This window comes from Hydrogenophaga sp. RWCD_12, assembly GCF_046604225.1.
Lineage (GTDB): Bacteria > Pseudomonadota > Gammaproteobacteria > Burkholderiales > Burkholderiaceae_C > Hydrogenophaga.
The window spans coordinates 937,401-993,035 of record NZ_JBKIXC010000002.1; the positions used below are offsets into that span (position 1 = coordinate 937,401).

53 protein-coding genes and 3 tRNA genes (2 of these 56 running past the window's edge) are annotated in these 55,635 nt (G+C 65.0%); 29 read left to right on the top strand and 27 right to left on the bottom strand.

Going from position 1 to position 55,635, the window contains the following annotated elements:
- The 5 genes from ACLIJ1_RS11630 to ACLIJ1_RS11650 form a co-directional block, all read left to right on the top strand.
- Positions 1-204, top strand: partial view of an aldo/keto reductase gene (locus ACLIJ1_RS11630; protein ID WP_411365670.1) — the 3' end only. Its footprint begins 840 nt before the window's first position; 204 of the gene's 1,044 nt are visible here — the last part of the coding sequence; the start codon falls outside the window, past its left edge; it ends in the stop codon at positions 202-204.
- Positions 204-695, top strand: a complete 492-nt coding sequence (locus tag ACLIJ1_RS11635) for an aminoacyl-tRNA deacylase (protein WP_411365671.1) — start codon at positions 204-206, stop codon at positions 693-695. Before ACLIJ1_RS11630 ends, ACLIJ1_RS11635 begins: the two co-directional genes overlap by 1 nt.
- A 55-nt stretch (positions 696-750) precedes the next feature.
- Entirely contained in the window at positions 751-1,380 is a 630-nt protein-coding gene (gene plsY, locus ACLIJ1_RS11640; RefSeq protein WP_411365672.1) for a glycerol-3-phosphate 1-O-acyltransferase PlsY, read from the top strand.
- Positions 1,377-1,748 (top strand): RidA family protein, encoded by a 372-nt coding sequence (locus ACLIJ1_RS11645; protein WP_411365673.1) that lies wholly within the window; start codon positions 1,377-1,379, stop codon positions 1,746-1,748. The genes plsY and ACLIJ1_RS11645 overlap by 4 nt, the downstream gene beginning before the upstream one ends.
- A gap of 96 nt (positions 1,749-1,844) precedes the next feature.
- On the top strand, positions 1,845-3,635 hold the full coding sequence (locus tag ACLIJ1_RS11650; protein ID WP_411365674.1) for a DUF1566 domain-containing protein: 1,791 nt from the start codon (positions 1,845-1,847) through the stop codon (positions 3,633-3,635).
- Positions 3,636-3,690: 55 nt separating this feature from the next.
- On the opposite strand, the gene ACLIJ1_RS11655 is transcribed toward ACLIJ1_RS11650, so the two are convergent.
- Genes ACLIJ1_RS11655 through ACLIJ1_RS11665 form a run of 3 tightly spaced genes read right to left on the bottom strand, consistent with a single transcriptional unit; the run spans position 3,691 to position 5,493 of the window.
- Complete coding sequence (locus ACLIJ1_RS11655) at positions 3,691-4,356, bottom strand: TIGR02281 family clan AA aspartic protease (RefSeq protein ID WP_411365675.1); 666 nt, start codon at positions 4,354-4,356, stop codon at positions 3,691-3,693.
- Positions 4,357-4,380: 24 nt separating this feature from the next.
- The gene (locus ACLIJ1_RS11660; protein WP_411365676.1) at positions 4,381-4,977 is read right to left on the bottom strand and encodes a hypothetical protein; all 597 of its coding nucleotides are present in this window, start codon (positions 4,975-4,977) and stop codon (positions 4,381-4,383) included.
- Between the two features lie 24 nt (positions 4,978-5,001).
- Positions 5,002-5,493, bottom strand: a complete 492-nt coding sequence (locus tag ACLIJ1_RS11665) for a YajQ family cyclic di-GMP-binding protein (RefSeq protein ID WP_411365677.1) — start codon at positions 5,491-5,493, stop codon at positions 5,002-5,004.
- Between the two features lie 39 nt (positions 5,494-5,532).
- On the opposite strand from ACLIJ1_RS11665, the gene murB reads away from it, so the two are divergent.
- The gene (murB, locus tag ACLIJ1_RS11670; protein WP_411365678.1) at positions 5,533-6,597 is read left to right on the top strand and encodes a UDP-N-acetylmuramate dehydrogenase; all 1,065 of its coding nucleotides are present in this window, start codon (positions 5,533-5,535) and stop codon (positions 6,595-6,597) included.
- A 141-nt stretch (positions 6,598-6,738) separates the two neighbouring features.
- Here the strand turns inward: murB and argG are convergent, their stop codons facing one another.
- From argG to ACLIJ1_RS11695, 5 genes are all read right to left on the bottom strand, one after another.
- Positions 6,739-8,076 carry an argininosuccinate synthase gene (gene argG, locus ACLIJ1_RS11675; RefSeq protein ID WP_411365679.1) on the bottom strand — a complete coding sequence of 446 codons (1,338 nt, stop codon included), beginning with the start codon at positions 8,074-8,076 and terminating at the stop codon, positions 6,739-6,741.
- Between the two features lie 30 nt (positions 8,077-8,106).
- On the bottom strand, positions 8,107-8,424 hold the full coding sequence (locus ACLIJ1_RS11680) for a pyrimidine/purine nucleoside phosphorylase (RefSeq protein WP_411365680.1): 318 nt from the start codon (positions 8,422-8,424) through the stop codon (positions 8,107-8,109).
- A 93-nt stretch (positions 8,425-8,517) separates the two neighbouring features.
- A complete protein-coding gene (locus ACLIJ1_RS11685; protein WP_411365681.1) occupies positions 8,518-10,275 on the bottom strand; it encodes a hypothetical protein in 1,758 nt (585 codons plus the stop codon).
- A 178-nt stretch (positions 10,276-10,453) separates the two neighbouring features.
- Positions 10,454-12,499: a hypothetical protein gene (locus ACLIJ1_RS11690; RefSeq protein WP_411365682.1), complete on the bottom strand. Its 2,046-nt coding sequence runs from the start codon at positions 12,497-12,499 to the stop codon at positions 10,454-10,456.
- 55 nt (positions 12,500-12,554) lie between these two features.
- Positions 12,555-12,911, bottom strand: a complete 357-nt coding sequence (locus tag ACLIJ1_RS11695; protein ID WP_411365683.1) for an ArsC family reductase — start codon at positions 12,909-12,911, stop codon at positions 12,555-12,557.
- 46 nt (positions 12,912-12,957) lie between these two features.
- Here ACLIJ1_RS11695 and folC point away from each other — a divergent pair, with 46 nt between their 5' ends.
- From folC to ACLIJ1_RS11740, 9 genes are all read left to right on the top strand, one after another.
- Entirely contained in the window at positions 12,958-14,334 is a 1,377-nt protein-coding gene (gene folC / locus ACLIJ1_RS11700) for a bifunctional tetrahydrofolate synthase/dihydrofolate synthase (RefSeq protein WP_411365684.1), read from the top strand.
- A gap of 34 nt (positions 14,335-14,368) precedes the next feature.
- Positions 14,369-15,118, top strand: a complete 750-nt coding sequence (locus ACLIJ1_RS11705) for an SPOR domain-containing protein (protein ID WP_411365685.1) — start codon at positions 14,369-14,371, stop codon at positions 15,116-15,118.
- 28 nt (positions 15,119-15,146) lie between these two features.
- The gene (locus ACLIJ1_RS11710) at positions 15,147-15,635 is read left to right on the top strand and encodes a CvpA family protein (protein ID WP_411365686.1); all 489 of its coding nucleotides are present in this window, start codon (positions 15,147-15,149) and stop codon (positions 15,633-15,635) included.
- 33 nt (positions 15,636-15,668) lie between these two features.
- Positions 15,669-17,174: an amidophosphoribosyltransferase gene (gene purF, locus ACLIJ1_RS11715; protein WP_411365687.1), complete on the top strand. Its 1,506-nt coding sequence runs from the start codon at positions 15,669-15,671 to the stop codon at positions 17,172-17,174.
- Between the two features lie 11 nt (positions 17,175-17,185).
- A complete protein-coding gene (locus ACLIJ1_RS11720; RefSeq protein ID WP_411365688.1) occupies positions 17,186-18,403 on the top strand; it encodes an O-succinylhomoserine sulfhydrylase in 1,218 nt (405 codons plus the stop codon).
- Positions 18,404-18,434: 31 nt separating this feature from the next.
- Positions 18,435-19,817, top strand: coding sequence for a glutamate--tRNA ligase (gltX, locus tag ACLIJ1_RS11725; protein ID WP_411365689.1), 1,383 nt, complete (start codon positions 18,435-18,437; stop codon positions 19,815-19,817).
- Positions 19,818-19,891: 74 nt separating this feature from the next.
- Positions 19,892-19,967 (top strand) — tRNA-Ala (locus ACLIJ1_RS11730).
- Between the two features lie 59 nt (positions 19,968-20,026).
- Positions 20,027-20,102: transfer RNA gene (locus ACLIJ1_RS11735), tRNA-Glu, on the top strand.
- 54 nt (positions 20,103-20,156) lie between these two features.
- Positions 20,157-20,233, top strand: a tRNA-Asp gene (locus ACLIJ1_RS11740).
- Between the two features lie 72 nt (positions 20,234-20,305).
- On the opposite strand, the gene ACLIJ1_RS11745 is transcribed toward ACLIJ1_RS11740, so the two are convergent.
- Genes ACLIJ1_RS11745 through ACLIJ1_RS11755 form a run of 3 tightly spaced genes read right to left on the bottom strand, consistent with a single transcriptional unit; the run spans position 20,306 to position 23,248 of the window.
- Positions 20,306-21,208 (bottom strand): DMT family transporter, encoded by a 903-nt coding sequence (locus tag ACLIJ1_RS11745; protein ID WP_411365690.1) that lies wholly within the window; start codon positions 21,206-21,208, stop codon positions 20,306-20,308.
- Between the two features lie 10 nt (positions 21,209-21,218).
- Positions 21,219-21,728 carry a methylated-DNA--[protein]-cysteine S-methyltransferase gene (locus ACLIJ1_RS11750; protein ID WP_411365691.1) on the bottom strand — a complete coding sequence of 170 codons (510 nt, stop codon included), beginning with the start codon at positions 21,726-21,728 and terminating at the stop codon, positions 21,219-21,221.
- The gene (locus ACLIJ1_RS11755) at positions 21,725-23,248 is read right to left on the bottom strand and encodes a DNA-3-methyladenine glycosylase 2 family protein (protein ID WP_411365692.1); all 1,524 of its coding nucleotides are present in this window, start codon (positions 23,246-23,248) and stop codon (positions 21,725-21,727) included. The genes ACLIJ1_RS11750 and ACLIJ1_RS11755 overlap by 4 nt, the downstream gene beginning before the upstream one ends.
- Before the next feature lie 115 nt (positions 23,249-23,363).
- Between ACLIJ1_RS11755 and ACLIJ1_RS11760 the strand changes: the two genes are divergently transcribed.
- The 4 genes from ACLIJ1_RS11760 (at position 23,364) to ACLIJ1_RS11775 (ending at position 27,778) form a co-directional block, all read left to right on the top strand.
- Complete coding sequence (locus ACLIJ1_RS11760) at positions 23,364-24,746, top strand: phosphomannomutase/phosphoglucomutase (RefSeq protein ID WP_411365693.1); 1,383 nt, start codon at positions 23,364-23,366, stop codon at positions 24,744-24,746.
- Between the two features lie 9 nt (positions 24,747-24,755).
- A complete protein-coding gene (locus ACLIJ1_RS11765; RefSeq protein ID WP_411365694.1) occupies positions 24,756-25,658 on the top strand; it encodes a glycosyltransferase family 2 protein in 903 nt (300 codons plus the stop codon).
- The gene (locus tag ACLIJ1_RS11770; RefSeq protein ID WP_411365695.1) at positions 25,651-26,451 is read left to right on the top strand and encodes a glycosyltransferase family 2 protein; all 801 of its coding nucleotides are present in this window, start codon (positions 25,651-25,653) and stop codon (positions 26,449-26,451) included. Before ACLIJ1_RS11765 ends, ACLIJ1_RS11770 begins: the two co-directional genes overlap by 8 nt.
- A gap of 67 nt (positions 26,452-26,518) precedes the next feature.
- Positions 26,519-27,778, top strand: coding sequence for an O-antigen ligase family protein (locus ACLIJ1_RS11775; RefSeq protein WP_411365696.1), 1,260 nt, complete (start codon positions 26,519-26,521; stop codon positions 27,776-27,778).
- Here the strand turns inward: ACLIJ1_RS11775 and ACLIJ1_RS11780 are convergent.
- From ACLIJ1_RS11780 to ACLIJ1_RS11830, 11 genes are all read right to left on the bottom strand, one after another.
- Positions 27,763-29,760: a 3-deoxy-D-manno-octulosonic acid kinase gene (locus ACLIJ1_RS11780; RefSeq protein ID WP_411365697.1), complete on the bottom strand. Its 1,998-nt coding sequence runs from the start codon at positions 29,758-29,760 to the stop codon at positions 27,763-27,765. The two genes, ACLIJ1_RS11775 and ACLIJ1_RS11780, sit on opposite strands and share 16 nt — an antisense overlap.
- 13 nt (positions 29,761-29,773) lie before the next feature.
- A complete protein-coding gene (locus ACLIJ1_RS11785; protein WP_411365698.1) occupies positions 29,774-30,514 on the bottom strand; it encodes a glycosyltransferase in 741 nt (246 codons plus the stop codon).
- 77 nt (positions 30,515-30,591) lie between these two features.
- A complete protein-coding gene (locus ACLIJ1_RS11790) occupies positions 30,592-31,935 on the bottom strand; it encodes a TolC family outer membrane protein (RefSeq protein WP_411365699.1) in 1,344 nt (447 codons plus the stop codon).
- Positions 31,936-31,986: 51 nt separating this feature from the next.
- Complete coding sequence (locus ACLIJ1_RS11795; protein WP_411365700.1) at positions 31,987-32,334, bottom strand: rhodanese-like domain-containing protein; 348 nt, start codon at positions 32,332-32,334, stop codon at positions 31,987-31,989.
- A gap of 9 nt (positions 32,335-32,343) precedes the next feature.
- On the bottom strand, positions 32,344-33,033 hold the full coding sequence (locus ACLIJ1_RS11800; RefSeq protein ID WP_411365701.1) for a protein-L-isoaspartate O-methyltransferase family protein: 690 nt from the start codon (positions 33,031-33,033) through the stop codon (positions 32,344-32,346).
- A 57-nt stretch (positions 33,034-33,090) separates the two neighbouring features.
- Positions 33,091-36,273, bottom strand: coding sequence for an efflux RND transporter permease subunit (locus tag ACLIJ1_RS11805; protein WP_411365702.1), 3,183 nt, complete (start codon positions 36,271-36,273; stop codon positions 33,091-33,093).
- Positions 36,274-36,283: 10 nt separating this feature from the next.
- Positions 36,284-37,492, bottom strand: a complete 1,209-nt coding sequence (locus tag ACLIJ1_RS11810) for an efflux RND transporter periplasmic adaptor subunit (protein WP_411365703.1) — start codon at positions 37,490-37,492, stop codon at positions 36,284-36,286.
- A complete protein-coding gene (locus ACLIJ1_RS11815; protein ID WP_411365704.1) occupies positions 37,489-38,157 on the bottom strand; it encodes a TetR/AcrR family transcriptional regulator in 669 nt (222 codons plus the stop codon). The genes ACLIJ1_RS11810 and ACLIJ1_RS11815 overlap by 4 nt, the downstream gene beginning before the upstream one ends.
- Before the next feature lie 26 nt (positions 38,158-38,183).
- Positions 38,184-38,798: a DUF2239 family protein gene (locus ACLIJ1_RS11820; RefSeq protein ID WP_411365705.1), complete on the bottom strand. Its 615-nt coding sequence runs from the start codon at positions 38,796-38,798 to the stop codon at positions 38,184-38,186.
- Between the two features lie 70 nt (positions 38,799-38,868).
- Complete coding sequence (locus ACLIJ1_RS11825; RefSeq protein ID WP_411365706.1) at positions 38,869-40,776, bottom strand: sensor histidine kinase; 1,908 nt, start codon at positions 40,774-40,776, stop codon at positions 38,869-38,871.
- Between the two features lie 20 nt (positions 40,777-40,796).
- Complete coding sequence (locus tag ACLIJ1_RS11830; protein WP_411365707.1) at positions 40,797-41,486, bottom strand: response regulator; 690 nt, start codon at positions 41,484-41,486, stop codon at positions 40,797-40,799.
- Positions 41,487-41,699: 213 nt separating this feature from the next.
- On the opposite strand from ACLIJ1_RS11830, the gene ACLIJ1_RS11835 reads away from it, so the two are divergent.
- The 3 genes from ACLIJ1_RS11835 (at position 41,700) to ACLIJ1_RS11845 (ending at position 45,626) form a co-directional block, all read left to right on the top strand.
- A complete protein-coding gene (locus ACLIJ1_RS11835) occupies positions 41,700-43,352 on the top strand; it encodes a DUF1566 domain-containing protein (protein WP_411365708.1) in 1,653 nt (550 codons plus the stop codon).
- Between the two features lie 12 nt (positions 43,353-43,364).
- Positions 43,365-45,128, top strand: coding sequence for a DUF1566 domain-containing protein (locus ACLIJ1_RS11840; protein WP_411365709.1), 1,764 nt, complete (start codon positions 43,365-43,367; stop codon positions 45,126-45,128).
- Between the two features lie 87 nt (positions 45,129-45,215).
- Complete coding sequence (locus ACLIJ1_RS11845; RefSeq protein WP_411365710.1) at positions 45,216-45,626, top strand: polyhydroxyalkanoate granule-associated phasin; 411 nt, start codon at positions 45,216-45,218, stop codon at positions 45,624-45,626.
- 21 nt (positions 45,627-45,647) lie between these two features.
- Here the strand turns inward: ACLIJ1_RS11845 and ACLIJ1_RS11850 are convergent, their stop codons facing one another.
- Entirely contained in the window at positions 45,648-45,968 is a 321-nt protein-coding gene (locus ACLIJ1_RS11850; RefSeq protein ID WP_411365711.1) for a hypothetical protein, read from the bottom strand.
- A gap of 259 nt (positions 45,969-46,227) precedes the next feature.
- Between ACLIJ1_RS11850 and ACLIJ1_RS11855 the strand changes: the two genes are divergently transcribed.
- Entirely contained in the window at positions 46,228-47,229 is a 1,002-nt protein-coding gene (locus ACLIJ1_RS11855; RefSeq protein ID WP_411365712.1) for a helix-turn-helix domain-containing protein, read from the top strand.
- A gap of 24 nt (positions 47,230-47,253) precedes the next feature.
- Here the strand turns inward: ACLIJ1_RS11855 and ACLIJ1_RS11860 are convergent, their stop codons facing one another.
- Positions 47,254-47,631, bottom strand: a complete 378-nt coding sequence (locus ACLIJ1_RS11860; RefSeq protein ID WP_411365713.1) for a PAS domain-containing protein — start codon at positions 47,629-47,631, stop codon at positions 47,254-47,256.
- 229 nt (positions 47,632-47,860) lie between these two features.
- On the opposite strand from ACLIJ1_RS11860, the gene ACLIJ1_RS11865 reads away from it, so the two are divergent.
- The 5 genes from ACLIJ1_RS11865 to ACLIJ1_RS11885 all read left to right on the top strand — a co-directional run bounded on the left by ACLIJ1_RS11865 (position 47,861) and on the right by ACLIJ1_RS11885 (position 50,714).
- The gene (locus ACLIJ1_RS11865; protein WP_411365714.1) at positions 47,861-48,955 is read left to right on the top strand and encodes a serine hydrolase domain-containing protein; all 1,095 of its coding nucleotides are present in this window, start codon (positions 47,861-47,863) and stop codon (positions 48,953-48,955) included.
- Between the two features lie 12 nt (positions 48,956-48,967).
- Positions 48,968-49,312, top strand: a complete 345-nt coding sequence (locus ACLIJ1_RS11870; RefSeq protein ID WP_411365715.1) for a hypothetical protein — start codon at positions 48,968-48,970, stop codon at positions 49,310-49,312.
- A gap of 8 nt (positions 49,313-49,320) precedes the next feature.
- Positions 49,321-49,749, top strand: coding sequence for a DUF2267 domain-containing protein (locus ACLIJ1_RS11875; protein WP_411365716.1), 429 nt, complete (start codon positions 49,321-49,323; stop codon positions 49,747-49,749).
- 26 nt (positions 49,750-49,775) lie between these two features.
- Positions 49,776-50,102 (top strand): hypothetical protein, encoded by a 327-nt coding sequence (locus tag ACLIJ1_RS11880; protein ID WP_411365717.1) that lies wholly within the window; start codon positions 49,776-49,778, stop codon positions 50,100-50,102.
- Between the two features lie 201 nt (positions 50,103-50,303).
- Complete coding sequence (locus ACLIJ1_RS11885) at positions 50,304-50,714, top strand: hypothetical protein (protein WP_411365718.1); 411 nt, start codon at positions 50,304-50,306, stop codon at positions 50,712-50,714.
- Between the two features lie 150 nt (positions 50,715-50,864).
- On the opposite strand, the gene ACLIJ1_RS11890 is transcribed toward ACLIJ1_RS11885, so the two are convergent.
- Together ACLIJ1_RS11890 and ACLIJ1_RS11895 are read right to left on the bottom strand one after the other, a co-directional pair.
- Positions 50,865-52,409, bottom strand: coding sequence for a sensor histidine kinase (locus ACLIJ1_RS11890; protein WP_411365719.1), 1,545 nt, complete (start codon positions 52,407-52,409; stop codon positions 50,865-50,867).
- A 247-nt stretch (positions 52,410-52,656) separates the two neighbouring features.
- The gene (locus ACLIJ1_RS11895) at positions 52,657-53,844 is read right to left on the bottom strand and encodes an acyl-CoA dehydrogenase (RefSeq protein ID WP_411365720.1); all 1,188 of its coding nucleotides are present in this window, start codon (positions 53,842-53,844) and stop codon (positions 52,657-52,659) included.
- Positions 53,845-53,955: 111 nt separating this feature from the next.
- Here ACLIJ1_RS11895 and ACLIJ1_RS11900 point away from each other — a divergent pair, with 111 nt between their 5' ends.
- Positions 53,956-54,867 carry a LysR family transcriptional regulator gene (locus ACLIJ1_RS11900; RefSeq protein WP_411365721.1) on the top strand — a complete coding sequence of 304 codons (912 nt, stop codon included), beginning with the start codon at positions 53,956-53,958 and terminating at the stop codon, positions 54,865-54,867.
- Positions 54,868-54,930: 63 nt separating this feature from the next.
- Here ACLIJ1_RS11900 and fdhF read toward each other — a convergent pair whose 3' ends face one another.
- Positions 54,931-55,635 carry the final stretch of a formate dehydrogenase subunit alpha gene (fdhF, locus tag ACLIJ1_RS11905; protein ID WP_411365722.1) on the bottom strand. The gene runs 2,091 nt beyond the window's last position, so 705 of the gene's 2,796 nt are visible here — the last part of the coding sequence; its start codon lies beyond the right edge, outside the window; its stop codon occupies positions 54,931-54,933.

A 55,635-nucleotide genomic window follows, 5' to 3' on the forward strand; every position in this document is an offset into this window, starting at 1 on the left:
CTGGCCCGCGAGCACGGCATGACGCCGGCGCAGCTGGCGCTGGCCTTCTGCTACCACCACCCCAAGGTCGCCAGCACCATCATCGGCGTGACCTCGCTGGCGCAGCTGGACCAGTGCCTGGACGCGTGGGAGACGGCGCTGTCGCCGGAGCTGCTGAAAGAGATCGACAAGATCCGCTGGGAGCTGCGCGACCCGGCTCAGTGATGGCGAAGAAGAGTCACGTCAGCGAAACGCCCGCCACCGCCTGGCTCAAGGCCAATGGCGTGGCGTTCACCGAACATCCCTACGAGTACCTGGAGCACGGCGGTGCACAGCACAGTGCCTCTGTCCTCGGCTTTGATCCCTTTGCGGTGGTCAAGACCCTGATCATGCAGGATGAGTCGGCCAAGCCGCTGGCGATCCTGATGCACGGCAACCGGACGGTGTCGACCAAGAACCTGGCGCGGCAGATCGGCGCGAAGTCGGTGGAGCCCTGCAAGCCCGAAGTGGCGAACCGGCACAGCGGCTACCTGGTTGGCGGCACCTCGCCGTTCGGCCTGAAACGCGACATGCCGGTGTATGTCGAGTCGACGGTGTTGGCCTTGCCGAAGATCTGGATCAACGGCGGCCGCCGCGGTTTTCTGGTTGGCATCGACCCGGCGGTGCTGGCCGGGCCGCTGGGTGCGAAGCCGGTGCAGTGCGCGCTGGCAGAATAGTCAGCCCATTGCGCGGTCGCCGAACCTCCGGCGGCCCGACACCGAGGAATTGATCTTGGACGCCCTGTACCCCGCCATCGCCACGCTCGTGGCCTATCTCATCGGCTCGCTGTCGTTCGCCGTGGTCGTCAGCCGCCTGATGGGGCTGGAAGACCCGCGCACCTACGGCAGCAAGAACCCGGGCGCTACCAACGTGCTGCGTTCGGGCAGCAAGAAGGCAGCCATCCTCACGCTGGTGCTCGACGCCCTCAAGGGCTGGCTGCCGGTGGTGGTGGTCAAGTGGTGGGGCGAGCGCTGGGGCCTGGGCGATGGCACGGTGGCGCTGGTGGGGCTGGCTGCGTTCCTCGGCCACCTCTGGCCAGTGTTTTTCCGCTTCGTGGGTGGAAAGGGCGTGGCCACTGCGGCGGGCGTGATCATCGGTTTCAACCCCTGGCTCGGGCTGGCCTCGCTGCTGACCTGGGTCATCGTGGCCTATGCGTTCCGCTACTCGTCGCTGTCGTCCATCGTCGCCGCAATCTTCGCGCCGACCTTCTTCCTGTTCGGTGACGACGTGGTCTGGCGCGCCCCGGGCAAACAGGTGCTGGCGCTGGCGCTGATGGCACTGCTGCTGGTCTGGCGCCACGCAGAGAACATCAACCGTCTCGTGGCGGGCAAGGAAAGCAAACTGGGAGCGAAGAAATCATGAGCGCTGACATCACCCGCATCGGCATGGCCACGCGCTACAGCGAGGCCGCTGTCTTCAACGGCGTGGTCTATCTCGCCGGCATGGTGCCCGAGTGCGAAGCGTCCGACATCCGCAGCCAGACCAGCGACGTGCTGGCCCAGATTGAGCAGCGGCTGAAGGAGGCGGGCAGCGACAAGTCGCGCATCCTGCGCACGCAGATCTACTTGACCGACATCCGCGAGATCGGTGCGATGAACGAAGTCTGGGACGCCTGGGTGGTGCCGGGCACCGCGCCACCGCGTGCGACGGTGCAGGCTGCCCTGGCCGACCCGGCCTGGAAGATCGAGGTGGTCGTCACTGCGGCTCAATTTGCGCCTGATCAAGCCTGAGCTCTTTTGCTCAGGATCGGACCGAAGACATGACTTTCGTCACTTCCCGATCCGCCTGAAGGCTTCCTATCCTCCTGTTTCAGGAGGAAGGAAGCCATGTTCAGCACGACATCTCTCTGGAGCCGACTGCCGCGCGCACGCTGGCTGCTCGCCTTCGCACTGATCGCAGGGTTGGTTGCCTGCGGTGGCAGTGGTTCGTCCTCCGGGGTGGACAACAGTGGCCCAACCACTGGGCGGGAGGCGGCCCTTGCCGCAGGCCCGGTGCTGAATGCGGCCGAACTCGCTGCGGCAGAGAAGTCGGCTCGGTTGGCCGACGCAGCAGGAGACGCCCTTCCGCTGGAAAAGCTTCCGCCTGGACAGATTGCTGCCAAGACTGCCTACCTCTCCGGGTCCGTGGCTCGCAAGGCAGCGGCCGTGCGCATCCCTGTCTACCGCTTCTACAACAGTGCGACGGGCGCGCACTTCTTCACCACCAGCACTGCCGAGCGCGACAACGTCATCAACACGCTGTCGCCACCGTTCAGCCACGAAGGCGAAGCCTTCTCGGTGGCCAGCGATTTCTCTCCGGGCCTGAGCCCGGTGCACCGGTTCTACAACACGCAAAGTGGGGTGCATTTCTACACCATCAGCGAGACCGAGCGGGCCAACGTGGTGGCCAACCTGCCGCAGTTCCAGTACGAGGGCGTGGCGTACCACGCCAGCCAGGTTTCGGGGCAGGGGCTGCTGCCGTTCTACCGCTTCTATGTGCCCAGTCGGGGCTTTCATTTCTACACGGCCAGCGAAGAAGAGAAGAACAGCATCATCGCCAACCTGGCTGCGGTCTACAGCTTCGAGGGGGTGGGCTACTACGTGCTGGACACGAACTGGACGAGCGAAAAGCTGCCGCACACGGGATTGACGGACCAGCAGTGCTACCAGTCGGGCAGCAACACGCTGGTGGCCTGCAGCGGCAGCGGCGCACTGGCACTCTACCCGCAGCAGGACGGACACCGGACGGCCGTGAATCCGATGAGCTATTCAGCCCTGCGCGCCTCTCTGGTTCTCAACCATCCCCTGACCAGCTGTGTCAGGGACAACGTGACGGGCCTGGTCTGGGAAGGCAAGACCGACGACGGGGGCTTGCGCGACAAGGACAACGCGTTCACCAATCTCGGCAATGGCCTGAGTGACGACACCAGCGGCTATGTCGTCCTGGTCAACGACATGAACCTGTGTGGCTACAGCGACTGGCGTCTGCCGACGCGTCAGGAGTTGTTGGGCATTGCGGACCACGGGGTGGTGACGCCCAGTATCGAGAGCGCCTGGTTCCCCAATACGTTCGCAGGCCGATTCTGGAGCGCCAATGTGGACGGAGCCGACAGCCTTCAAGCCTGGTTTGTCGACTTCAACGATGGCTCGTCGTCGTACACCTATCGATCACTCGGCTACGGAGTACGTCTGGTGCACGGAAGCACCAGCTCCAGTCCTCGGTTCAGTTTCGGTTCTGTGCCTTACGGCAGTGATGCGGCCAACAACCTCGTCAACGATGCATGGACAGGTCTGCAATGGCGGCGCTGCGAGGAAGGGAGAACCTGGAACGGATCGACTTGCACCGGCACCGTTAGCACTTACACGCACGAGCAGGCGCTGACACACGCCAAGGGTCAGACCGGCTGGAGGCTTCCCAACGTGAAAGAGCTGTCGAGTCTGGTGGATACCGGGCGATCCAGCGGTGCCCGCATCGATCCAGCGTCATTTCCGGGTGCCAGCGGCACCTGGGTTTGGTCATCTTCACCCTTTGTGGGGAACACGACCGCTGCATGGGATGTGGTCTTCGGCAATGGGAACGTCGAGTTTGATGTCCGCACCCGCCTTGATGCCGTTCGGTTGGTGCGGGTTCCGCAGTGACGAACAGACAGGTGGTCGGAAGTACCCGCAATGCGAGGCTCGACCCGCAGACAGTTCAGAAGCGCTTTTCCAGCGTCAGCTGGTCGTTGGTCTTCTGCAACTGAAAGCGGTTGAGAAAGCTGTTGCCCAGCAGCACGAAGGGCATGGGCTGGGGCGACACCACGGCGTCCACTTCGTAGGCGACCACGTCCCCGACACGCACGGAATCCAGCCGGATCAGGTAGCCGACCGACACCCCGTTGGCGGTGCTCATCTGGATGCGCTTGCCGTGCTCGAACTTGAGATCGATGCGCTTGGCTTCTGCGGCACCGAGGGCCACGGTGGTGGCGCCAGTGTCCACCATGAACTTCACTGTCTTGCCGTTGATCTGGCCGTCGGGCAGGAAGTGGCCGCTCGGGTCCGCCGTCAGCACGATGCGCTGGCTGCCTCCGCCTGCCTTGGCCTTGCCCACGCTGACGGGGGCACCGCCGACCTGCAGCGACTGTTTCTGGCCGTTGACCTCGACCGTGGCTGCATCGCCGTCCAGCGAAAGCAGCTTGACGCCTTGCTGGGTCTGGCCGATCGCGACGAACCGGGGCGGCGCGCCATCGATCACCAGCAGGGCTTTCTGCCCCGACACACCCGACAGAGCAACCTGCGGCGCGGTCGTCTGCGCGCTGACCCAAACGGTGGTCCCGGCCAGCAGCAGGACCGATGCAGTGCGCAGGAGAGGGTGAGTCAAAGGCAGCTTCCGGTTTGGGCGGGATCAGCGCGGCTTGCCGACCGCCGAGTAGGCGTCGGTGTGGCGATTGGCCAGGAACGACTTGAGCTTGGCAGGGGCGTTCTTGCAGTTTTCGACGTTGCGGGCGGCATCGTTGCCGGCGCGCAGGTTCAGGCTCTGGTCGATCATGCCGCCGACCTCGGTGAACGCGTCGCTGCGTTCCTTCATCGAGGTGTATTTCTCGATCAGCTGGTCGCTGGCGGTGATGGCCAGGGCATGGTCCTTGCGCCACTCGCTGTAGACCTGCTCAATGTCGGCGACCTGTGCCGCGGCACGGACCTTGCAGAAATCAATGCTCTTGCGCATGGCCAGCTCCATGCCGGCGATCTTCATGGCCGCCATCACCCGGTCTTTTTCTTCGGGGCTCTTGAAGCGTTTCTCGAACGGCTGTGTCAGGTCGACCGCAAGGCCTGTTTCCGCTTTGGGCGCGGCCAGCGCCTGCGATCCGGGGCCGCACTCGCTGTCCTGGAACACGGTGGCGCCCGTCGGGCTCTTGCACTTGTAGACACCGGCCTGGGCTGAGCCACAGACCAGAACGGCCAGGGCCAGTGCTGTCAGCGGACGAAGAGCGCGGTATGCCATCTCGGTGCTCGGGCGAAACATGGTTCAGTCGCGGAAGTTGTTGAAGCCCAGCGGCAGGTCCTTGAGCTCGCTGCGGATCAGGGCCATGGCCGCCTGCAGGTCGTCGCGTTTGCCGCCGGTCACGCGCACGGCGTCACCCTGGATGGCGGCCTGCACTTTCATCTTGCTGTTCTTGATGGTCTGCTGGATCTTCTTGGCGTCTTCGCTGGCGATGCCGTTCTTGACCTTGACCACCTGCTTGACCTTGTCGCCGCCGATCTTCTCGACCTTGCCGATGTCCAGAAAACGCACGTCGACATTGCGCTTGGTCATCTTGTTGCGCAGGATGTCCTCGACCTGCTGCAGCTGGAAGTCGGCGTCGCCGAACAGCGTGATCTCCTTGTCCTTCTCCTTGAACTCGATCGCGGCGCTGGAACCCTTGAAATCGAAGCGGGTGCCGATTTCCTTGGCCACCTGGTCGACCGCATTTTTCACTTCGACGAAATCGGCTTCAAGAACGGTATCGAAAGAGGGCATGAAAGGAACTCCGGGAGGCGTGAATGAGACAATTCATGGATGTTAGTCGAGAACAATGTTGCCCTCCAGCCGCTGAACACCTTCGGCATTGCCGCCCGTGCACAAGGTCTCGCCCGGCTGCGCTCTGAAGACGATCTGCGGGCGCTGATGGCGGGTTCCGCATGGCGGACACCTTCTGCCACGTTTCCCGTGTTCGTGCTCGGCGGCGGCAGCAATCTGGTGCTCACCGGCGACGTCAAGGCACTGGTGCTCAAGGTTGACATTGCCGGGAGGCGCCTGGTCGAGGAAACCGACAAGGGCTGGCTGATCGAGGCGGGTGCGGGCGAGAACTGGCACGGCTTCGTGGGCTGGACGCTGGAGCAAGGCTGTCCCGGGCTGGAGAACATGGCGCTGATCCCCGGCACGGTAGGGGCATCGCCGGTGCAGAACATCGGCGCCTATGGGGTCGAACTGCAGGACCGCTTCCATTCGCTGGACGCCATCGACCTGCACACGGGCCAGTCGTTCAGCCTCGACGCGGCGCAATGCGGCTTCGGTTACCGCGACTCGGTGTTCAAGCACGCGCCGTCTGACGAACGCAGCTTCGGACTGGCGGGTCGCGCCGTGATCACCCGCGTGCGCTTCTGGCTGCCCAAGCCCTGGAAACCGGTGCTGGGCTATCTGGACCTGGAACGCAAGATGGACGAGACCGGCATCCGTTCACCCGATGCGCGCCAGATCTACGACTGGGTGGTGGCAATCCGCCGCGCCAAGCTGCCCGACCCTGCCGTCATCGGCAACGCCGGCAGCTTCTTCAAGAACCCGACCGTCACGCCCGAGCAGTGCGCCGACATCATCGCGCGCGACCCGAAAGTGGTGCACTACCCGATGGCCGACGGCAGCATCAAGCTGGCGGCCGGCTGGCTGATCGACGCCTGCGGCTGGAAGGGCAAGACCATGGGCCACGCCGGCGTGTATGAGAAGCAGGCGCTGGTGCTGGTGAACAAGGGCGACGCCGAACATCCCTGCACGGGCGGCGAGGTGATGACCCTGGCTAAGGCGATCCAGACCAGCGTGTACGAGCGCTTTGGCATCCGGCTGGAGCCGGAGCCAGTCGTTCTCTGAAGTTTTCGGACTTTCGCATACCCAGGGCGGTGCCGGGGCGGGGTACTGCAAAGCGAAGTAAAGGACGAGGCGGACGCAGCCGCCGGGGGACATGAGCGGCGCAGTGCCGCGCCCCGGCACCGCCCGCTCCACGCAGTCAGATCACTTCCCGCCTTCGAGCTTGAAGATCTCCGCCGTGCCGTCGCCCATCGACAGCAGACCGGTGTGGGCGTAGATGCCCAGCTTGGCGCGCGTGTCGGTGATGTCCAGGTTGCGCATGGTCAGCTGGCCGATGCGGTCCAGCGGGCTGAACGGCGCGTCTTCCACCTTCTCCATCGACAGACGCTCGGGCGCGTAGGTCAGGTTGGGCGACTCGGTGTTGAGGATCGAATAGTCGTTGCCGCGGCGCAGTTCCAGCGTCACCTCGCCGGTGACAGCGCGGGCCACCCAGCGCTGGGCGGTTTCTCGCAGCATGATGGACTGTGGGTCGAACCAGCGGCCCTGGTAGAGCAGGCGGCCGAGCTTGAGACCGTTGATGCGGTACTGCTCGATCGTGTCTTCGTTGTGGATGCCGGTGACCAGGCGCTCGTAGGCGATGTGCAGCAGCGCCATGCCGGGGGCTTCGTAGATGCCGCGGCTCTTGGCTTCGATGATGCGGTTCTCGATCTGGTCGCTCATGCCCAGACCGTGGCGACCACCAATTTCATTGGCCTTGAGGAACAGGTCCACGGGGGAGTCGAAGGTCTGGCCGTTCAGGGCGACCGGCTGCCCTTCTTCGAAGCGGATGGTGATTTCTTCGGCCTTCACATCGACTTCGGGCCTCCAGAACGCCACGCCCATGATCGGGTTGACGATACGGATGCCGCTGCTCAGGTGTTCCAGGTCTTTGGCTTCGTGCGTGGCGCCGAGCATGTTGCTGTCGGTGCTGTAGGCCTTCTCGACCGACATCTTGTAGTCGAAGCCGCTGGCGATCAGGAACTCGCTCATTTCCTTGCGGCCGCCGAGTTCGTCGATGAAGCTCTGGTCCAGCCAGGGCTTGTAGATCTTCAGGCTGGGATTGGTCAGCAGGCCGTAGCGGTAGAAGCGCTCGATGTCGTTGCCCTTGAAGGTCGAGCCATCGCCCCAGATGTGGACGTCGTCTTCCTTCATTGCGGCCACCAGCATGGTGCCCGTGACGGCACGGCCCAGCGGCGTGGTGTTGAAGTAAGTGATGCCGCCGGTGCTGATGTGGAAGGCGCCGCACTGGATGGCAGCGATGCCTTCGTGCGCCAGCTGCAGGCGGCAGTCCACCAGGCGGGCTTTTTCAGCGCCATAGGCCATGGCCTTGCGCGGAATCTCTTCGTAGTCCGACTCGTCGGGCTGGCCGAGGTTGGCGGTGTAGGCGTAGGGCAGGGCGCCCTTTTGTTTCATCCACAGCAGGGCTGCGGAGGTGTCCAGACCGCCGGAAAAGGCGATGCCGACTTTCTGCTTCGTGGGCAGGTTCTGAAGAATGGTGGCCATGTGTGTGCTCGTCTCTGGGTCAGCCGCGGATCAGCCGAAATGGCAGATGTAGTGGTAGGCCTCGGTCACACGGATCTCGAAGCTGCTGTTGCCGGGCACGTTGAACTTCTCGCCAGGGCTGGACTTGAGCCAGGCGTCGGTGCCGGCCAGCTTGTACTCGCAGCCGCCGGCCACGCATTCCATGATCTCGGGCGCGCCGGTGTTGAAGGTCAGGGTGGCGGGCAGCACCACGCCGACCGACTTCTTGGTGCCGTCGGGGAAGGTGATGCTGTGGCTGACGCACTTGCCGTCGAAGTAGACATTGGCCTGGGTGGTGACGGCAACGCCGTCGATGCGCGAGGTGGTCATGTGAAGAGGGTCCGGAAAAAGAAAACGGGCGCCGAACGGCGCCCGGGTAACCCAGCATTTTAGAGGGCAGAGCACAGCAGCCCTCAGGGAGAGTCAGGGAAGGTTGGTCCAGAGGACGGCGTGATTGGCAGCAATGTAGAGGCGACCGCCGCACACAGCCAGACCACCGATTTCATCGAGAGCGGCGGGGAGCGAGCCGAAATAGATACCCGTGCTGTAGGCGGTGCCGGCAACGGTGGTCACCGTTCCGTTGGGGGTGATCTTCCGAACTGTATAGCCGCCCCAGTCTCCCACATAGAGATTGCTTGTAGCTTTGTCAATTGCTATGGCGAAAGGGTTGTCAAACTTGGCTGCCGTGCCTTGCCCATCCTGAACTCCGGATGAGGCTTGTCCTGCCAATGTTGTTACCAGGCCCGTGGGCGATATCTTGCGGATTCGGTGGTTGTACTCATCGGCAACATACAGATTGTCGCTGGTGTCAATCGCCAGCTGGCCTGGAAAAAAGAATCTCGCTGCTGTTCCCTGACCGTCGGCGTACCCCGCTGATCTTGCCGCTGGATCCGCACCCGCAAAGGTCGTTACAACTCCAGAGGGCGTGATTTTACGAATTGCGTGATTGTTGGTGTCGCTGACAAAAATATTGCCGCCAGAGTCACGAACCACGCCACTAATGGTGTAGAACCTTGCTGCTTGGGCCTGTCCGTTGACGTATCCGGTTGTTGCAGTTAACGACCCTGCAATGGTGATAGCGCTACCCGCCGGGCTGATGGTTCGAACCGTTTTGTTGTCCCCAACATAGCCCGTTCCCGACGAGTCGAAGGTGATGGCTCGAAGGCCTTGAAACGTAACTCCACTGCCAATGCCATCGGTGTAGTCGTAAGGACTGTTTTGGTTTCCAACAAAACTTGTCGCAACTCCGGCCGGAGTGATCTTTCGTACTTCGACGTCTGTGCCTGAGCTGGATTCCATATCGGTGACGAAGAGATCTCCACCAGAGTTGCATGCCATGCCGCGCAACTCCTTAAATCTTGCTGATTCGCCGAGCCCATTGACGTAACCTGATGTATTTACTTTCCCTGCAAAAGAGGCCAACGCCTTGTCATAACTCCCCACCGCAGCATTGACGTAATACCCCACGCCCTCATAGTTGTAAGTCGCAGAAAGGTTGGCGACGATTGAATCGCGTTCAGCCGCGCTGGTGGTGTAGAAATGAAACCCCTTCTGGCGGTGATAGAACCGGTAGAGACCGGTGGTGCCGGCCAACGCGGTCTTGGCGGCGTAATAGGCCACACCATCCAGGTTCATTTCCGGGCGGCTGGCCTGGATCTGAGCCTTTTCCGTTTCGCTGATGGTGAAGAAATGGGCGCCCGTGCGGGTGTTGTAGAAGCGGTAGACCGGTGACAGTCCGGCGTCGGCGCTGGCCCAGGCCGAGAACACCGCGCCTTCGTACCGGAACTGGGGCAGGGTGTTGAGGGTGCGGTCACGCTCGGTCAGGTCGCGGGTGAACAGGTGCGCCCCTGTATTGATGTTGTAGAAGCGGTAGAGCGGGGCGCTGGGCGCCACGAAGGCCTTGGTGTTGGCGCCGAACGACTTTTGTGTCGACTCGTCCGGGCTTGCCGTTCTTGGCTGCTGGACTTCCGCTCGATTCAGGGCTGCGGATTCCGACCAGTACTGAGCATCACTTGAAGAAGCGGTGTACTCGCTGGTCTTGGCTGTGGTCGCGTCGTTGGCGGTGGTCGAAGCGGTCACCAGCGGGTCGCTGGCATCCGTTCTAGGGTCGTGGCTGCCGCCGCAGGCGGCCAGAAAAGCGCTCAGGCATAGCGCCAGCGCCCGTGTCGGATGACGGGTCATGTGATTCCTCCCTGGGTTCGTGAAACTGACGCCGAAAATTGTAGTGCTTCCGGCCTAATGATTTCGCGTGTGGAAGCTGGCCTGAGGGGTACATCCTCCCGATGGGGTATGCCCCGGCAAGAAAAAAGGGCTGGTGCGTTTCCGCACCAGCCCTTGATTCAGGCTTGTCTGATTCTGATCAGTTCAACGGCCAGGCTTTGTAGGCGATACCTTCGTAGTTGTAGTACTGCCCCAGGGTGGCGATGATGTTGTCGCGCTCGGCTGCGCTGGCGGTGTACAGGTGGGTTCCCACGCCAAGGCGGTAGAAGCGGTAGACGTCTACCGTGCCCGCAGTCGCGGAGCCCGCAGGAGGGGCATACCAGGCGATGCCTTCGTAGGTGTAGACGTTGGAGAGGTTGGCAATGACGTTGGCTTTCTCCGTCTCGCTGTTGGTGTAGAAGTGCACGCCCAGTCGGTTGTTGTAGAACCGGTACACGGGACCAAGCCCACTTCCCGCGGCTGGCGAAACCATATAGACCGGCGATTCGTAGGTCAGTGCCGGGTTGTTGGCCCGGGCAGCATCTCGCTCATCGGCATTGGCGCTGAAGAAGTGGGCGCCATTGCCCGTGTTGTAGAACCGGAAGACCATCCGGTAGCCTGGGTTGAGCCAGTTGATCAGGCCGTTTTCATAGGCCAGATCGAAGCGACCGTAGTAGTCCTTGCCGGCGGTGTTGGTGCAGGAAGAAGTCCCTCCCCACAGTTGGCCGATCACCTTGGGGTTGGCGGTGGTGCCGTCGTGAAGCAGGGCAGAGCCACTGCTGCCACCTTCCGTGATGCCGGAGGTCCAGCTCACTTCGTACATCGGGTACTTGTCGTCGGTCCAGGTGTCTCCCAGGTCATTGCCGATGTACAGGAAGTAGTTCGTCAACACGCCGTCGCTGCGACGCAGCCAGCCACCAGTCGGGTGGTGCAGTGAGACGTAGTTGGTGCCCGTATTGATGCCGTGGCGCTGGAAGGCCCAGCCGGCGTACATCGCGCCTGCAGGAGGTGCTCCCACGAGGTCGATAAGTGATGTGTCGGTGCCATCCGAAGTCACGGCGATCTGACCATTGCGATCGGCGTAGGTGGAGACTTCCGACTTGTTGTAGCGCAGCGTTGCGCCACCGGCCACCGACGTCCAGCCAGGATTGATGGCGTTGCTGTTGCAGGCACTGCTGCGGTAGAACCAGTACGACACCACCGAGGTGGCGACCGTCTGTGTGCTGATGCAGTGGTTGGCCGTCAGGACATAGCCCAACTGGGTGGTGCCGCGGTTGGCCACCAGCGTCCCGGTGCAAACATAGCTTCCGACGCCGTCGGTGAAGTCCATCGTCGTGATGGCGTTGACGGCTGGCGGCAGGGTGCAGGTCGCATCCGGGGTCGCGGCAGGGCAGTCCGTCTTGGCCTGCAGCTGGCCCAGCTCCGCCTCCATGGCGTTCTGGACCTGGTGGATGAGCTTGGGGATCGCCAGCGAAACACCTGAGGTATCGCGGCCGGCAGGCAGGTCGACTTCAAGCACCGTGGCTTCGCCCATCGTCGCGGGCATCCAGTAGGTGTGGGCGACGGCCGAGTCGCCGTCGGCGGCCACGTTGGTGCGGATGGCGGCCTTGACGTGCGCGCCGGTCGTCTGTTGCGCCTGGCTGCTGCCGTCGGTGTAGACCCGCAGCACAGCGTCGTCGGGCAGGTTCTGTACTTCCAGGCCCACGCGCAGGGCCTTGGCACCGGTGGAGCTCAGGCGGATGCTGGCGCGCTGCACCCCGTTGCTGGTGGTGGTCCAGGTCAGAAGCTGTTGAAGGCTCTTGGTCAGACTGGTGGCCGCGACAGGGCGCGCAAAGCCGGTCTGGTAAGCGCGCGGCTTGAGCAGGCCAATGTTCTTCTTGTTGTTCTTCTCGCGCTGTTCGAGATCGGCCGCAGACGGGGCGCCCAGGTCGATGCTGGCGCCCGGCTTGCGCATGGCCTTGGTGTCGACGCTCACGGACGTGAAGGCCTCGGCGGTCGAGCCACGCTTGGCTTCCGCCCCGCTCGGGGTCACGGCGTCGGCCTTGTTGAGGCTGACTTCCTGGGTGCTCATGGCCACCAGGTCGCTCGCCGGCAGAACGGATGTGCTCTTGGTCGATGCGGTTTGCGTCGACTCGTTGGCACCACCGCAAGCGGCGAGGGCGGCTGCAGCCACCAAAGCCAGCCAGCGCAAGTTCTTCATCGTCATGGATGTGTCCTCCTTCATGGATTGCCCATTTTATGGGCGCCGTCTGGCGGGACGGTCACCGCTTCGACGCACGTTCGCTCCACTCATCGGCCGAAAAGCCGACCGAAATGCCCTGCTCCGCCCATTCGACGACCGGTCGCTTGATCAGGCTGGTGTGGCGTTGCATCAGGTCCCGCGCCGCTGAAGCATCAGTCACCGCCGCCCGGGAGGCGTCGTCCAACCCTCGCCAGGTGGTGCCTTTGCGGTTGAGCAAGGGTTCCCAGCCAACCGCCGTGATCCATCGATCCAGCGTTACGTCGGATACACCTTGTTTCTTGAAATCATGGAATTGGTGCGCGATGCCGCGTTCGTTCAGCCAGCCGCGCGCCTTCTTGACCGTATCGCAATTCGGAATGCCGTAGAGGGTGATCATGGCGGTGATTGTCGGGGCTGTGCCCGCCGATGGGACAATCCAGCCCATGCAATCCGCCGATTTGTCCGCACCTCCCACTTCCCTGGCCGAATGGCTCGCGCACTGCGAGCGTCAGCACCCTCAAGGCATCAGCGGCATCGAGCTGGGGCTGGACCGGGTGCAACTGGTCGCACGGCGCATGGGGCTGTCCATGCCATGTCCGGTGATCACGGTGGCGGGCACCAATGGCAAGGGATCCACCTGTGCCATGCTCGAAGCGATCTACAGCGAGGCGGGCTACCGGACCGGTGTGTACACCTCGCCGCACCTGGTGCATTTCGAGGAGCGCTGCCGGGTCGGCCGCGAGGCTGTGGCCGCCGAAGCCTTGTTGCCGGCGTTCTCCGAGGTCGAGCAGGCGCGCCGTGGCAACGGCGGTCAGGGCGCCGATGGCGAGGTGGTCCTCACCTATTTCGAATTCACCACGCTGGTCATCCTGCGCACGCTGGCCAATAGCGACATCGAGGTGGCGATCCTCGAGATCGGTCTGGGCGGGCGTCTGGACGCCGTGAACATCATCGACCCGGACTGCGCAGTCATCACCTGCATTGCGCTGGACCACATGGCGCTGCTGGGCAACGACCGCGAGGCCATCGGTTGCGAGAAGGCCGGCATCATGCGCACCGGCCGGCCGGTGGTTGTGAGTGATCCGGTGCCACCGCAAAGCGTGCTCGACCGGGCACTGGAGGTCGGCGCCGACCTTTGGCGCATCGGCAAGGATTTCCATTTCGCAGGCGACCAGCAACAGTGGGGCTGGGCCATGCACCCCTCCCATGGCGGGCGCCGTTTCAGCGGCATGGCCTACCCGGCGCTGCGGGGCGCCAATCAACTGGTCAATGCCTCGGGCGTGCTGGCGGCGATCGAGGCCCTGCGGCCCCAGTTGCCGGTGACGGCGCAGGCGGTGCGCAACGGACTGGCGATGGTCGAGCTGCCGGGGCGGTTCCAGATCGTGCCCGGGCAGCCCACGCTGGTGCTGGACGTGGCCCACAACCCGCACTCGGTCGCGGCCCTGGCCGAAAACCTCGACGCCATGGGCTACTACCCGGTGACACATGCGGTGTTCGGTGCGATGGCGGACAAGGATCTGGGCGCCATGCTCGAACGGATCGGCCCGTTGATCGATCACTGGTACTTGACCGACCTGCCGCTGCCGCGCGCCAGCCATGCCCAGGATCTTGCCCGGGCGCTGGACGCCAGTCCGGTCACGGCGCCTGGCGGCAAAAGCCGTGTGGCAGGATGCCACGCGACGCCTCTGGATGCCCTGCGTGCAGCGGTCTCTGTAGCAGACCCCGCTGATAGAATCGTGGTCTTTGGCTCCTTCCACACGGTGGGTGGTGTTCTGAGGGATGGTGTGCCGCGTCTGTCGGCCAGGCACCTCGCGGACTGACCCCTTTTGTTCACTTCGCCGGGCTCCAAGTCGCATGCTCCTTTCCCGTTCCGGTTCAGCAGGCCATTCGGCCCCACCGCCACCGCAAAGCATCGAGGCCGTGCGCCGCAAGGCTCGCCACCGTCTGATCGGTGCCGCCGTGCTGGTGCTGGCTGGGGTGCTGGGCTTCCCGCTGCTGTTCGACACGCAGCCGCGACAGATCGCGGTCGACATCCCGATCGAAATTCCTTCGCGCAATCCGGTGCCAGGGGCGAAAGCCGAGACGGTTGCGCCAGCGCCTGCGGCCTCCAGATCCACTGCGGTGGCCACCGCCGACAGCCTGGCGGCGCGCGAGGAAGTGATCGAGTCCAAACCCGAAGCGGCGGCGCCTGCGCAGAAGCCAGCCGAAAAGACCGCCGACAAGCCCGCTGAAAAGGCGGCCGACAAGGCCCCCGCCAAAGCTCCTGAGAAACCGCCGGCGAAGGCCGTGGTCGAGAAGCCCGCGGCAGAAAACGCCGCCGAGAAGCCCGCAGACAAACCGGCTGACAAGGCGACCGACAAGCCTGCAGCCGGCAACGAGCGCATCGTGGTGCAGGTGGGTGCGTTCGCCGAAGTCGATCGGGCCCGCGAGGCGCGCCTGAAGCTCGAACGCGCAGGGCTCAAGACGTATACCCACGTCGCTGAAACTCCGCAAGGGCGCCGCATCCGTGTTCGCATGGGGCCGTTTGCCACGAAGGCCGAGGCCGAGAAGGCCGCCGCTAAGGCGAAGACGCTGGGCTTGCCCGCGGCATTGCTCTGGTTGTGATCAGGTTGTCACGCGTCCGGGGCTTGGTGTGATCAATTCCGTGGATGGCGTGTTGCTGTTCATCCTGGTGCTGTCGGCGATTGTGGGCATGTGGCGCGGGCTGGTGTACGAAGTGCTTTCCGTGATGGCCTGGGTGGCAGCGTTTGTGCTGGCGCAGCACTATGCGGGCCGTATGGCCGAGCTGCTGCCGATGGGCAATGCATCGCCGGGATTGCGGACAGCGGCCGGTTTTGCCGTGGTGTTCGTGGCCGGTGCGTTCGCCGGGGGATTCCTGGCGTGGGTGGTGAAAAAAATGGTGGCGGCGGTCGGATTGCGTCCGATCGATCGCGTGTTGGGTGGTGCGTTCGGCCTGCTGCGGGGTGCAGTGGTGTTGCTGGCGGTGGCCGTGGTCGTGGACATGACCCCGCTGCAGTCGCAGTCCGGATGGCAGTCTTCGGTGGTGGCGCGTGTGCTGGAGCAGAGCCTGCACACGCTCAAGCCCTTGCTGCCGGAGACGGTGAGCCGTCACCTGACCTGAGTCGACAGTCTTAGTTTCGTTGAGGATCCGAACATGTGTGGAATCGTGGGTGTGGTCAGCCAGACGCCAGTCAATCAGCTGATCTATGACGCCTTGCTGCTGTTGCAGCACCGTGGCCAGGATGCGGCCGGCATTGCCACGCAGCTGGGCAACAAGTTCTTCATGCACAAAGCCAAGGGCATGGTGCGCGACGTGTTCCGCACGCGCAACATGCGCGCCTTGCCGGGCAATGTGGGCCTGGGCCAGGTGCGTTACCCGACGGCAGGCAACGCCTTCAGCGAAGAAGAGGCGCAGCCCTTCTACGTCAACGCGCCGTTCGGCATCGTGATGGTTCACAACGGCAACCTGACCAACGCCAAGCTGCTCAAGCAGGAGCTGTTTCAGACCGATCACCGCCACATCAACACCGAGAGCGACTCGGAAGTGCTGCTCAACGTGCTGGCGCACGAGCTGGAGAAATCCACGCGCGGCGTGACCCTCAAGCCAGCCGACGTGTTCGCGGCGGTGCGCGGGGTGCACCAGCGCATTAAGGGCTCATACGCCGTCATCGCGCTCATCGCAGGCCACGGCCTGCTGGCGTTTCGCGATCCGTTCGGGATCCGCCCGCTGTGCGTGGGCCGCAACGCCGAAGGCTCGGTCATGGTGGCCAGCGAGTCGGTCACGCTCGAAGGCAACGGTTTTGAACTGGACCGCGACGTGCAGCCCGGCGAGGCCCTGTTTGTGGACCTGAGCGGCAACGTCAGCTTCCAGCAGTGTGCCGACCATATCAGCCACAACCCCTGCATCTTCGAATACGTGTATCTGGCCCGCCCGGACTCGGTGCTCGACGGCATTTCGGTCTACCAGGCGCGCCTGAACCTGGGCAAGACTCTGGCCAAGCGCCTGGTGTCCACTGTGCCGCCCAGCGAGATCGACGTCGTCATCCCCATCCCTGAGTCGTCGCGCCCCAGCGCCATGGAACTGGCACAGTTGCTGGGCCTGCCGTACCGTGAAGGTTTCGTGAAGAACCGCTATGTCGGTCGCACCTTCATCATGCCCGGACAGGGCGTGCGCAAAAAATCGGTGCGCCAGAAGCTCAATGTGATCGGCAGCGAGTTCAAGGGCCGCAACGTGCTGCTGGTCGACGACTCCATCGTGCGAGGCACGACGTCCAAAGAGATTGTGCAGATGGCGCGCGACGCCGGTGCACGCAAGGTCTACATGGCCAGCGCCGCGCCGCCGGTGCGCTTCCCCAATGTGTATGGCATCGACATGCCCACGCCGCAGGAACTGGTGGCGCACGATCGCACGGTCGAGCAGATCCGCGAAATCATCGGCTGCGATGCGCTGATCTACCAGGATGTGGATGCGATGAAGCAAGCCATCGGTTCGCTCAATCCCGGTCTGGCGGGTTTCGACGCGTCGTGCTTCGACGGTGTGTACGTCACCGGCGACATCACGCAGGAAACCATCGCCCGCATGAACCAGGGCCGCGACCAGAGCGAAGAGGGTCAGGAAGACGCCTCGCGCCTGGCCCTGCCGAACGCTCAGACCGCCTGAGAGAGGGCCGGATGAGCAAGGACAACCCTTCTTCTGACGCCAAACTGCACCGCGAAACGCTGGCGGTGCGCGCTGCCGTCGAGCGCAGCCAGTACGGTGAAAACTCCGAAGCCCTGTTTCTGACCAGCGGCTATGTGCAGCCGTCGGCCGCTGCAGCTGCCGCCCGCTTTGCTGGCGACGAGGATGGTTTTACCTACGGCCGTTACGGCAACCCGACGGTCACCAGCTTCGAGCAACGACTGGCCGCGCTCGAAGGTGCGCCGGCGTGCATTTCCACCGCCTCGGGCATGTCGGCCATCCTCATGATGTGCCTGGGCCTGCTCAAGGCGGGTGACCATGTGCTCTGCTCGCAGTCGATGTTTGGTTCGACCATCAAGCTGATCGGATCGGACCTCGCCAAGTTTGGCGTCGAGTCCAGCTTCGTCTCGCAGACCGACATCGGTGAATGGAAGGCGGCCATCAAGCCCAACACGCGCCTGCTGTTCGCCGAGACGCCGACCAATCCGCTGACCGAGGTCTGTGACATTCGCGCGCTGGCCGATCTGGCGCACAACGCGGGCGCACTGCTCGCGGTCGACAACTGCTTTGCCACGCCGGCACTGCAACGGCCGATGTCGCTCGGCGCCGACATCGTCATGCACTCGGGCACCAAGTTCCTCGACGGCCAGGGGCGCGTGATGGCGGGTGCCCTGTGTGCCAGCGAAGATCTGGTGAACAAGTCTTTTCTGCCGGTGCTCAAGAGCGGAGGCATGACGCTCGCGCCCTTCAATGCTTGGGTGGTGCTCAAGGGGCTTGAGACGCTCGATCTTCGCCTGCGCGCGCAGTCGGCCCAGGCGCTAGCTCTGGCGCAGTGGCTGCAGGCACATTCGGCTGTGTCGCGTGTCTTCTATCCCGGCCTCGAGAGCCATCCGCAACATGCACTGGCGCTGGCCCAGCAGTCGGGGCTCGGTGGCGCTGTTCTGTCGTTTGAGGTCAAGGCAGCCGATGCCGATCAGGCCCGTGCTCGGGCCTTCCATGTGCTGGATTCGATGCAGGTCCTGTCGCTGTCGACCAATCTGGGCGACACCAAAACCCTGTGCGCCCACCCGGCCAGCACTTCTCATGGCCGTCTCACTGAAGTGCAACGGCAGGCCGCAGGCGTGAGCCAGGGCCTGATCCGGGTGGCCGTCGGCCTTGAACACCTGGACGATATCCGCACCGATCTGGATCGCGGCCTCTCCAGCATCTGATGCACAGCCTCTGAATTCTTTGAAACGTCCCATGACCGTCCGCACCCGCTTCGCTCCTTCGCCCACCGGTTTCATTCATCTGGGCAACATCCGTTCTGCGCTGTATCCGTGGGCCTTTGCCCGTGCCAACCAGGGCACCTTCATCCTGCGCATTGAAGACACCGACCTGGAGCGTTCGACCCAGGCCGCCGTGGACGTGATCATCGAAGGCATGAAGTGGCTGGGCCTGGACCACGACGAAGGTCCGTTCTACCAAATGCAGCGCATGGACCGCTACAAGGTCGTGCTGGCGGAAATGCTGGCCAAGGGCCTGGTCTATCCCTGCTACATGAGCGTGGAAGAACTCGATACGCTGCGTGAGCGCCAGATGGCCAACAAGGAAAAACCGCGCTACGACGGCACCTGGCGACCGGAAGAAGGCAAGATGCTGCCGCCGGTGCCCGAGGCCGTGAAGCCCGTGTTGCGTTTCAAGAACCCGCAGGGTGGTTCGGTGGTGTGGGAAGACAAGGTCAAGGGCCGTGTCGAGTTCAGCAACGACGAACTGGACGATCTGGTGATCGCGCGCCCCGACGGCACGCCCACGTACAACTTCTGCGTGGTGGTGGACGACATCGACATGGACATCACGCACGTGATCCGTGGCGACGACCACGTCAACAACACGCCGCGCCAGATCAACATCTTCCGTGCCCTGGGGAAGGAACCGCCGGTGTATGCCCATCTGCCCACCGTGCTCAACGAGCAGGGCGAGAAGATGAGCAAGCGCAACGGTGCCAAGCCGGTCACGCAGTACCGCGACGAAGGCTACCTGCCCGATGCGATGGTGAACTACCTCGCGCGTTTGGGCTGGAGCCACGGCGACGACGAGATCTTCAGCCGCGAACAGTTCCTGCAGTGGTTCAACCTGGACCACCTGGGCAGCAGCGCGGGCCGCTTCGACGACGCCAAGCTGCGCTGGGTCAATGCCCAGCACCTCAAGGCCATGGATGACGCGGAGCTGGCCGCGTTGGTGGCAGAGATTCTGGGCAAGCGCGGCATCACTTCCGATGAGCGACTGGCTCGCATCTGCGGCCTGTTCAAGGACCGTTGTGACACGCTGTTGGTGCTGGCCGACTGGGCTGCAGCCTTCTACGACGACGTCACTCCGTCGGACGCTGAGCGCTCGCAGCACATCACCGATGCGATCCGCCCTGTGCTCCAAACGCTGGCCCAAAAGCTGGCCTACTGCGCCTGGGACAAGGCCTCGATCTCCGCAGCCATCAAGGAAACCATCGGTGCCCACAGCGTCAAGATGCCGCAGCTGGCAATGCCGGTGCGCGTGCTGGTGATGGGCACTGCCCAGACACCATCGCTGGACGCGGTGCTCGAACTGCAAAATCGTCAAAACGTTTTGGCGAGGTTGCAGAAAGCCTGAAAAATGGTCTATAATTTGAGTCTTGCTGATTCGCACTGAGTTGTTCGCAACAAGGCACGAAACAGTATCCCTGTGGGGGTATAGCTCAGCTGGGAGAGCGCTTGCATGGCATGCAAGAGGTCAGCGGTTCGATCCCGCTTACCTCCACCACAATTGAAGAACTGTGCCCTTGTGGCCTGCTACAATGCACAGTTCGGTTCTTAGGTTTTGACCCTATCGTCTAGAGGCCTAGGACATCACCCTTTCACGGTGAGTACCGGGGTTCGAATCCCCGTAGGGTCGCCAAGTTTGTGGCACTTGGCCTGATGCGAGAGCAGAGGGCAAAAAGCTGCACCACGCGGAGTGGTAGTTCAGTTGGTTAGAATACCGGCCTGTCACGCCGGGGGTCGCGGGTTCGAGCCCCGTCCACTCCGCCAGTCACGAGAAAGCCGTTCAGATGCAAGTCTGAACGGCTTTTTTCTTGCCTGCACGGCTCCGAATGCGTTGCGTCATGCCACCCCGGTGGCCGGACGCTTGATGAGCCCGGTCGACAGCGATGTTCCGACCATGATGACCAGGCCGCAGCCAATCATCCACGGCGTGATGTGTTCGTTCAGGAACAGGCGGCCGTAGAACAGGGCAAACACGGGGACAAGGAAGGTCACGGTCAATGCCTTGCTGGGTCCGGCCTTCGCGATGATGCGGAAAAACAGGATGTAGGCTAGCGAGGTGCACAACAGCGCGACCGCCACCATCGCGCCCCAGGCGCCCGTGCTCACCGGTTGGGATGGCCAGAGCCACCACGTCGGCAGCGCCAGGCCGAGTGCCGCGCCGATCTGGCTGCCGGAGGCGGTCGCCAGCGGATGCACACCGGTCAGGTAGCGCTTGGTGAAACTCGCGGCCAGCCCGTAGCAGACCGTGGCGAGCAGGCAGGCCAGCATCGCCAGCAACGCTTCACCCGAAGAAGCAGCGCCCGGTGCCAGACTGAAGCCCGATTTGCCGATGACCAGCAGGCACACTCCCACGAACCCGATCGCCAGCCCGGTGGCCCGCACAGCGTCTGGCCTGTCTTTCAGCCATACCCAGGCCACGGCGGCGCCGGTGAGCGGCACGGTAGCGTTGAGGATCGAGGTCAGGCCGGTGCTGATGTGCATCACGGCAAACGCAAACAGCGCGAACGGAATGCCCGAGTTGAGAAGGCCGACAAACAGGATCTTTCCCATGCGTTGCCGAAAGTCCGACCAGACGCCGGACACGAGAAACACTGGCAGAAGGAAGAGGGCGGCCAGTGCCACGCGCACGCCGGCCGTAGGCAGGGCACCGAACTCGGCGGCACCCAGACGCATGAACAGGAACGAGGAACCCCAGAGGGCGGCCAGGAGAAGGAATTCTCCGATCAGGGACAGTGGCATGGGAATAGGTTCAAGGAAGGCCACTTTCCAGCAGCAGAAGCGCACGTTTGCGCTCCAGTCCGCCAGCATAGCCCGTCAGCGCCCCGGCAGCACCGACCACCCGATGGCATGGCACCACGATGCTCAGGGGATTGCGACCCACGGCGGCGCCCAGTGCCCGAACCGCTTTCGGTCGACCAATGCGCTGTGACAACACGCCGTAGCTGGTGGTCTCCCCGGCCGGGATGCCGAGCAATGCTTGCCAGACCTGTTGCTGGAATGGGGTGCCTTGAGCAAGGTCGAGCGGCAGCTCGAAGCGCCGGAGCTTGCCCTGAAAGTAAGCATCGATCTGCCTCGAGGCATCGTCCAGCACGGGGTGATCTCCGACCAGCGGCCAGCTGTCAACGCGTTCGCCAGACGGCGCGTGTTGCTGGTTCTGCATGAACCAGACGCCAGCCAGACCTTGCGGACCGGCCACCAGCCGCAGATCGCCCAGGGGGCTCGGAATCACTTTCTGCACGAGTGGCTTGGGCTGCTTCATGGAGTGGTGTGCTCGGGTTGTGGAGGGGCTGATGGGGTGCGCCAAGCGCGAACCAGCGCGTAGCTGCGCCAGGGCCGCCAGCGCTGCGAAATCTGTTCGGCTTCTTTTCGGGCACCGGGCGTTCCGGGCGATGAGAGGCCGAGTGCGTGGTGCATGGCGATGTCGCCCGCCGGCCAGGCGTCGGGCCAGCGCAGGGCTCGCATGGCGATGTAGTGGGCGGTCCAAGGGCCGATGCCAGGCAGGGACTGCAGGGTGCGGATTTCTCGCTCGGGGTCGGCGCCGTCGTCCAGCAACAGTGTGCCGTCCAGCACGGAGCGGGCCAGGGACTGCAGGGCGGTTTGCCGCTGCAGGACGATACCGATTTCTCCGAGTCGGGCAGGATCGACGCTGGCCAGGGATTCGGCGGAAGGGAACAGCCGGTCCAGGCCTGGTGACCCTGTGTCCAACGGCTCGCCCAGCTGGGTCACCAGCCGGCGGGCGAGGGTGGTTGCGGCCGCGACCGTGATTTGCTGTCCGAGAGTGGCGCGTACCGCGAGCTCGAAGCCATCGAACGCGCCAGGCACACGCAGGCCGTCGCCCGCCGGAAAATCGGTGTGCAGCACAGCATCGATGGCACGCGGGTCGGCGTCCAGGTCGAACGCGGCACGAACCCGGGCGATCACCCAGGGCAGTGCGGGAACAAGACCATCGCTGACCCGCAGGACCAGTTGCCCGGCAACCGGATCGAGTTGCGCCTGCAGCCATCCCCGGTGCTCCAACCCCCGTGCCTTCAGTTGAAGTGTGCGCCGCAGGCTGAGCGTGCCGGTGTCGATGACCTCGATGCCGGGCAGCGTGCGCGCTGCCATGAACTCCATCAATGCCTGCGCTTGATAGGGCGGTCTCCAGGCCAGGCGGATGCCGTTGCTGGCACCCGGGGCGCCGCTGCTCCCGCCGCCACCCCGCCGCATCTGCGTCGGGTTCATGCCGTAGCGCTCTGAAAATGCCGCGTTGAAACGGCGCACGCTGGCGAACCCTGACATCAAGGCCACCTCGGCCACGGGCAGCGTGGTGTCGGCCAGCAGCTGTTTGGCTGACAGCAGGCGGCGGGTGAGCAGGTACTGCAAGGGCGAGACGCCCAGCCGATCCTCGAACAGGCGCCGCAGGTGGCGGTCGCTCACGCCCAGGCGCGAGGCCAGCTGGGTCACCGCCGATGCGGTGCCGTCGCCGCGGTCCGGCTGATCCAGCCAGGTGGTGGCCTGACGGACGAGGATGTCGCCGGCGTCTTCGGTCGACCAGTGCCGGTCGCGGGGCGCCAGTTCCGGGCGGCAGCGCAGGCAAGGGCGAAAGCCGGCCAGTTCGGCTTGGGCGGCATGCTCAAAAAAGCGGCAATTTCCCCGGTGCGGCGTGCGGACGCGGCAGACCGGGCGGCAATAGATGCCGGTCGAGGTCACGCCGGTGAAGAAACGGCCGTCGAAGTGCGCGTCCCGGGTGCTCAAGGCACGGTAAAGGGCGTCTTCGTCCATGGCAGGCTGGTCGGGCATGGACGACATGTTAGGTCTTGAAGGCGTATGTGGCTGGCCGTTTCCGGACATGTGCCTGCCTGGGAACACATGGCCGGACACCTACAATTCAAGGTTTGCCACTTCGGGTTACTTCATGCAGCTGACCGCGTCCATCTTCAAGGCCTATGACATCCGCGGCATCGTTCCGGATGCGCTCAACGAGGCGGTGGCCGAGGCGCTCGGTCTGGCGTTCGGCACGGTGGCACTGCAACAGGGCGAGCGTACCGTGGCAGTCGGGCGCGACGGGCGCCTGAGCGGTCCGGCGCTGTCGGCAGCGCTGATCCGTGGTCTGGTGGCGGCTGGTGTCGATGTGATCGACATCGGCGTGGCGACCACGCCGATGCTGTATTTCGCGGCTGCCACCCTCTGCAGCAGTGGTATCCAGGTCACTGGTAGCCACAACCCCAAGGACTACAACGGTTTCAAGATGGTCATGGGTGGCCGCGCGATCTACGGCGACGACATCCAGGCGCTGCGCCGAATGATGGAGGCCGAGACCCACGTGCGCCAGGATGGCGGCAAAGTGCGCCACATCAATGTGCTGGCCCCGTACACCGACCGCATCGTTGGCGACGTGAAGCTCGCGCGCCCGATGAAGGTGGTGGTCGATTGCGGGAACGGCGTGGCCGGTGCCTCTGCTCCTTCCCTTTTCCGCGCGCTGGGCTGCGAAGTCATCGAGCTGTTCAGCGAAGTGGACGGCAACTTTCCGAATCACCACCCCGACCCCAGCAAGCCGGAGAACCTGCAGGACCTGATCCGCACGCTGCGCGAGACCGACGCCGAGCTGGGCATGGCCTTCGACGGCGACGGCGACCGCCTGGGCATCGTGACCAAGGACGGCCAGACCATCTTCCCCGACCGCCAGATGATCCTGTTTTCGCAGGATGTGCTCTCTCGCGTGCCGGGCGGAAAGATCATCTTCGACGTCAAGTGCTCGCAGCGCCTGGCACCGGCGATCGAGGCGGCCGGCGGCGTTGCACACATTTACAAGACGGGTCATTCGCTGATCAAGGCGCGGATGAAGGAACTCGACAGCCCGCTGGGTGGCGAAATGAGCGGCCACATCTTCTTCAAGGAGCGCTGGTTCGGGTTCGACGACGGCAGCTATGCCGGCGCGCGCCTGCTGGAGATTCTCAGCCGCAGCCCGGACGCCAATGCCGTGCTCAACGGACTGCCCACCAGCCACAGCACGCCGGAGCTGAACGTGGCCTGTGCCGAAGGCGAGCCCCATGCGGTGGTGGACAAGCTGGTGGCGCTGGCCCGCTTCAGTGCGCCCGCCAGCGTTTCGACCATCGATGGGCTGCGGGTGGACTGGCCGGACGGCTTTGGCCTGATCCGCGCATCGAACACCACGCCGGTGCTGGTGCTGCGCTTCGAAGGCCACACAGCCGACGCGCTGCTACGCATCGAACGCACCATGCTCGACCTGCTGCGTCAGGCCAAGCCCGACGCTGTCGTGGGCGCCAGCGCGCACTGAGGTTCCGCCTTGCGGACAGAGACACCAACGACACTGGATCCGGCGAGCCTGGCCGCGGGTGCGCTCGCGTCCGTCACGGTGATCGTGGTCACGCGCGAGAGCGCGCATTGCCTGGACGGGCTGCATGCCCTGCTGTCGCAATGCCCCAACGTGATCGTGTCGGACAACGGCAGCGCTGATGGCACGGCCGCCAGTGCGCGCCGGCGATGGCCGCAGGCAATCGTGCTCGAACATGGGCGCAACCTCGGATTCGGCGCGGCCAACAACCGGGCGCTGGCCCGGGTGCAGACGCCGTTTGCCTTTCTGCTCAATCCGGATTGCGTGATGGAGCGTGCCGGGCTGGAACGCCTGCTGGCGTTGGCGGCCGAGATGCCGCAGGCCGCCCTGATCGCGCCGCAGCTGATCGGCCCCTCGGGCAAGCCCGAGATCAACTACCGCTGGCCGCAGACCTACTGGGCGTCTCGCGGACCTGCAGCCTCGGGGCCCATCTGCGTGGGATTCGTCTGCGGCGCGGCCATGCTGTTTCGCATGGCTTCCTTCCGCGAGGTGGGCTTCTTCGACGAGCAGTTCTTTCTGTACTACGAAGACGACGACCTCTGCCTGCGCCTGTTCGATGCGCGGCAGAACATCGTGCTGGAGCCCTCGGTGCAGGCGGTGCACCATTCCCGCGGATCCGTGCGAGGGGCCTCCCCCTGGCGGCACGAGTTCGCCCGGGGGTATCACCACGCCCAATCCAAGCTGCTGTTTGCGCAGAAGTACCGTTCGAGGGACGAGGCGCACCGCCTGCGTGGTCGCCTGCTGCTGCTGACGACGCTGGGCCTCCCGCTGCGCGCCATTGTCTTTTCTCCCAAACTGCTGGCCCGCATGGCGGGGCGCTGGCAGGGATTGCTGAGCTGGAGGGCACGTGGCTGATCTGCGCAAACCGGGGCCGACCCTGTGCATCGGCATCCTGACCTTGAACGAAGCCGACCGGATCGCGCGCTGCCTGCGCAGCGCAGCCTTCGCCGATCAGGTGGTGGTGATTGACAGTGGCAGCCAAGACCGCACCTGTGAGATCGCCCGCGACCTGGGGGCGCAGGTGCATGTCTTCAACAACTGGCAGGGATTTGCCGAGCAGCGCAATCGCTTGCTGTCGACGGTCAACGCCGACTACGTGTTCTTCCTGGATGCCGACGAAGTGATTCCCGAGGCGCTCGCGGCGGAGATTCGCGCAGCGGTGGCGTCCACTGAGGACGTGGTCTGGAAGATTTACTGGGACCAGGTGGCGTTTGGCCGCACACTGGATCGCATGGCCAAGACCGAGGGTGGTGTGTGGCGCCTGTTCCGCACCGACCAGCTGCTGCGTTATGAAGGTGTGGTGCACGAGCATGCGGTGCTGCGGAATCCGTCGACGCCGGTGCGCAGCTTCCGCCACCGCATGCTGCACCACTCGCGCGAGACGGTCTACGGCGGTCTGCTGAAGATGGCGCAGTACGCCCAGCTGGGTGCGGTGCGCCGCGCCCAGGCCGGTGAACACGGCGGCGTGTTGCGCGGATTGGCCTCGGCGACCAGCAACTTCGTGCGCCTGTACCTGTTGCGGCGGGGATTCCTGTGCGGCGCGGAAGGTTTCCTGTTCTGCCTGCTGGTGGCGCTGGAGTGCTTCTTCCGCTACGCCATCCTCCGTTACGACCAGCCGTTGGCTGGCGACACCCTGGTCAAGCGATGAGTCATACGGGATGGATGAACATGAACCGGGACCTGAACCGGTCGTCGATACACAAGACAAGGCAGCAATGAGTTTCCGTTCATTTGCCCGAAGGGCCGCCGTCTGCAGCGTGGTGCTGCTGTTCGGCGCATTTCCGATTTCGGTCGCGCTGGCCAACAGCCTGATGCTGCTGGCCGTGGTGTTCGGGGCGCTCAGCCTCGATGGTTCCGGCTGGCGCGATTTCTTCAGCCGCTCATGGTCCAACCCGGTGGTGCGGCCCGCGCTGGCGCTGGTGCTGCTCATCGTGCTTGCATCGTTCTGGTCGCCCGCCAGCTGGGAAGAGATTGGTGGCTACTACAAGAAGGACGTGAAGTTCCTGATCCTGCCGGTCTTCATCTACCTCCTGTCGCACCGCGAAGACCGGGGCTATTGCTGGACCGCCTTCGGCCTGGCGATGTTCTTCACGCTGGCCTCCACCTGGGCGAATGTCTGGCTTCAGCTTCCCTGGTCGCGCACCTTCAACCAGGGTTTTGGCGCGGACCACACGGTGTTCAAGGACCACATCTCGCAGGGCATCATGATGTCGCTGTTCGTGTCCCTGTGCATGCACTGGGCGATCAAGGCGAAGTCGCGCTGGATGGCCGTGCTGTTCTGGCTGGTGGCGGGCTTTGGTGCCGCCAGTGTCCTGTTGCTGACAGAGAGCCGGACTGGCTATCTGGGCCTGTTGCTGTCGATGAGCGTGTTTTCCCTCACGCTGTGGTGGCGTCGTCCAAAGACGCTGGTGGGTGTCATTTCTCTGGGGGCCGTGGCTTTGCTCACTGCGTACCAGCTTTCCCCCCAGTTCCAGCAGCGCACCAACCTGGCGCTTGAGCAGGCGCAGAACCACAGCGCCAGCTCGGTCACTTCCGTCGGAGCGCGCATTGAAGTCTGGCGCTTCATGGCCAAGCACACCCACAACGCCAAGCTGATGGGTGCGGGCACCGCCTCTTACCCGGTGATCGCCCGTTCCTACTTCAAGGACCCGGAGTTCTGCGCCGCCATCTGTCCGCACCCGCACAACCAGTTCCTGCTGTTCTACTTTGAACAGGGTGTGCCGGGCCTGATCCTGATCCTGTGGTTCATGCTGGCCATCGTGCGGCAGGGCCTGCGTTTCCAGTCCGGCCACCGTGCGCTGATGCTGGCTTTCGTGGCCATCATGTTCACCTCGAACATGACACACAGTTCGCTGTGGCTCTCGACCGAGAGCCAGTTCTTCATCCTGATGACCGCGCTGCTGATGGCATCTTCGTGCCGGGGCAAACCCGTGCCGCCGCCAGCCACCGCAGCAACGGTTCAGGCGCCGGCGTAACCCTGCTGCAGATCGGTCCAGCGTTCCTCTTCCCAGTGGAAGGGTGAGCGGCGGCCCTGTTCCTTGCGCAGCGAACGCAGCAGCCGTTCCAGGTTCTGCGCCTTCCAGGCTTCGCCGCCACGCACGCCGCACTTGTCGAAGTCGACGATCCAGGCGCTGCCGTCGCGGTCCAGCAGCAGGTTGTGGCAGTTCAGGTCGGAATGGAACACCTGGTGGTCGTGCAGCCGGCGGATGGCCGCTCCCAGGGCGCGCCAGGCCTCTGGTGCCAGAGGTGCGTCCGACAGGCATTGCGCCACATTGCGGGTGTCCGGGATCATCGCCACCACGATGTCGGCGGTATAGCTCAGCCCGCGGCAGACCTGCCGTGCGGCCACCGGGGCGGGCACCGGCAGGTCCCAGGTCTGCAGGCGGCGCAGCAGGGCGTATTCCGCCATGGCACGGCTCCTGGCCGGTGCGACGTTGAGGTAGTGGTCGGGACTGAGCCGGGCCATCAGGCCGCCACGGCGGTAGTGCCGCAGCACGCCTTCACCGTTGTTCAAGGCGATGCGGTGCGCCTGGCCGCGTCCGCTGCCGGTGGCCAGCGTCAGGCCATCACCCGCAGGCGGAGCAAACACCGTGTCGCTCACCGCAGTCAGACGCTGCGGATCGAACCACACGGTGATCGAACCATCGCTCCGTGCACGCACCGGAGCCAGCCGCTCTGGTTGCATCGGCGCCCAGATCGCCTGCAGCGCCTGCACGGTGCGCTCGCTGCTGCCCTGCTGGCGCAGCACGAAGTCGCGGGCCTGCTGCCCCATGCGTTGCAGCAGGGCCTTGTCACGGATCCATTGCGAGGCCTTGCGCAGCAGCAGGCGGGCGGAATCGATGCGTTCGCCGGCGCCGCAGGCCTCGACGTCCTGGTACAGCTCCTGGAAGTGGTGGGTGTGCGGCCCGAACAGCACCGGCTTGCCGCAGGCCATCGCTTCGAGGGCGTTGTGGCCACCGATGTGGACCAGGCTGCCGCCGATGAAGCACACGCTGGCGTGCTGGTACCAGAGCGTCAGCTCGCCCATGGTGTCGGCCAGCAGCACCTGCGTGTCGGCTGCTGGCGTTTCGCCGCGGCTGCGCCGCACGAAATGCAGTCCGCTGGCGGTGATCTGTTCGGCCACGTGGTCGAACCGTTCCGGATGGCGCGGCACCAGGATCAGCAGGGCACCCGGATGCTGGCGAGCAAACTCCGGCCACGACGCCAGCAGGGCAGCTTCTTCGCCTTCGTGGGTGCTGCCGGCGACCACGATCGGCCGGCCCTCCAGCCAGGGCAGGCGGTCGCGCAGTGCGGCATCGCCCTGGTCGAACTTGAGGTTGCCGGTCAGCACCAGCCGGTCGGCAGGCACGCCGAGCGCGGCGTAGTGTTCGATGCTCGGCGCATCGGCCGCCGCAACCACGGACAGCTGCTGCCACACCGGCGCCATCAGCGCCTTCCAGCGCTGGTAGAACTGGGCCGAATCGGCCGACAGGCGTGCATTCACCAGCGCCACCGGAACGCCCCGGTGGCGGCATTGCCACAGCATTTCCGGCCAGATCTCGCGTTCGATCAGCACCAGCATCGACGGCTGAAGGTGATCGAGGAAGCGGCGGGTCGCTCCCGGTGTGTCGATCGGCGCGTAGACGTGTCGGATCTGGTCGCCCCAGAGCGCACGCAGCGTGCGTGCGCCGGTCGGTGACTGTGTGCTCACGGTGATCGCGTGGGCGGGCCACTGCGCCAGCAGGGCAGAGATCAGCGGCCGCGCGGCCTGCACCTCACCGACCGAGGCGGCATGGATCCAGAGGCCTCCCAGACTGGCCGGCTCGGTGGCGATGAAACCCAGGCGTTCGCGCTTGCGCTCGCGGTATCCCGCATCCTTGGAGCCCCGCAGCCACAGCCAGCCCAGCAAGGGCAGCGTCATCCCGCGCAACAGCAGCCGGTAGCCCCGTTGTGCGAGGCTGGTGTCCTTCAGGGCCAAGGCCGGTCCCCGCTCAGCGCCAGTGGTCGGCGACCCACTGGGTCGGCAGCACGCGGCGGTACCACTTGCCGCTCACGCCGGCGATGGCGTCGGGCGGGTTGGGTTTGCCGTGGAAGGCGATGAGGCGCGCGCCCTGTGGGATGGTGGGGGGCTTGAACCAGCCCATGATGCCGGGCTGCAGGCAATGGCGCTTGAAGCTGCGGCACCACTCTTCGGGCCAGTAACCGAGCTTGCCCTGGCGCGCCAGGTAGAGGGTGATGAACTCCTGCTCGTTGCGCACCGGCGCGATCGAGGCGGGGTAATCGTTCTTGAGGTGTTCCAGGGCATCGGCGTGGGCACCCATGGTGTAGAGGTAGCAGGAGGTGTTGCCCGTGCCGTCCTTCTTGTCCCACTCCTTGATCACGATGAACTCGCCCTTCTGGTCGAAGAACGGATCGAGGCTGTCGAGGATGACGATGTCCAGGTCCAGGAACAGCGTGCGGCCCTGCAGGTCGTACAGCGGGTTCGCGAACGAGGTCAGCTTGAGCCAGCCGTGGCCGAAGGTCCAGGGCTTGCGCTGGTCGAACTCGTCAAAGCCGACCATGGGAATGGGTTTGACCTCGATGGCCGGATCGATGCCTGCGCCGTCGTCGGTCAGGCAGACAAAACGGAACGGCCGGTGCAGGTGCCGGCGGACCATGCTGTGCAGCTTGTTGACGTACTCGGGGCCGTATTTTTTGCCCCATTTGATGCACAGCACATTGACCGCTTGCATGAATCACCTTTGGCTCACCCCTGCGGGCGGACGACATGCCCGCGGCAGGAAACCGGCAGTTTATCCCAGCAGGGGGATCACTTGAGCAGCGCGTTGATGGGCTGCAGGTCGTCGGCCTTGAGCACGCCACCGGCCTGTTTCAGCCGCAGCTGGCCAACCAGCACGTTGTAGCGCGCCACGGCGAGATCGCGCTTGGTCTGGTAGAGCTGGCTCTGCGCGTTGAGCACATCGATGTTGATGCGCACGCCGACCTGGTAGCCCAGCTTGTTGGCGTCCAGCGCGCTTTGGCTTGAAGTTTCGGCCGCCTCCAGCGCCTTGACCTGGCCAGCGCCGGAAACCACGCCGTAGTAGGCGCTGCGCACCGCCTGCGCAATGCTGCGCAGAGCCGTTTCACGGTCGGCGCGGGCCTTTTCGGACAGCGCAACCGCTTCCTTGACCCGGTTCGTGATCGCGCTGCCTGCGTACAGCGGCAGGTTGAACTGCACACCGATCGACGCCACATTGGTGCGTACGTTGGGCACCGTGGGAAAGTTCGAGTTGGGTCCGCGGGCGATCTGGTACTGGCCGACCAGATCCAGCGTGGGCTTGTGCCCGGCCTGGGCCTTGCGGGCTTCGAGTTCTGCGATGTCGAGCGCGGTCTGGGCCTGGCGCACCAGCGGGTGCTGCTTCTGTGCCTCGGACACCCAGGTGTCCACCTCGGTCGGCTGCACATTGGGCAACACGACCGGCGCGGCCAGCGGCTTCGGGCTGGCGCCGGTACGACCGACCAGCTGGTCCAGCGCCAGCTTCTTGACCCGCAGGTCGTTGCTGGCGGCGATTTCCTGCGCGATCACCAGGTCGTACCTGGCCTGGGCTTCGCGCGAGTCGGTGACGGTCGAGGTGCCGACCTCGAAGTTGCGTTTGGCCGAGGCCAGCTGTTCGGACACGGCGGTCTTTTGCGCCTGCACGACGGTCAGGGTGTCCTGGGCAGCCAGCACGTCGAAGTACGCCTGCGCGGTGCGCACCATCAGGTCCTGTTCGGCCGCCTCCAGCTGCGCACGGGCAATCTCGATCGAAAGCTGGCCCTGTTCGTCGGCGATCTTGTTGGCCGGGCGGTACAGCGGCTGGCTGGCCGACAGCGTGATGTTCTGCGTGTGGTTCACGCGGCTGGAGTCGGTCACGTCGTTGCGGCTGTTGGCCGCGTTGGCCCCGGCGGCCAGACCGGCTTGCGGACGCAACCCGGCGCGGGCCTGCTCGGCCTTGGCGAAGTTGGCGTCGTATTGCGCGCGCGCTGCCTGCAGTGTGGTGTCGTAGCCCCTGGCCGCGTCGTACAGCTCCACCAGACTCTGCGCCTGCGCGCCCGAGGCGCCGACCACGAGGGCCACCGCCAGCGACAGGCGGCTCAGGGCGGGGAAGCGGGAAACAGAGGGCAGGGCGTTCATGGACTTTCCTTGGGAATCGGTGGCGCGGCGACGTAGGGCGCGGATCTGTTTTCAGTAGACCGGGACGCTCGGGTCGCGTTGCTGGGACCAGGCGTGAATGCCGCCGTGGACGTTGACGACGGCGGTGAAGCCGTTCTGCATCAGGAAGTGCGCCACCTGGGCACTGCGCGCGCCGTGGTGGCACAGGCAGGCGATCGGACGGTCGCGCTCCAGCTCCAGGTAGCGCGCCGGCACGCTGCGCATCGGCATGGCCACCAGCTCGAAGCCCTCGGCCTTGACCGAGGCGGTCTGCATCTCCCAGGGCTCACGCACGTCCAGCACCACCGGCACGACGCCGGGGGCTTCGGTGGCGGCCTGCTGGAGCCAGGTGTCGAGTTGGGCGGGCTGGATGACTTGCATGAGCTGCTCTCAGAAGGCGAAGCGCGAGGGTTCACCGAAGTTGCGCAGGCGCGGGACGATGGTGTCCCAGGGTTGGGTCGTGGCGAATTGCGCATCGCCGGTGCGGGTGACCAATGTGGCGCGCATCATGGGTTCCTGTCCGACCACGGTGATCAGGCGGCCACCGGGTGCCAGCAGGGCGAGCAGGCCGGCGGGTACTTCGGCGATCGAGCCCGAGAACAGGATGGCGTCCCAGGGGCCGTCGGCGGCACAGGCGGCGAAGTTGTTGGCCGCCGCATCGGCCAGGCGCACTTCGGCGTTGGCGATGCCGGCCTGTTGCAGGTTCTGGCGCGCGGCGCGGGCGATCGATTCGTCGATTTCCAGCGAAACCACGCGCTGGGACAGGCTGGCCAGGAGGGCCGTGGTGTAGCCGCTGCCGGTGCCGATTTCCAGCACCTTGTCGGTCGGCTTGAGGGTCAGGTCCTGCACCATGCGGGCCTGCACGCGGGGAGCCAGCATCACCTGGTCGGCGCTGCTGCCCAGGGGCAGTTCCATGTCCACATAGGCCAGTGCCTGGTGGGCGGCGGGCACGAACTGGTCGCGCTTGACACGGTCGAGCAGCTCCAGCACGGCGGAATCGAGCACGTCCCAGGGGCGGATCTGCTGTTCGATCATGTTGAAGCGGGCGCGGTCGAAGCTCATGGGGGTGGTAGAAGTCATTTCTGGATACTCCGGTGGGTATGTTAGCCGATCTGGTTCGATTTTACCGAGCAGGGGTCACTGGCCCGCTGACGGGCCAGGCACCGGCATCGCCGGGGCCAGCCCCAGGCGCCGCCGTACCCAATTGGCCAGGTCGTCCATGTAGCAGTAGACGACCGGCACCACGACCAGGGTCAGGATGGACGATGTGATGACGCCGCCGATCACGGCCTGGCCCATGGGCGCGCGCTGCTCCGAGCCTTCGGTCAGTGCGAACGCCAGCGGCACCATGCCGAACACCATGGCCAGCGTGGTCATCAGGATCGGGCGCAGCCGCACCTTGGCGGCCAACAGCAGGGCGTCTTCGCGGCCGAGCGGCGCCGCGCCGTCCATGCCGTGCCGTGCGCGGATCGCAAAATCGACCAGCAGGATGGCGTTCTTGGTCACCAGGCCCATCAGCAGCACGATGCCGATGACCGAGAACATGCTCATGGTCGAACCGAACATCAGCAGCGCCAGCACCACGCCGATCAGTGTCAGCGGCAGCGAGGTCATCAGCGCCAGCGGCTGCAGGAAGCTCTGGAACTGGCTGGCCAGGATCATGTAGATGAAGATGATCGCCAGCGCCAGCGCCGAGACCGCGTAGGCGAACGACTCCTGCATGTTCTTGGTCGAGCCGCCGAACTCGTAGCGGTAGCCCGGCGGGAAGCTCATGGTGTCGAGCACCTTGCGGATTTCGGCCGACACCTCGCCGGCCGAACGGCCATAGGCATTGGCATTGATGGCGACTTCGCGGTTGAGGTTGCGGCGGTTGATCTGGTTCGGGCCGGTCGAGTCGACCACCTGCGCGATCTGGCCCAGCCGCACCACGCGTGCCGTGCCGTCGGCGGCGGTGCCGACCACGAAAGGCATTTGCTCCAGATCGCTGGTGCGGGCTCGCTGTTCGGGCGCCAGCCGCACGTTCACGTCGTAGCTTTCACCGTCGGCCGCGCGCCAGTTGCCCACGGTCTGTCCGGCCACGAAGGTGCGCAGGCTGCTGGCGACCGCCGCGCTGCCCAGCCCCGCGTCGGAGGCGATCTCGCGCCGCATCACGATGTCCACGGTCGGCTTGTTGGGCTTGACGCTGGCGTCCAAGTCGACCAGGCCGACGATGGGGCGGATGCGCTCCATGACCTGTTGGGTCAGTCGCTCCAGCTCGGCCAGGTCGTCGCCCTGTAGCGAGAACTCGATCTGCTTGTTGCCGCCCACCGGGTCGAGCAGACCGGCGTGCGTGACGGTGACGCCGGGCACGGTGCGCAGCCGCTCGCGCAGCTTCGCCGCCATGGCTTCGGCGTTGAGCGTGCGATCCTTGCGGTCGACCAGGCGCACGTAGACGCTGGCGTACATAGTGCCCTGCGCGTTGCCGGTGTTGATGGTGGACAGCGTGTACTTGACCTCGGGGAACTCGCGCAGGATGGCCTCGACCTGCTTGGTCTTCGCCTCGGTCGCCTGCAGCGACGAACCGACCGGGGTGTAGAAGGACAGCGAGGTTTCGGAGAAGTCGGCCTTGGGCACGAACTCGGTGCCCAGCAACGGCATCATCATGATGCTGCCCACGAACACCACCACCGCCAGACCCATGGTCGCGAGCTTGTGCGTGAGCGACCAGCGCAATGCGCTCTGGTAGGTGTCGGCCGCCATGTCCTGCAGGTGATCAAACCAGCCGGTGACGCGGCCAATGGTCTTGTCGTACAGGCTGACCGGCGCCAGGTGCTGGCCGTGTTTGGTGATCTCCGGGTCGTGCCAGACCGACGACAGCATGGGGTCGAGCGTGAAGCTCACGAACATCGAGATCAGCACCGACGCGACCATCGTGATGCCGAACTCGTGGAAGAACTTGCCGATGATGCCGCCCATGAAGCCGATCGGCAGGAACACCGCGACGATGGACAGCGTGGTCGCCAGCACCGCCAGACCGATTTCGGCCGTGCCGTCCATCGCGGCGTCGAACGGCTTCTTGCCCATCTGCACGTGGCGCACGATGTTCTCGCGCACCACGATGGCGTCGTCGATCAGCAGGCCCACCGACAGCGTCAGCGCCATCAGCGTGATCATGTTGATCGTGAACCCGAGCAGGTTCATGAAGAAGAAAGTGCCGATCACCGAGATCGGCAGCGTCAGGCCGGTGATGACCGTCGAGCGCCAGGAATTCAGGAACAGGAACACGATCAGCACGGTCAGCAGCGCCCCCTCGATCAGCGTACGGCGCACGTTCTCCACCGAGACGCGGATCGGCCGCGAGCCGTCGGCGATCGGTTCGAGCTTCACGCCCGGAGGCAGTTCGGCCTTGAGTGCCTCCACGGTGGCTTTGAGGCCGTCGGTCACCGCAATCGTGTTCTCGTCCTGCGCCTTCTGCACCTGCAACAGCAGCGTGCGCTGGCCGTTGTAGAGCGCCAGGCTCTCGACTTCCTGCGTGCTGTCGCTGACCCTGGCGACCTGGGACAGCCGCACCAGACTGCCGCCGCGGCGCGCGACGATGATGTTTTCGAAGTCTTTCGGATTTTTCAGGCGCGAGAGCACCTGCACGACGCGGTCGCGCTCGCTGGTCTTGAGCGTGCCGACCGGCAGGTCCTGGTTCTCGTTGCGCACCGCGGTGACGACCTGGTCGGCGGTGATGCCCAGTGCTTCCATTGCCGACGGGTCGAGGTGGACGTTGACCGCGCGTTTGGAGCCGCCGACCAGCGTGACCGAGCCCACGCCACGCACGTTCTCCAGCCGCTTCTTGAGCGTCTGCTCGGCCCAGGTGGTCAGCTCGACGGCGGAGGGCTGTTTCTTGGCCGCCGCGTCCGGCAGCACCGCCACCGACCAGATCGCGCGGCTGGAAGGGTCAAAGCGCAGCACCCGCGGCTCTTTCACGTCGGTGCGGAAGCTGGGCTTGAGGATGGCGATCTTCTCGCGCACATCGTCCGCCGCCTTGCGGCCGTCGATGTGCAGCTGGAATTCGATGATGACCACCGACTGGCCTTCGTAGCTGCGCGAGGTCAGGGCGTTGACGCCGGCGATGGCGTTGACCGCCTCTTCAACTTTCTTGGTGACCTCGGACTCGACGATCTCGGGCGAGGCGCCCGGGTACTCGGTCGTGATCACGACCACCGGGAAGTCGATGTTGGGAAACTGGTCGACCTTCAGGCGCTGGAAGGCAAACAGCCCCAGCACCAGCAGTGCCAGCATGATCATGGTCGCGAAGACCGGGTTGCGCAGCGAAACGCGGGTGAACCACATGGTGCGGCGCTCAGTTCGACCCGACCTTGGCCGGGGCAGCGGCCGCAGCGGCGGCGTTGGCGGCCGGAGGTGCCGCCAGCTTCACTTCGGTGCCTTCGCGGATCAGGCCCGCCTGCACACGCAGCAACTGCGTGCCGACCGGCGCGGCGGCCACGCCTTCGAGCACCAGCATCGGCTCTTCTCCCAGCAGGCCCTGGCGTCCGAGGGTCACCGGCACGTGCGCGATCTTGCCGCCCTGGATCACCTGGATGTAAGGCAGTGGCTTGTCGTTGCGCACCGCCGAGAGCGGCACGGCCGGCGCGTTGAGCTTGCCGGTCACGATTTCGCCCTGCGCGAACAGGCCCTGGCGCATGCCGGTGGCGGCGGGCAGGCGCAGATAGACCAGCACGCTGCGGCTGCCCGCCTGCACGCTGGGGTTGATGCGCGCCACGGTCGCTTCGACCGGCTTGTCCAGACCTTCGACCGACAGGCGGGCTTTCTGGCCGACCCTCACGCTGGCGGCATCGGCCGGGGCCAGTGCCGCTTCCAGCTCGAAGCTGCTGAGTTCCACGACTTCCAGAATGCGGGCGTCGACGCCGACGCGTTCACCGTTCTGCACCAGGCGGGCAGAAACCTGGCCCGCGAGCGGTGAGCGCAGCGTGGTGTCGCCGAGTGCCTTGCGCGCAATGTCGAGCGCAGCCATCGCGGCCTGGTGATTGGCTTCGGCGGCAGCCAGGTTGTTCGACGAGGTTTCCAGCGCGGTGGCGGAGATGAATCCCTGCTGCACCAGCGACTGGTTGTTGTCCTGTGCGCGTTTGGCGATGGCCACTTGCGCCTGCGCCGACCTGGCCTGCTGTTCGGCCTGGCGCACGCGGGCCTGCGCTTCGGTGCTGTCGATGCGCGCGACGACTTCGCCTTCCTTGACGCTGTCGCCTTCGCGCTTGGTGATGCCCTGCACCTCGCCGGCCACCCTGGCCTTGATCGCCGCGGTCTGCAGCGCCTTGAGCGAGCCCGAGACACCGACCGATTGCGCCAGGTCCAGCGCCTGCACGGTCGCCACATCCTGCGGCGGCAGCTGGTAGACCGGGGACTTCTGCGCCTCGGCGGCGGCGGCGGTGGCCGCTTCGCTGGCCGCCTTGCGCTTGCCCAGCGCGCGGGCCACGCCCAGCGCAATCGCGATCACCAGCAAGGCCAGCAGCAGCCACTTGATCCAGCCGGAACGGGAAGAGGGAGCGTTCATGGGAAAGTCTTGTCGGGGTTGTTCTGGGGCCGCACCAGCATGCCGCCAAGCAGCAGGTCGACCTGTGTCTCGAGAAAGGCCACTGGATCGAGGCGGTCGCTGGGCGGGCAGCAGGGCGCCATCGAGTGTTTCCACATCAGCAGGAAGATCATTGGCGCGATCAGGCTGTAGACCGCCGTGTCCAGGTCCATGGCGCGGAACTCGCCGCGGTCGATGCCGCGCTGCAGGACGCGCTTGAGCAGTTCCTTGCCCGGGTCGATCACTTCGTGCTGATAGAAGCTGGCGATTTCGGGGAAGGTGCCGGCCTCGCTCATCACCAGCTTGGTGATGCCCGAGGCGGCCGTCATGCCGATGCGTTCCCACCATGAGCGCATCGTGTATTGCAGCAGTTCGGTGCTGTTGCCCGGGAACACGGCCAGCTCCTGGTTCCATTCGCCAAAGCGACCGCTCAGCGTCTCGCGCACCACCGCTTTGAACAGCTCTTCCTTGCTCGGGAAATACAGGAACAGCGTTCCCTTGGACACGCCAGCGCGCGCGGCAACTTCTTCGACGCGGGTGGCGGCGAAGCCTTTTTCAACGAACAGGGCGAGTGCGGCTTCCAGCAGTTCGCCCGGTCGGGCTTCCTTGCGGCGTTCGCGTTTGGTGGGCGGGAGTACGGAATGCATCTTCTAATGACTGACTGGTCAGTATCTTAGTTCCCGGCCGGTGCAGCGTCAATCCGCGCGGTCAGCGACAGCAGGTGTTCCGAGACATCGGCGGGCCAGGCTCCCACCAGAGCCCGCAGCCGTGCCAGCTCGCCCGCAAACAGCGCGCGGCTGATTTCTTCGTAGTGCGGCAAGTCGCCACCAACGATGGACATGAAGCGGTAGGCCGCGTCGGTGGCGCGTCGCTTCGCGTCGGCCGTGCTGCCTTCGCGCATGGCCGACTGCACCAGCTTGCGCAGCGCGACCGAGGCGCCGCCCGGCTGGCGTGCGAGCCATTCCCAGTGGCGCGGGAGCAGGGTGACCTCGCGTGCCGTCACGCCCAGTTTGGGGCGACCCGGGCCGCGAGGTGCTTCGTCTGCCACCTCATTGTCGGAGGCCTCCGGCGCAGGTCGGGGAAGCAGGGACAGCAAGGTTCCTAGCGGCGCCCGCCAGTCGAGTTCGATCCGTTCGCTGGAAACAGCGTCGAGGACGACCGGCATCGCGTTCGGCTCGGAAGCCAGTCGCTGCTGGACGGCAGTGATCACCGTGGCCGGCTGGCCCGCAGCGGTTCTTCGGTGGTGTTCAAAGGCGACCCAGGCGGGGCCGCTGGAAGAGGATGTCATGCTGATCTCGGTTTCTTTATTACCCGGGTAAAAATTCTACCTCATTTTTACCCGGGTAATAAATGACCGGTCACGGCACGGGGGCAGGCGACGGGTTGGGCGGGGGCAGCGGGACCTGCAGGACGATGTCTGTCCCGTGTTTCGATGACGAAGGCGTTGCCGGGGTTGTACTGTGGGAGTCGATCTGCACTGTGGCGCCCATGGTGCGGGCCCGCTTCTCGATGCCGCTCAGCCCTTTGCCACGCCGCACCGTGTGCACATCGAACCCGATGCCGTTGTCACGGATCGCCAAGCGCAACCCATCGCTCAGGCACACCACCTCGATCTGCACCTCGGTCGCGTCGGCGTGCTTGAGCACATTGGTCATGGATTCCTGCAGGACCCGCAGCAGCGGCAGCGTCATTGCGGATGGAATGCCGGCGTCGTCGATCGCGTCGTCGACCTGCCACGACAGGCGGATGCCCGCGGACTTCATGCGCGGCGCCATCCGAAAGCGCAGGTTGCCCAGCGCCACGCCGAACGGGTTGTCGTTCTCGTTGTAGCTGTCGATCGCCAGCCGCAGGTCGTCGATGCAGTCGCGCAGCAGATGGTTGATCTGATGGGGTGAGAGTTGCCCGCGCTCGCTCATCGCCAGCGAACTGATCAGGTGCGAGCCCAGCCCGTCGTGCATGTCCTGCATGATCCGCTGCCGCTCATGCAGCGTGGTCTTCTCGCGGTCGCTGGCGAGGTTGGCGGCGTAGAGGGCATTGAGTTCCTGCTCCTGCCGTTCCAGTTCCTGCTTCATGCGCGCGCGCTGGGTGTCTTCCATGATCAGCGAGTCGGCGAAATCCATCACCAGCACCACCGTCAACGCGGTGAACCACATCGGCGAGACCATCTGCAGGCTGTAGCCGACGCTGCTGAACACGCCCTTGGCCGTGCCCTGCAGCAGGATGTCGGAGACGCCCATGGCAATCGCGCAGAGCGTGGCCAGCACGAAGATGAAGTTGCGCCAGGTCCATTGCTTCCACAGCTTGCCGATCAGCAGCGCCACCGGGTAGAGGCCGATGATTCCGGAGATGCCACCCCAGGCGGTCTCGAACGTCTTGAAGAACGACAGGTCGGTCAGCGCAAAGTGCACGAGGTAGGTCAGAGGGCCGAGCGCGCCCCACAGCAGGCAGAAGCGCCGGAATCGGTGGCTGTCGGGACTGGCCTCGCGGATCAGGAAAAGCCAGGCACCGGTGGTGAACAGGGCGATGCCGCCGATGTGCGTGGCGCGCCAGTACGGGTACAGCCAGCCAGGCATCGGCGGCAGCATGTAGGTCAGCACGATGATGGAGAAGCCGATGGCGCCGACGCCCAGGCTGAGGTAGTGCGTCAGGTGCCGGCGGAAGCTGTAGATGCCCAGCAGGATGGCGGCGATCACCAGCGCGTGGACGAACGCCACCTGGGCCATGGTGTTCTGCCAGAACAGACGGTTGCGATACGGCGGGTCCAGCAACATCGCTGGCCCGACGTACATGCGCGTGAGCAGCGTCAGCGACTCGCGCGCTCCCCAGGCCACCTCGAAGGTATTGGTGCCCGGGTGCAGCAACTGGGCCGGAAAGGTGAACAGGTAGGGCCGCGTGTGCCAGACCGTGGTGGTCTCGCTCGAGGTCGGCACCTCGCCCACCTCGAAGCCGTTCACGTGCACCACGCCGCCGTGGCTGAACGACTCGATGTACAGGCCCCACAGCGGATCGGCGCCGGTTTCCTTCACCTCGAAGCTGCCGCGCAGCTCGAAGCGCTTGAAGGTGCGCGGGCTGCGCACGTGTTGCGAGGGCAGGGTGGCGGCGCGCTCGGGCAGCGAACCGTCCAGCGTGCGCACCGTGACATCGCGGATCACGATCACGGCCGGCGCTGCACCACCCGGCTGGATGCCTGCTGGCTGTTCGCCGCTGGCCATCAAGGGGGCGAGGGCGAGCAACAACGCGGCCGAGGCGGCGAACAGTCGCTGCATCAGCCGACCCATTGCCACGCTCAGAGAATGCCCATCAGCCGGGCTTCGAACACCGCCTGCGAGCGCGAGTTGACTTCCAGCTTGCGGTAGACGCGGCGCAGGTAACCGGTGACGGTGTGCCAGGTCACGTCCAGGTTCTGCGCGATCTCGTCGTAGGTGAGGCCCTTTTCGACCAGCCGCAGCACCTCCAGTTCGCGAGGGCTCAGCAGGTTGGAGTCGCTTTGCGTCACGCGGTGTACCTGCGAGAACCGGCGGATGACCGAGCGCGCCACCGCCGGACTGATCGGCGAGCCCCCGGCGTGCAGGTCGATGATGTGCTGGCTCAGTTCTTCGATCGGCAGGTCTTTGAGCAGGTAGCCGACCGCACCGGCCTCGAAGCTCGTGATGACATGCTGTTCGTCGCCGAACACCGTGATGACCATGGCGATGGTGTCCGGCTGGTGCCGGGCGAACCAGCCGATCACCTCGCGTCCGTCGCGGTCGGGCAGTCCAAGATCGACCAGCAGCACGTTGACCGGTCGAGAGGCACCCGCCTCGGTCGCCTGCCGGTAGGTTGCGACGGAAAACACCAAGGCCAGCCGCGGGTCCAGGCGGACCGCCGTCTCAAAGCGTGCGCGCACCTCGAAATCGTCTTCGACGATGCCCACGAGGATCGGCAAGGCGGTCGGTTCCGACCCCTCTTGCGACGCCTGCGAATTCCCGGCTTTCATGCAGTTGCCCTTCCATTGGAACCAGCCGTGCAGCTTGCTCCAAAGGTTACCGGCAAAGTTGAGCAGATGTCGAGCCGCCCCCTGTGCGGGGGACGGTTGACCCCATTTTTGGGGTCAGGATGGCGGCACTGGCAACTTTTTGGTCTGTTGACGCGAGGCATTCGCCGGGAAAATTCCTGCGGGCTTTGATGTTGCTGCTCAGGAGGGTGACCCGTGAACATTCATCTGTCGTCGTGGAACGCCGCGCTGTGCTCGGGTTGCCTGGTCCTGCTGGTTGCCTGCGGGGGCGGCAAGGAGGCAGATGCACCGGTCGAGAAGAGTGCTTCCGGCGTCGGCGCCGCTGCGGCTCCGAAGGTCACGGCGACCATCGGCGTCGACAACGGCCGCACGCCGGTCTACCGCTTCTACAACACACGGACCGGCGCGCACTTCTACACCGTCAGCGCCACCGAGCGCGACACCGTGCTGAGCACCTTGCCTCACATGACCTTCGAGGGCGCGGCGTTCTACGCGTCGGACCGCTACTCCCCGGGCATGAGCCCGGTCTACCGCTTCTACAACAGCGTGACGGGCGTGCACTTCTACACCATCAGCGAGGCCGAAAAGAACAGCATCGTCGCCAGCCTGCCGCAGTTTGCGCTGGAAGGCACGGCCTACTACGCCAGCCTGTTTGCGGGAGACGGAAAGACCGCGCTGTACCGCTTCTACGTCGCCAGCCGCGGCTTTCACTTCTACACCGCCAGCGCCGCCGAGAGCCAGAGCATCCAGGCCAACCTGGGCAACGTCTACACCTACGAGGGCATTGGTTACCACGTGCTTGCGGCGGACTGGCAGCCCTGGATCGCGCAGCTGCCACACACCGGTGTGACCGATCAGCACTGTTATGCCGGCGTGGCCGATGAGCTGGTGAGCTGTGGGGGCTCCGGTGCCATCGGCCTGAACCCGCTGCAGGACGGGCATCTGACGGCGCAATACCCGATGGTCTACGCCAATGTGCCGATCACGCCGTTGATCAACTACCCCGTCAGCGCGTGCGTGAAGGACGAAGTCACCGGCCTGATGTGGGAAGGAAAAACCAACGACGGCGGCGCGCGCGACCAGGACAATCTCTACACCAACCTGGGCAACAACGCCGCCAGCGACATCAGCGGCTATGTGGCGGCTGTCAATGCCGGTGCGCTCTGTGGCTACCGCGACTGGCGCCTGCCCAGCGCCGACGAGTTGCTGACGATCGTGAACTACGGGCGGTCGGACTCGCCCAAGATCCACTCCTCCTGGTTCCCCAACGCCCTGGCCGACCTGACCTGGACGGGCACCCTCCAGCCGTCGGACGGTACGCAGGCCTGGGCCGTCGACTTCGGGATTGGCTACTCCCGCCGCGAAACCCGCAGCAATGCCCATGCCGTGCGCCTGGTGCGTGGCGCGCGGTTCAGCGGCCAGCGCTTCACGGTGCGCAGCGAAACCTACCCGGGCGATGCCACCAACAACGTGGTGGCCGACGAAAAGACCGGCCTGCAATGGCGCCGTTGCCTGGAAGGCACGGCGTGGACCGGCTCCGCCTGCACCGGCAGCCCGCTGAGCTACGGTCACCCCTTTGCGCTGAGCTATGCGAAGAACCAAACCGGGTGGCGCCTGCCCAATGTCCGGGAGCTCGCCACCCTGATGGACCGCAGCCAGCCGCTGGGTTCGTTGCTGGAACCGGTCGCTTTCCCGGGCGGCAACGGAACCACGGTCTGGTCGTCGACACCGCTGGTGGGGGATCCCCAGAATGCACGCAGTGTCGGATTCGGCAACGGCTACACCAGCGCCACCCTGCGCACCCAGTTGCTCCAGATGCGGCTGGTGCGCGACAGCCGGTTCCAGTGAAGGAGACAGCCGATGCATCCGCGTTTCCACCTTCTCGCCAGCCTGACACTGGTCGCCTTGCTCACCGCCTGCGGCGGCAGCCAGCCGGGCGATGCCGGGCCGGCGCCCGTTCAACGGTCCGAAGGCGCCTCAACCATGCTCGCCGCGGGCGCCGTGCTCAACACGACCGAGCTGGCCGTGGCCCAAGAAAAGGCCGATGCCGCCGACCCTGACCAGCCACTGGACACGTTGCCGGCGGGGCAGATCGCCGCCAGGAGCGCATACACCTCGGGAGCAGTGGCGCGCAAGGCGCTGGCCGTGAGCATTCCGGTCTACCGCTTCTACAACAGCAGCACGGGCGCCCACTTCTTCACCACCAACACGACCGAACGTGACCACGTGATCGCGACCCTGTCGCCGCCCTATGCCTACGAAGGCCCGGCGTTTTCGGTCGCCAACATCGCCTCGCCGGGCCTGTCACCGGTGCACCGCTTTTTCAACAGCCAGAGCGGGGTGCACTTCTACACCATCAGCGAAGCCGAGCGCGCCAATGTGGTGGCGACTCTGCCTCACTTCATCTACGAAGGCATTGCCTACTACGCCAGCCAGGTCGCGGGCCAGAGCCTGGTTCCGTTCTACCGCTTCTACGTTCCGAGCCGGGGTTTCCACTTCTACACCGCCAGCGAAACCGAGAAGGCCAGCATCCTGGCCAACCTGAGCGCAACCTACAGCTACGAAGGCATCGGTTACCACGTGCTGGCCAGCGACTGGACGGCGCCGCGCAAGAACTTGCCGCACACCGGCCTGACGAACCAGGAGTGCTACCAGGCCGGGTCGTTTGCGCAGGTGGCCTGCAGTTCCGCCGGCGCCCTCAGCCTGAACCCGCAACAGGACGGGCACCGCACCGCCATCAACCCGATGAGCTACAGCGCCGTGGGGGCGAACCCGGTGACCAGTTGCGTGAAAGACAACGTGACCGGCCTGGTCTGGGAGGGCAAGTTGGTGACTGGCACTCGCGCAGGCAGCAACACATACACCAACCATGGCGACGGTCGCGCGGGGGATGCCAGCGCCTATGTGACCGCTGTCAACGCGATGAACCTGTGCGGTTTCAGCGACTGGCGCCTGCCGACGGTGGAGGAGCTGCAGACCATCATGGACTTTCACGCGGCCACGCTGACTGCGCTGCTCAATCCCGCCGCGTTTCCGAATACCTCCGCCTTGCGGCACTGGACAGGCAGTCCGTACACAGGGCCCTCCGCAGACAACACCTTCAGCTGGGTGGTGTCGTTCCAGACCGGGGGCATGTTTGCGATTGCCCGAACGGACCTGTACCCGGTCCGCCTGGTCCGGGGCGCGCAGTGGGCGTCATCGACCTACACCATCACCAGCGTTTCTTACCCGGGCGACAGCAGCAACAACGCCGTGACCGACGACCAGACCGGGTTGACATGGCGCCGCTGCAACGAAGGCCGGGCCTGGAACGGCAGCACCTGTACCGGAACCGCTCTGATCCTGAGCCAGGAGCAGGCGTTGACGCAGGCCACCAGCCGCAGCGGGTGGCGCTTGCCCAACGCCAGGGAACTGGGCAGTCTGAGCGACCGCAGCCGAAGCGGCCAGGCCCTGGACACCAACCTGTTTCCCCAGGAGGCCATCATTCGCTATGGATGGTCGACCACCCGGGGGCCGAGCTCCGCCAGCTCCGCCTATGCCATGTCGCCAGACGGTGGGTACCTCTCCACCTTCACTCGCGATGCGGTGTTCGCCAACGCGCGCCTGGTGAAGATCACACCCTGACCGCACCACGGGCTGCTGCAAGTTTCCCGCAAGGCGCCAATTCCGGCGGCGTGGAACAATGGGCTTCAACCACCCCTTGGAACCACCATGAAGAAACGTTCGCATTCCAGCGCCTCGCGCGTCGCCTCCCGGCTGGCGCAGCTGTCGAACGACGTGCCGCAGGTGGTTGCCCACCGGGTATCGCGCATGGCCACCTCCGGCCCCATGCCGTCGGCGCGCGACCGACAGGAGTTCACCGACATGGTGGTCGAGAAGCCCCGGGCCTTCGCGCACTCCTACCTGAACATGTGGATGGCCGGGCTGCAGGTGCAGCAGACCTTCTGGAATTCGCTCTCGCGCGCGATGCTCCAGCCGCCCTGGCTGAGCATCCGCACACACGCCGACGCGTTCCACCGCGCCGGGCAGGGCGGCTGGTTCGTGCTGGACCAGGGCATCGGCCCGATCCAGCGCCAGGCCTCGTCCAATGCACGCCGGCTGAACCGCCATGGGAGCCGCTGAGGCGGAACCAGACGAAGGCGCTCAGCGTTCGTCCTGTTCGATCCTCACATCGCTGGCATGGCCTGCCTGACCAAGCTCTGGCGCGGTCATCAGATTGTCCAGAAGGCGGATCGCTTCAATGGCTTTCTGCTGGTGGTGATGCTGCGCGATCAGGTTGAAGATACCTACGCGCAGGGCCTGGATCTGCATCAGGCTGGTCGCGGCGCGGACGCGCACGCGAAGCAGGGTGGACGCATCGCCCTCGCACTGATTGAGGCATTCGGTCAGGTGGCATTTCGCCAGTTCCAGCCGTTCTTTCCGCGTGATCCCGTCCCTGAGCCATTGCTGAATCAGCTGGGACACATGAGTGCGAAAGCCGCTCCTTGATGAATCCATGGACGTTGTGGTGATTGGCGGCCCGGCACAGCCGCAAGGTGTTGCCACAAGTGTGCTGGCCGAGTCTTTGCCGCACTAGGCTCCACCGCACGGTTCGGCATGGCGGCCTGGCTTTGCACAAGGTGTGCCATGTCCGACCGCAGAGAGCGGCATGTCTGATCGACCAAGGCCCTTTCCGGCCGGATACCCGGTGCTAGCATGCGGCGGCCCCTGTCCGGACATCCAAATGCCCCACCTCCCACAGCCTGCTTTCCAGCCTGCTGGTCCCATCGAGTTGTTGCTCGCACAGGGCTTGTGCCCGCCCGCCAGCGTGCATGCGCTCACGCTGACCCATTTGGGGTGGCAAACGCACGCGGACGACCTCGGCACCGGCCTGCGCCTGTTCTGGGCAGAGCGCGGCAACTGCCACTTCCGGATCGAGGGACAGCCTTTCCTGGCGCTGGACGCCGGTTGTGCGGTGCTGTTGCCGCGCGATGCCCGGCTGCGCGTCGAACCGGCAAGCATCAAGCCCATGCCGTGGCTGATGGTGGTGGACATCCAGACCACCTTCTGGTTGCAGTCTCAACTGCTGATGGCGGGAAGCCGCCCTGTCGAGGTTCTGCGCGGTGCAGCGTTGCCGGAAGCCCTGCAGATGATGCGGCTGGTGGTGCAGGATCAGGTGTTTGCAGAAGAGTCACCGGAGCAACAGCGCTGGCTCAGGCCCGCTGCGCTCGCGCTGGTGGCACGCATGCTGGCGGTACTCTCCGGGCAGCCCGGTGCCAGCCCCCTGGCCGCTGTTGCCACCGATCGCCGGTTGGGCAAAGCGGTCACCGATGCGATGTTGCATGAAGGGGTGCTGCCTGGCATTGACGACCTGGCGATGCAATGCCACTGCGCCCGCGCGACCTTCACCAACAGGTTTCACGACCTCACTGGAGACAGCTACCTGAGCTACCTCACCGCCTGGCGCATGAACCTTTCGGTGCTGCGCTTTCAGCAGCAGCGCGCGACGGTGGCGCAGGAGGCTGCTCGGTATGGCTATGGCAGCGAAGCCGGGTTTCGCAAAGCCTTCGCCCGCGTGGTCGGCACACCGCCGGGTAGTGTGCGCCGCGCGGCTGCACCCGGTCAGGCAGGCACTTTCAGGCAAGTACCTGCTGAGCCCATGCCTGCTCCGGTCATCCAGATCTCGCAGCACACCGCGGCTCCCGACCTCCCCGCATTGATCGCGTCGGTCATTGCGCGCCTGTGAACCGCCAAACGTCCTGCGAGGGGCTCAGGTTTGGCTGCGTGTGACCGCGAGGAAGACCGGTTGCCCGTTCACCAACTGGTGGCTCAGCGTGATTTCCACCTTCACGAGGTCCCCGCTCTTGCAGGCCAGATCGGCGCTGTAGACCACCGTGTCGCCCAGCTTCATCGCATGGGTCAGCGCTCGCCAGGTGGCCGCATCCGGCACGGCCTTGTTGAGGTCAGTGACGTCCATGCGCTGCACTTCGGACAGGTCAAAACCGAGCTGGTCGATGGCCTCGCCGTTGGCGTCCAGAAAGCGCGATGTGGTGGGGTCGATGACCCAGGCCGGTTCCTGCAGTTCCTGGTAGAGCCGGCGGTAGTCGGTGGAGCTGTTGTGCTTTCCGTTGGACGGAATCTTGTTCATGCTGTCTCCGCAGTCGTTGCCTGATTTGCCGGCTCCCATCCAAGCTTAGGCAAGCAGGTTCTTGTCTCCTCAACGCGCTGCCAGTGTAAGCACTCCCGACAGGATTCCTCGGCGCCGCGCGCAGGTTGATCCGAAACGACATGGAGGCTGCGGCATATGGCCATCTGGCGACGTGGATTGCTCTAGGATGTCCGGGAAACCGTCACACCTCTTCTCACCCACGCTCCCCATGATCCCGTCTTCCCGATATCTCACCACCGCCGCAATCACCGCCCTGCTGACCCTGGCTCTCGCACCCGCCGCCCACGCCGGCCCGCTGCAGGCTTTCCTCGACCGCTTCATCGAAAAAGAAGACCTGCCCGGCGCCGTGCTGCTGGTGTCGGGGCCGGACGGGCGCGAGATCGCCGCCTCCGGTGTCGCGCGCCGCAAGCCGCGCGAAGACATGACGCCCGACACGCGCTTCTACATCGCGTCCTCCGGCAAGCTCACCACCGCGACCGCCACCCTGCAGCTTGTCAAGGAAGGCAAGCTGCAGCTCGACGACCCCGTCTGGCCAAAGCTCCAGGGCGTGCCCGGCCTGGCCAAGCTGCGCAACATCCAGAGCGTCACGCTCGACCAACTGCTCAAGCACCGCACCGGCCTGGCCGAGTACTACACGGACGAATTCGAGGCCAAGGCCAGCCGCCAGCCCGACAAGCGCTTCAGCGCTGCCGAGTCGCTGGCCTTCGCCTACGGCGAGCGCGCGCAGGGCAAACCCGGCCGCCAACACGAATACACCAACACCAACTACGTGCTGCTGGGTGAACTCGTCGAGCGCACCGACCGCCAGCCCTTCGAGCGCGCGCTGCAGCAGCGCATCTTCGGCCCGGTCGGCATGACCCACTCCAGCGTCGGCGCGCGCAAGACCGAGCCGCGGCTGGCCCACGGCTACTCGTACGACGACGAAGGCCGCCTGCGAGACATCAGTGCGTCCGGCTGGAGCGCCATCACCGGCGACGGACCCATCGTCACCACCGCCGCCGACTACGAGGCCTTCCTCTTTGCGCTGTTCCGCGACGGCAAGCTGCTGCCCAAGGCGCTGGTCGCGCGCATGTGCACTCCGCAGGCCGAAGAGCCCGACAGCGAATACGGCCTGGGTTGCCAGGTGATGGACACCCCCTGGGGCCAGGCCTGGGGCCACAATGGCTCGGTGCCCGGCTTCAACGCCGACACCTGGTACATCCCCAAGCTGGGCATCGCCGTGGTCTTCATGACCAACGGCGACCCGGACAGCGATGACCCCGACATCGTGGTGCGGGCGGTGAAGGCGTATCTGAAGAAGTGAGGGGCCGACGCGATGCGCAGTGACTGGATCGCTCTGCTGCTCGCGGCTGCTCCCGTGTTCGCCAATGCCGCGAGCTGGACGGTCTGTGACCTCACGATCCAGACCAGGGCCAGGGAAGAGAACGGCATTCGCGCAGTCATCGTCGGTGTGCGCAAGACCAATCCCTCGACCTGTCCGAAGGCCGGTGCCGAGCTCGGTTTCGCCCCCGAGACCCCCGACTACCAGCAGGTCTTGCCACGCCAACGATGGCCGAAACCCGGACAGCGCTCGCGCCTGCGGTACCGCGAACTGGACGGCTGGTGCAAGAACGACGGCGCGCAGGGGGCCTGCACCATCCGGCACTACTCCATCCTCTGAATGCCGCCATGACGCTGCCCTTTGAATACCAGAACCCCACGCTTCTGTTCGAGCGCTTCATGGTCGACGCCCGTGATTGCGCAGGACTGCCCACCACCAACATGGCGTGGAACATGGTGGTGGGCGTCCTGCACGCGTTTCGGCGTCGCCTGACCGTGCCGCAGGCACTGGCTTTCGCGGGGGTGCTTCCACCTGTGGTCCGCGCGCTTTTCATCGAAGACTGGCCCATCGATCAGGCACCGGTGGCGTTTGGGGAACCGGATGACTGGTTGAGGGACGTGCGCGCGGTGCGCACAGAGCACAACTTCTCGCCAGCGGATGCCGTCGAGTCGGTCGCGACGGCGTTGCGCCGGCATGTGGACGCCGTGGCCTTCGCGAAGGTATTGACGCAACTGCCTCCAGAGGCTGGGCGCTACTGGCAGACTCGACCCCGGTAGGTAGAACAGAGGAAGGGAGAACGAGCTTGGATCACAACCAGCTGAATCGACTGGCCAGCGGCCGAAGCATCGTCCATTTCTGCCTGTTTGGCTGGCTGGGCATGTTTGCCTTTCAACTGTTCGGCACACCAGTGTTTGCGCCTCTGCTGCTGATTCTGACCGTGGCGGCCATCGGCGGCAGCTTGAAGGTGGCGCGAGCTCTCGATTTGCCCCCGTTTGTGCGGTTTGCTTCTGTACTTGGGGCCGCTCTGCCTATTGCGGGGCTGCTGGTCATGGGCTGGCTCTCGTCCAAGGCTCGGCGCGAGTTGCTGACGGCCGGATGGCGTTTGGGAGCGTTTCGTTCCTATCAATGAGATGTCAAGCCCTCCAGCGATGATTTCGCGCATCCTGCCCGAGCCAGACCGCTACGCCGTTTCTCCAGAAGGCGGGCCGGTTCTACCGTTCTATCAAGGTGTTTTCGAATCGGTGTATGTCCTTCTGCATCCTTTCATTCGACCGACCCGAATGTCGGTTGACAGCTTTCGGCAGAGTCAAACGCTGGATCGAGCGACCATTTGCTCCACCTGCGAGCCCGTGAACTGGCGACTCGGTTGCAGGCCTGTATCGACAAGGAGGGGATTTTTCAACCCACGGAAGGCGTGTTCTCAGACCTGACCCACAACAAGGTCCTGGCCTCGCTGCAGGATCAGGGGCATTCCTGGGTTTGGGTGGGTGATGAGTTTGGCACCGAAGGCAAGCTGCACTGGATCGATGACCTCAAGAAGCCGTCTTCTGACGCCACGGAAGGGCGTCGAAGTGTCTTCACTGCTGACAAAAGCGTTCTATGGACCACGCATTGGGACAGCCACTTCGCGTTCGTCTGTGGAGCACGACACCTGATGGATCGCTTGGCCAACGACGATCAGCTTGAAGGATTTCCATGCGATGCAGGGACTGCGGTCTACTGGAGTGTGCAGTCGCGGTGATTCGATGCCGGATCAGTCCGGGAACGTCAACGCTGCGTCGTGACCGCGCGACCCAAAATCAGCGCATGCACTTCGTGCAGAACATCGCGCAGCCGAAGTCGCACATCGCCTCCTGAAGCGTCGACTCCGTCACCGCAAGTTCCAGGCGTGTCACAGCACGTGCGGTGCCAGCACGGCGCGGGGCAGACGGAAGCGGAAGGCGGCGCCCTTGCCCACTTCACCTTCTCCCGCGATGTGGCCGCCATGGCGCAGCACGATGCGTTGCACGATCGCCAGGCCGATGCCTGTGCCCTCGAACTCGTCGGGTTGGTGCAGGCGTTTGAAGGGCTGGAACAGCTGTTCGGCATATTTCATGTCGAATCCGGCCCCGTTGTCCCTCACCACCACGTCGGACGAGATGTCCGGGCCGTCGGCCCGCATAACCTCGATCACGGCCTGCTCGCACCGCCCGGTGTACTTCCAGGCGTTGCCCAGCAGGTTCTCCATCAGGATCAGCATCAGTGCCGGGTCGGCGTGCACCCAGATGTCATCCTGGATGCGCCAGTCGGCCTGTCGTGAACTGTCTGTGCGTTGCAGATCGCTGGCCACCGACCGGGCCAGTTCGCTCACGTTGACCGGCCGGATGTTCAGCTCGACGCGGCTTTGCTGCGCCATCGCCAGCAGGTCGTTGATCAGGCCTCCCATCTTCCCGGCATTGTTGCGGATGCGTTCCAGGGATTCGCGCCCCTGGCCGGTCAGCCGGTCTGCTTCGGTTTCACCCAGAATGGACGCAAAACCCTGAATGCTGCGCAGCGGCGTGCGCAGGTCGTGCGAGACCGAATAGGTGAAGGACTCCAGGTCCCGGTTGAGGTTTTGCAGCTCGCGGGTGCGCTCGGTCACGCGCTGGTCCAGCTCGGCGTTCAGCCGCTCCAGCGCATTCTGGGTTTCTCGCAGCTGGGTGATGTCGGTGTAGGTGGTCACGAAGCCGCTGATTCGGCCGTCCACCGAGAGTGCGCTGCCCTGGATTTCCAGCGTTGTGCCGTCCGGGCGCTGCCGGATCAGCCGGTGCGGCAGGAAACGCCGGGCCAGCTCGGCCGACTCGCGCACCTTGGTCTCGATGTCGACCTCGCCATACTCGCCGCGCTCGGCGTTGTTGCGGGTGACTTCCTCGAATGTCACGCCGGGCTTCATCAGACCCGGTGGAAGCCCCAGCAGCTGTTCGAAGCTGCGGTTCCAGAGCCGGATGACGAGGTTTTCATCGATCACGGTCACGCCCTGGGGCAGCGCATTGATCACCGCGTCGAGGTAGACCGCCAGTCGACGGGCCTCCTGCTCGGCGCGCTTCCGGTCGGTGATGTCGGTGTAGATCGAAACGAATTCACCGGTGGGCAGCGGGGTGCCGCGCACCTCGATCACGGTGCCATCTGGCCGCTGCCGCTCGAAGACATGCGGCTGCCGGGTGCCCGCACGCTCGCACAGCTCGCGGGCCTGCTGCTGCGGCTCGCCAGGCCCGTACTCGCCGCGTCGGGCGTTGAACAAGGCCAGGTCGTACAGGGTCGGAAGGGTGGGCTCGAACAGCTCGTCGGGAAAATCCAGCAGCTGACGCAGCTGCCGGTTGCAGGCGACCATGCGCTGTTCGGCATCGAACATCGTCACCGCGCTGGGCAGGTGATCGATGATGCTTTGCAGCAGGGCGAGGTTCGGCAGGGAATGCATGGGGCATCAGGCACAGTGACCGCAGGGCGGTTGCACCAGGAGCGCCTGCCGCCCGTACCTGGAGGCCACTGTGCCGTTCAGTGCGGGCAGGCTATCACGGCTCTGCCGGTCGGAAAAGGTGGTTTAACTCCAGCTTCTTGGGTCAATTCAACCGGTGTGCAGGTGCCTTGCGTCTTGAGCAAGTCATGAAACTCAATGCAGAAGGGCTGCCATTGGCAGCCCTTCTTGTTGGTGAGCGAAAACCCGTTCAGTTCGCAAACGCCGCAATCCCCGTGATCGCGCGCCCCAGGATCAGCGCATGCACGTCGTGCGTGCCTTCGTAGGTGTTGACCACTTCCAGGTTCACCAGGTGGCGTGCCACGCCGTATTCGTCGCTGATGCCGTTGCCGCCCATCATGTCGCGGCTCATGCGGGCGATGTCCAGCGCCTTGCCGCAGCTGTTGCGCTTGAGGATGCTGGTGATTTCGACGGCGGCGGTGCCTTCGTCCTTCATGCGGCCCAGGCGCAGGCAGCCCTGCAGGCCCAGGCTGATCTCGGTCAGCATGTCGGCCAGCTTCTTCTGGATCAGCTGGTTGGCGGCCAGCGGGCGGCCGAACTGCTGGCGGTCCAGCACGTACTGGCGGGCGCGGAAGTAGCAGTCTTCGGCCGCGCCGAGTGCGCCCCAGGCGATGCCGTAGCGCGCGCTGTTCAGGCAGGTGAACGGGCCCTTGAGGCCGCGCACGTCGGGGAAGGCGTTCTCTTCCGGCACGAACACCTCGTCCATGACGATTTCACCGGTGATGGAAGCGCGCAGGCCCACCTTGCCGTGCACGGCCGGGGCGCTCAGGCCCTTCCAGCCCTTTTCCAGGATGAAGCCGCGGATCTGTCCGCCGTCGTCCTTGGCCCAGACCACGAACACGTCGGCGATCGGGCTGTTGGTGATCCACATCTTGGCGCCGCTCAGCTTGTAGCCGCCGTCGACTTTCTTGGCACGCGTGATCATGCTGCCGGGGTCGCTGCCGTGGTTGGGTTCGGTCAGGCCAAAGCAGCCGATCCATTCACCCGTGGCCAGCTTGGGCAGGTACTTCTGCTTCTGCGCTTCGCTGCCGAACTCGTTGATCGGCACCATGACCAGCGAGCTCTGCACGCTCATCATGCTGCGGTAGCCGGAGTCCACACGCTCCACCTCGCGCGCCACCAGGCCGTAGCAGACGTAGTTGAGGCCGGCGCCGCCGTATTGCTCGGGGATGGTCGGGCCCAGCAGGCCCAGCTCGCCCATCTCGCGGAAGATGGATGCGTCGGTCGTCTCGTTGCGGAAGGCCAGCTGCACGCGCGGCAGCAGCTTTTCCTGGCAGTAGGCGCGGGCGGCGTCCTGCACCTGGCGCTCGTCGTCGGTCAGCTGGGCGGACAGGTGGAAGGGGTCTTCCCAGCTGAAAGTTGCTTTGTTCGATGCCATGGCGCGTGTCTCCGTGTGGATGGATGGGTGCTGAAGTGGGAGGGATTGTCGCGTCGCCATGAATAGCTGTCCAATATTGATCATCGATTGATCAATACATAATGTGTATCCATGGAATTCCGTCATTTGCGCTGTTTCACCGTGCTCGCCGAGGAGCTGCATTTCGGCCGGGCGGCCCAGCGGTTGGCCATGACCCAGCCGCCGCTGTCGCTCAACATCCAGCAGCTCGAAGCCGATGTCGGCGCGCGTCTGTTCGAGCGCAACAGCCGTGGTGTGGCGCTGACCGCCGCCGGCCTGGCCTTCCTGCCGCGGGCGCAGGCGCTGCTGGAGCAGGCCGCACTGGCCGCACGCGAGGCGCGCGACGTGGGGCAGGGGCTGGCGGGGCAACTGCAGATCGGTTTTGCCGGAACGGTGCTCTACCGCGGGCTGCCGCAGGTGCTGCGCGACTTCGCCGCCGCGCACCCGAAACTGCGGCTGGCGCTGCGCGAACTCTCCAGCAGCGAACAGCTGGTGGAGCTGGTGCACGACCGGCTGGACCTCGGCTTCGTGCACACCACGCGCGTGCCGGCAGGGTTCTCGCAGATCCTGGTGTCCAGCCAGCCGTTCATGGCCTGCCTGCCGTCGTCGCACACGCTGGCGCGCAAGAAGCGCTTGTCGCTGGAACAGCTCAAGGGTGATTCCTTCGCCATCGTGATGCGCGCCGTCTCACCCGACTACCACGACCGCATCCTCGCGGCCTGCGCCGACGCGGGCTTCGAGCCGTCGCTCGCCTTCGAGCTGCGGCATTGGCTCAGTGTGGTCTCGGTGATCGCGCAGGGGCTGGGCGTCGGTCTGGTGCCGGCAGCGCTGCAGCAGGCCGGGCTGCCCGGCGTGGCCTTCGTGCCGCTGGCGCAACCGCTGGCGCCCTACGACACCCATTGCCTCTGGCGCACGGAACGCACGGGCCTTGACGGCGGGGCACAGGGCGCTCTGGGCGCCTTCATCGCCACGGTCCAGGAAGTCGCCGCGCCGCTCACCCAGTGAAGGGTGGTGGGGCGCCGCCACCAGACAGGGCTCGGCAGGTCGCTTGCCGCTCCCTTGCGGGTGCTACGCGCCCGACGCCAGCAACTGCCCGCCCCCGTAGCTGCTCACTTCGGGCGGCGTACCACCCGGCGTCACCTTGACGGCGCAGTACTTGAACTCCGGAATCTTGGCAAACGGGTCCAGCGCCGCGTGGGTCAGCTTGTTGATCGCGGCCTCGTAGTAGGCAAAGGCGACGAACACGGCGCCATGCGGCGTGCCTTCGTCTGCGCGCGCCCACAGTGTCACGCGGCCGCGCCGGGACTCGATTGTGATGACGTCGCCCGGCTGGATGCCCAATCCGGCCATGTCCAGCGGGTGGATCAGCGCCGTCGGGTCCGGCTCGATGGCATCGAGAACGCTCGCGCGCCGCGTCATGCTTCCCGTGTGCCAGTGTTCCAGCTGGCGTCCGGTGATGAGCACCATCGGGTACTCGGCGTCCGGTCGCTCTGCAGCGGGGATGATGTCGACCGGCACGATGCGCGCCTTGCCTCCTTCGCGCGGAAAGCTGTCGGTGAAGACCACCGGCTCGCCGGGATCGCCTTCGTTTCTGCAAGGGTAGGTCACGGCATGCTCGCGATCCAGCCGGTCCCAGGTGATGCCGGCAATGCTGGGCATGGTCAACCGCATTTCGTCGAACACCTGGCTGACGTGGTCGTTGTTCCACGGCAGGCCCAGGCGCTTGCCGATCTCCTGGATGATCCACAGGTCCTGGCGCGCATCGCCCGGCGG

What these genes read in the sequence shown, in the direction of transcription:
- ACLIJ1_RS11635 (WP_411365671.1), top strand. Translation starts at nt 204, where the DNA reads ATGGCGAAGAAGAGTCACGTCAGCGAAACGCCCGCCACCGCCTGGCTC.
- ACLIJ1_RS11645 (WP_411365673.1), top strand. Translation starts at nt 1,377, where the DNA reads ATGAGCGCTGACATCACCCGCATCGGCATGGCCACGCGCTACAGCGAG.
- ACLIJ1_RS11650 (WP_411365674.1), top strand. Translation starts at nt 1,845, where the DNA reads ATGTTCAGCACGACATCTCTCTGGAGCCGACTGCCGCGCGCACGCTGG.
- ACLIJ1_RS11660 (WP_411365676.1), bottom strand. Translation starts at nt 4,977, where the DNA reads ATGGCATACCGCGCTCTTCGTCCGCTGACAGCACTGGCCCTGGCCGTT.
- ACLIJ1_RS11665 (WP_411365677.1), bottom strand. Translation starts at nt 5,493, where the DNA reads ATGCCCTCTTTCGATACCGTTCTTGAAGCCGATTTCGTCGAAGTGAAA.
- murB (WP_411365678.1), top strand. Translation starts at nt 5,533, where the DNA reads ATGTTAGTCGAGAACAATGTTGCCCTCCAGCCGCTGAACACCTTCGGC.
- argG (WP_411365679.1), bottom strand. Translation starts at nt 8,076, where the DNA reads ATGGCCACCATTCTTCAGAACCTGCCCACGAAGCAGAAAGTCGGCATC.
- ACLIJ1_RS11680 (WP_411365680.1), bottom strand. Translation starts at nt 8,424, where the DNA reads ATGACCACCTCGCGCATCGACGGCGTTGCCGTCACCACCCAGGCCAAT.
- ACLIJ1_RS11685 (WP_411365681.1), bottom strand. Translation starts at nt 10,275, where the DNA reads ATGACCCGTCATCCGACACGGGCGCTGGCGCTATGCCTGAGCGCTTTT.
- ACLIJ1_RS11690 (WP_411365682.1), bottom strand. Translation starts at nt 12,499, where the DNA reads ATGACGATGAAGAACTTGCGCTGGCTGGCTTTGGTGGCTGCAGCCGCC.
- ACLIJ1_RS11695 (WP_411365683.1), bottom strand. Translation starts at nt 12,911, where the DNA reads ATGATCACCCTCTACGGCATTCCGAATTGCGATACGGTCAAGAAGGCG.
- folC (WP_411365684.1), top strand. Translation starts at nt 12,958, where the DNA reads ATGCAATCCGCCGATTTGTCCGCACCTCCCACTTCCCTGGCCGAATGG.
- ACLIJ1_RS11705 (WP_411365685.1), top strand. Translation starts at nt 14,369, where the DNA reads ATGCTCCTTTCCCGTTCCGGTTCAGCAGGCCATTCGGCCCCACCGCCA.
- purF (WP_411365687.1), top strand. Translation starts at nt 15,669, where the DNA reads ATGTGTGGAATCGTGGGTGTGGTCAGCCAGACGCCAGTCAATCAGCTG.
- ACLIJ1_RS11720 (WP_411365688.1), top strand. Translation starts at nt 17,186, where the DNA reads ATGAGCAAGGACAACCCTTCTTCTGACGCCAAACTGCACCGCGAAACG.
- gltX (WP_411365689.1), top strand. Translation starts at nt 18,435, where the DNA reads ATGACCGTCCGCACCCGCTTCGCTCCTTCGCCCACCGGTTTCATTCAT.
- ACLIJ1_RS11745 (WP_411365690.1), bottom strand. Translation starts at nt 21,208, where the DNA reads ATGCCACTGTCCCTGATCGGAGAATTCCTTCTCCTGGCCGCCCTCTGG.
- ACLIJ1_RS11750 (WP_411365691.1), bottom strand. Translation starts at nt 21,728, where the DNA reads ATGAAGCAGCCCAAGCCACTCGTGCAGAAAGTGATTCCGAGCCCCCTG.
- ACLIJ1_RS11755 (WP_411365692.1), bottom strand. Translation starts at nt 23,248, where the DNA reads ATGCCCGACCAGCCTGCCATGGACGAAGACGCCCTTTACCGTGCCTTG.
- ACLIJ1_RS11760 (WP_411365693.1), top strand. Translation starts at nt 23,364, where the DNA reads ATGCAGCTGACCGCGTCCATCTTCAAGGCCTATGACATCCGCGGCATC.
- ACLIJ1_RS11775 (WP_411365696.1), top strand. Translation starts at nt 26,519, where the DNA reads ATGAGTTTCCGTTCATTTGCCCGAAGGGCCGCCGTCTGCAGCGTGGTG.
- ACLIJ1_RS11785 (WP_411365698.1), bottom strand. Translation starts at nt 30,514, where the DNA reads ATGCAAGCGGTCAATGTGCTGTGCATCAAATGGGGCAAAAAATACGGC.
- ACLIJ1_RS11790 (WP_411365699.1), bottom strand. Translation starts at nt 31,935, where the DNA reads ATGAACGCCCTGCCCTCTGTTTCCCGCTTCCCCGCCCTGAGCCGCCTG.
- ACLIJ1_RS11795 (WP_411365700.1), bottom strand. Translation starts at nt 32,334, where the DNA reads ATGCAAGTCATCCAGCCCGCCCAACTCGACACCTGGCTCCAGCAGGCC.
- ACLIJ1_RS11800 (WP_411365701.1), bottom strand. Translation starts at nt 33,033, where the DNA reads ATGACTTCTACCACCCCCATGAGCTTCGACCGCGCCCGCTTCAACATG.
- ACLIJ1_RS11805 (WP_411365702.1), bottom strand. Translation starts at nt 36,273, where the DNA reads ATGTGGTTCACCCGCGTTTCGCTGCGCAACCCGGTCTTCGCGACCATG.
- ACLIJ1_RS11810 (WP_411365703.1), bottom strand. Translation starts at nt 37,492, where the DNA reads ATGAACGCTCCCTCTTCCCGTTCCGGCTGGATCAAGTGGCTGCTGCTG.
- ACLIJ1_RS11815 (WP_411365704.1), bottom strand. Translation starts at nt 38,157, where the DNA reads ATGCATTCCGTACTCCCGCCCACCAAACGCGAACGCCGCAAGGAAGCC.
- ACLIJ1_RS11820 (WP_411365705.1), bottom strand. Translation starts at nt 38,798, where the DNA reads ATGACATCCTCTTCCAGCGGCCCCGCCTGGGTCGCCTTTGAACACCAC.
- ACLIJ1_RS11825 (WP_411365706.1), bottom strand. Translation starts at nt 40,776, where the DNA reads ATGCAGCGACTGTTCGCCGCCTCGGCCGCGTTGTTGCTCGCCCTCGCC.
- ACLIJ1_RS11830 (WP_411365707.1), bottom strand. Translation starts at nt 41,486, where the DNA reads ATGAAAGCCGGGAATTCGCAGGCGTCGCAAGAGGGGTCGGAACCGACC.
- ACLIJ1_RS11840 (WP_411365709.1), top strand. Translation starts at nt 43,365, where the DNA reads ATGCATCCGCGTTTCCACCTTCTCGCCAGCCTGACACTGGTCGCCTTG.
- ACLIJ1_RS11845 (WP_411365710.1), top strand. Translation starts at nt 45,216, where the DNA reads ATGAAGAAACGTTCGCATTCCAGCGCCTCGCGCGTCGCCTCCCGGCTG.
- ACLIJ1_RS11855 (WP_411365712.1), top strand. Translation starts at nt 46,228, where the DNA reads ATGCCCCACCTCCCACAGCCTGCTTTCCAGCCTGCTGGTCCCATCGAG.
- ACLIJ1_RS11860 (WP_411365713.1), bottom strand. Translation starts at nt 47,631, where the DNA reads ATGAACAAGATTCCGTCCAACGGAAAGCACAACAGCTCCACCGACTAC.
- ACLIJ1_RS11865 (WP_411365714.1), top strand. Translation starts at nt 47,861, where the DNA reads ATGATCCCGTCTTCCCGATATCTCACCACCGCCGCAATCACCGCCCTG.
- ACLIJ1_RS11870 (WP_411365715.1), top strand. Translation starts at nt 48,968, where the DNA reads ATGCGCAGTGACTGGATCGCTCTGCTGCTCGCGGCTGCTCCCGTGTTC.
- ACLIJ1_RS11875 (WP_411365716.1), top strand. Translation starts at nt 49,321, where the DNA reads ATGACGCTGCCCTTTGAATACCAGAACCCCACGCTTCTGTTCGAGCGC.
- ACLIJ1_RS11890 (WP_411365719.1), bottom strand. Translation starts at nt 52,409, where the DNA reads ATGCATTCCCTGCCGAACCTCGCCCTGCTGCAAAGCATCATCGATCAC.
- ACLIJ1_RS11895 (WP_411365720.1), bottom strand. Translation starts at nt 53,844, where the DNA reads ATGGCATCGAACAAAGCAACTTTCAGCTGGGAAGACCCCTTCCACCTG.
- ACLIJ1_RS11900 (WP_411365721.1), top strand. Translation starts at nt 53,956, where the DNA reads ATGGAATTCCGTCATTTGCGCTGTTTCACCGTGCTCGCCGAGGAGCTG.